The sequence below is a fragment of the Dermacoccus sp. UBA1591 genome, assembly GCF_002322065.1.
GTDB lineage: Bacteria > Actinomycetota > Actinomycetes > Actinomycetales > Dermatophilaceae > Dermacoccus > Dermacoccus nishinomiyaensis.
The window spans coordinates 1-40843 of sequence record NZ_DCNR01000041.1; the positions used below are offsets into that span (position 1 = coordinate 1).

At 68.9% G+C, this 40843-nt stretch carries 44 protein-coding genes and 2 tRNA genes; 38 read left to right on the forward strand and 8 right to left on the reverse strand.

All coding sequences use genetic code 11. From position 1 onward, the window contains the following. A partial coding sequence (locus B2284_RS04280) for a glycogen debranching protein (protein ID WP_286697240.1) occupies nt 1–1385 on the reverse strand: 1385 nt, incomplete at its 3' end. Nucleotides 1386–1418: 33 nt separating this feature from the next. On the opposite strand from B2284_RS04280, the gene B2284_RS04285 reads away from it, so the two are divergent. The 7 genes from B2284_RS04285 (at nt 1419) to B2284_RS04315 (ending at nt 6986) form a co-directional block, all read left to right on the forward strand. Next, nucleotides 1419–1964 carry a T3SS (YopN, CesT) and YbjN peptide-binding chaperone 1 gene (locus tag B2284_RS04285; protein WP_170957204.1) on the forward strand — a complete coding sequence of 182 codons (546 nt, stop codon included), beginning with the start codon at nt 1419–1421 and terminating at the stop codon, nt 1962–1964. Between the two features lie 3 nt (nt 1965–1967). Beyond that, complete coding sequence (locus B2284_RS04290; RefSeq protein ID WP_006946011.1) at nt 1968–2765, forward strand: enoyl-CoA hydratase/isomerase family protein; 798 nt, start codon at nt 1968–1970, stop codon at nt 2763–2765. Between the two features lie 2 nt (nt 2766–2767). Next, nucleotides 2768–3295, forward strand: a complete 528-nt coding sequence (locus B2284_RS04295) for a hypothetical protein (protein ID WP_006945992.1) — start codon at nt 2768–2770, stop codon at nt 3293–3295. A 105-nt stretch (nt 3296–3400) separates the two neighbouring features. Continuing rightward, the gene (locus B2284_RS04300) at nt 3401–4180 is read left to right on the forward strand and encodes an electron transfer flavoprotein subunit beta/FixA family protein (RefSeq protein ID WP_062257725.1); all 780 of its coding nucleotides are present in this window, start codon (nt 3401–3403) and stop codon (nt 4178–4180) included. A 37-nt stretch (nt 4181–4217) separates the two neighbouring features. Beyond that, nucleotides 4218–5174, forward strand: a complete 957-nt coding sequence (locus B2284_RS04305; RefSeq protein WP_062257723.1) for an electron transfer flavoprotein subunit alpha/FixB family protein — start codon at nt 4218–4220, stop codon at nt 5172–5174. Nucleotides 5175–5766: 592 nt separating this feature from the next. Then, entirely contained in the window at nt 5767–6621 is an 855-nt protein-coding gene (locus B2284_RS04310) for an MFS transporter (RefSeq protein WP_136788451.1), read from the forward strand. Between the two features lie 8 nt (nt 6622–6629). Beyond that, nucleotides 6630–6986, forward strand: coding sequence for a hypothetical protein (locus B2284_RS04315; protein ID WP_083803249.1), 357 nt, complete (start codon nt 6630–6632; stop codon nt 6984–6986). Nucleotides 6987–6999: 13 nt separating this feature from the next. On the opposite strand, the gene B2284_RS04320 is transcribed toward B2284_RS04315, so the two are convergent. Continuing rightward, nucleotides 7000–7800 (reverse strand): GNAT family N-acetyltransferase, encoded by an 801-nt coding sequence (locus B2284_RS04320; protein ID WP_286697241.1) that lies wholly within the window; start codon nt 7798–7800, stop codon nt 7000–7002. A 406-nt stretch (nt 7801–8206) separates the two neighbouring features. Between B2284_RS04320 and B2284_RS04325 the strand changes: the two genes are divergently transcribed. The 10 genes from B2284_RS04325 to B2284_RS04370 all read left to right on the forward strand — a co-directional run bounded on the left by B2284_RS04325 (nt 8207) and on the right by B2284_RS04370 (nt 19096). Then, nucleotides 8207–9349, forward strand: a complete 1143-nt coding sequence (locus B2284_RS04325) for a cysteine desulfurase family protein (RefSeq protein ID WP_239303533.1) — start codon at nt 8207–8209, stop codon at nt 9347–9349. Continuing rightward, entirely contained in the window at nt 9349–10506 is a 1158-nt protein-coding gene (gene mnmA, locus B2284_RS04330; RefSeq protein WP_136788485.1) for a tRNA 2-thiouridine(34) synthase MnmA, read from the forward strand. Before B2284_RS04325 ends, mnmA begins: the two co-directional genes overlap by 1 nt. A gap of 3 nt (nt 10507–10509) precedes the next feature. Next, nucleotides 10510–11538, forward strand: coding sequence for a uroporphyrinogen decarboxylase/cobalamine-independent methonine synthase family protein (locus tag B2284_RS04335; RefSeq protein ID WP_136788453.1), 1029 nt, complete (start codon nt 10510–10512; stop codon nt 11536–11538). Nucleotides 11539–11665: 127 nt separating this feature from the next. After that, nucleotides 11666–13987: an NAD-dependent DNA ligase LigA gene (gene ligA, locus B2284_RS04340; RefSeq protein WP_240742499.1), complete on the forward strand. Its 2322-nt coding sequence runs from the start codon at nt 11666–11668 to the stop codon at nt 13985–13987. Then, entirely contained in the window at nt 13980–14216 is a 237-nt protein-coding gene (locus B2284_RS04345) for a glutaredoxin domain-containing protein (RefSeq protein WP_006945997.1), read from the forward strand. Before ligA ends, B2284_RS04345 begins: the two co-directional genes overlap by 8 nt. Before the next feature lie 47 nt (nt 14217–14263). Beyond that, nucleotides 14264–14560 carry an Asp-tRNA(Asn)/Glu-tRNA(Gln) amidotransferase subunit GatC gene (gene gatC / locus B2284_RS04350; protein ID WP_006946031.1) on the forward strand — a complete coding sequence of 99 codons (297 nt, stop codon included), beginning with the start codon at nt 14264–14266 and terminating at the stop codon, nt 14558–14560. Between the two features lie 3 nt (nt 14561–14563). Then, entirely contained in the window at nt 14564–16114 is a 1551-nt protein-coding gene (gatA, locus tag B2284_RS04355) for an Asp-tRNA(Asn)/Glu-tRNA(Gln) amidotransferase subunit GatA (protein WP_074046178.1), read from the forward strand. Next, nucleotides 16114–17625 (forward strand): Asp-tRNA(Asn)/Glu-tRNA(Gln) amidotransferase subunit GatB, encoded by a 1512-nt coding sequence (gatB, locus tag B2284_RS04360; protein ID WP_074046179.1) that lies wholly within the window; start codon nt 16114–16116, stop codon nt 17623–17625. Before gatA ends, gatB begins: the two co-directional genes overlap by 1 nt. A gap of 140 nt (nt 17626–17765) precedes the next feature. Next, nucleotides 17766–18254: a class F sortase gene (locus tag B2284_RS04365; RefSeq protein ID WP_286697242.1), complete on the forward strand. Its 489-nt coding sequence runs from the start codon at nt 17766–17768 to the stop codon at nt 18252–18254. A gap of 158 nt (nt 18255–18412) precedes the next feature. Further along, nucleotides 18413–19096, forward strand: a complete 684-nt coding sequence (locus B2284_RS04370) for a hypothetical protein (protein WP_074046181.1) — start codon at nt 18413–18415, stop codon at nt 19094–19096. 70 nt (nt 19097–19166) lie between these two features. Here the strand turns inward: B2284_RS04370 and B2284_RS04375 are convergent, their stop codons facing one another. Then, nucleotides 19167–19367 carry a hypothetical protein gene (locus B2284_RS04375; RefSeq protein WP_050786539.1) on the reverse strand — a complete coding sequence of 67 codons (201 nt, stop codon included), beginning with the start codon at nt 19365–19367 and terminating at the stop codon, nt 19167–19169. A 178-nt stretch (nt 19368–19545) separates the two neighbouring features. Here B2284_RS04375 and B2284_RS04380 point away from each other — a divergent pair, with 178 nt between their 5' ends. From B2284_RS04380 to B2284_RS04425, 10 genes are all read left to right on the forward strand, one after another. Further along, nucleotides 19546–19962 (forward strand): class F sortase, encoded by a 417-nt coding sequence (locus B2284_RS04380; RefSeq protein ID WP_255569627.1) that lies wholly within the window; start codon nt 19546–19548, stop codon nt 19960–19962. Nucleotides 19963–20123: 161 nt separating this feature from the next. Continuing rightward, nucleotides 20124–20648 carry a SixA phosphatase family protein gene (locus tag B2284_RS04385; RefSeq protein WP_074046182.1) on the forward strand — a complete coding sequence of 175 codons (525 nt, stop codon included), beginning with the start codon at nt 20124–20126 and terminating at the stop codon, nt 20646–20648. Nucleotides 20649–20891: 243 nt separating this feature from the next. Further along, nucleotides 20892–22808 carry an acetolactate synthase large subunit gene (locus B2284_RS04390; RefSeq protein WP_006946012.1) on the forward strand — a complete coding sequence of 639 codons (1917 nt, stop codon included), beginning with the start codon at nt 20892–20894 and terminating at the stop codon, nt 22806–22808. Then, entirely contained in the window at nt 22805–23323 is a 519-nt protein-coding gene (ilvN, locus tag B2284_RS04395; protein ID WP_006946034.1) for an acetolactate synthase small subunit, read from the forward strand. The genes B2284_RS04390 and ilvN overlap by 4 nt, the downstream gene beginning before the upstream one ends. An 89-nt stretch (nt 23324–23412) precedes the next feature. Next, the gene (gene ilvC / locus B2284_RS04400; RefSeq protein WP_006945953.1) at nt 23413–24447 is read left to right on the forward strand and encodes a ketol-acid reductoisomerase; all 1035 of its coding nucleotides are present in this window, start codon (nt 23413–23415) and stop codon (nt 24445–24447) included. Nucleotides 24448–24651: 204 nt separating this feature from the next. Then, nucleotides 24652–26493 (forward strand): dihydroxy-acid dehydratase, encoded by a 1842-nt coding sequence (gene ilvD, locus B2284_RS04405; RefSeq protein WP_006945871.1) that lies wholly within the window; start codon nt 24652–24654, stop codon nt 26491–26493. Nucleotides 26494–26930: 437 nt separating this feature from the next. Beyond that, on the forward strand, nt 26931–27485 hold the full coding sequence (locus B2284_RS14355) for a DMT family transporter (RefSeq protein WP_337905409.1): 555 nt from the start codon (nt 26931–26933) through the stop codon (nt 27483–27485). Nucleotides 27486–27559: 74 nt separating this feature from the next. Continuing rightward, nucleotides 27560–28594, forward strand: a complete 1035-nt coding sequence (locus B2284_RS04415; RefSeq protein ID WP_083607309.1) for a 3-isopropylmalate dehydrogenase — start codon at nt 27560–27562, stop codon at nt 28592–28594. A 169-nt stretch (nt 28595–28763) separates the two neighbouring features. Then, nucleotides 28764–29858: a branched-chain amino acid aminotransferase gene (locus B2284_RS04420; RefSeq protein ID WP_074046184.1), complete on the forward strand. Its 1095-nt coding sequence runs from the start codon at nt 28764–28766 to the stop codon at nt 29856–29858. Nucleotides 29859–29874: 16 nt separating this feature from the next. Continuing rightward, entirely contained in the window at nt 29875–30783 is a 909-nt protein-coding gene (locus B2284_RS04425) for an HAD family hydrolase (RefSeq protein ID WP_074046185.1), read from the forward strand. Here the strand turns inward: B2284_RS04425 and B2284_RS04430 are convergent. Further along, the gene (locus tag B2284_RS04430) at nt 30761–31807 is read right to left on the reverse strand and encodes a 3-methyladenine DNA glycosylase (protein ID WP_338122014.1); all 1047 of its coding nucleotides are present in this window, start codon (nt 31805–31807) and stop codon (nt 30761–30763) included. The two genes, B2284_RS04425 and B2284_RS04430, sit on opposite strands and share 23 nt — an antisense overlap. 97 nt (nt 31808–31904) lie before the next feature. Here B2284_RS04430 and B2284_RS04435 point away from each other — a divergent pair, with 97 nt between their 5' ends. The 7 genes from B2284_RS04435 to rdgB all read left to right on the forward strand — a co-directional run bounded on the left by B2284_RS04435 (nt 31905) and on the right by rdgB (nt 37218). Further along, nucleotides 31905–32687 (forward strand): fumarylacetoacetate hydrolase family protein, encoded by a 783-nt coding sequence (locus tag B2284_RS04435; RefSeq protein ID WP_074046186.1) that lies wholly within the window; start codon nt 31905–31907, stop codon nt 32685–32687. Between the two features lie 106 nt (nt 32688–32793). Then, complete coding sequence (gene murI / locus B2284_RS04440) at nt 32794–33594, forward strand: glutamate racemase (RefSeq protein ID WP_062257691.1); 801 nt, start codon at nt 32794–32796, stop codon at nt 33592–33594. Beyond that, nucleotides 33591–34358 carry an MBL fold metallo-hydrolase gene (locus tag B2284_RS04445; protein ID WP_062257689.1) on the forward strand — a complete coding sequence of 256 codons (768 nt, stop codon included), beginning with the start codon at nt 33591–33593 and terminating at the stop codon, nt 34356–34358. Before murI ends, B2284_RS04445 begins: the two co-directional genes overlap by 4 nt. A 216-nt stretch (nt 34359–34574) precedes the next feature. Further along, entirely contained in the window at nt 34575–35147 is a 573-nt protein-coding gene (locus B2284_RS04450; RefSeq protein WP_237723937.1) for an LD-carboxypeptidase, read from the forward strand. Then, complete coding sequence (locus B2284_RS04455) at nt 35138–35605, forward strand: S66 peptidase family protein (protein ID WP_240742500.1); 468 nt, start codon at nt 35138–35140, stop codon at nt 35603–35605. Before B2284_RS04450 ends, B2284_RS04455 begins: the two co-directional genes overlap by 10 nt. Nucleotides 35606–35830: 225 nt before the next feature. Further along, entirely contained in the window at nt 35831–36598 is a 768-nt protein-coding gene (gene rph / locus B2284_RS04460) for a ribonuclease PH (protein ID WP_006945987.1), read from the forward strand. Continuing rightward, nucleotides 36595–37218, forward strand: coding sequence for an RdgB/HAM1 family non-canonical purine NTP pyrophosphatase (gene rdgB, locus B2284_RS04465; RefSeq protein ID WP_074046187.1), 624 nt, complete (start codon nt 36595–36597; stop codon nt 37216–37218). The genes rph and rdgB overlap by 4 nt, the downstream gene beginning before the upstream one ends. Nucleotides 37219–37230: 12 nt before the next feature. Here the strand turns inward: rdgB and B2284_RS04470 are convergent, their stop codons facing one another. After that, entirely contained in the window at nt 37231–38214 is a 984-nt protein-coding gene (locus B2284_RS04470) for a hypothetical protein (RefSeq protein ID WP_074046188.1), read from the reverse strand. Further along, nucleotides 38211–38492 (reverse strand): hypothetical protein, encoded by a 282-nt coding sequence (locus B2284_RS04475; RefSeq protein WP_136788455.1) that lies wholly within the window; start codon nt 38490–38492, stop codon nt 38211–38213. The genes B2284_RS04470 and B2284_RS04475 overlap by 4 nt, the downstream gene beginning before the upstream one ends. A 4-nt stretch (nt 38493–38496) precedes the next feature. Between B2284_RS04475 and B2284_RS04480 the strand changes: the two genes are divergently transcribed. Then, nucleotides 38497–38883: a hypothetical protein gene (locus tag B2284_RS04480; protein WP_136788456.1), complete on the forward strand. Its 387-nt coding sequence runs from the start codon at nt 38497–38499 to the stop codon at nt 38881–38883. Nucleotides 38884–39115: 232 nt separating this feature from the next. Here the strand turns inward: B2284_RS04480 and B2284_RS04485 are convergent. Next, a tRNA-Leu gene (locus tag B2284_RS04485) sits at nt 39116–39196 on the reverse strand. 174 nt (nt 39197–39370) lie between these two features. Further along, entirely contained in the window at nt 39371–39841 is a 471-nt protein-coding gene (gene bcp, locus B2284_RS04490) for a thioredoxin-dependent thiol peroxidase (protein ID WP_062256415.1), read from the reverse strand. An 87-nt stretch (nt 39842–39928) separates the two neighbouring features. On the opposite strand from bcp, the gene B2284_RS04495 reads away from it, so the two are divergent. The 3 genes from B2284_RS04495 (at nt 39929) to B2284_RS04505 (ending at nt 40742) form a co-directional block, all read left to right on the forward strand. Next, nucleotides 39929–40189 (forward strand): DUF3618 domain-containing protein, encoded by a 261-nt coding sequence (locus tag B2284_RS04495; protein WP_006946019.1) that lies wholly within the window; start codon nt 39929–39931, stop codon nt 40187–40189. Between the two features lie 153 nt (nt 40190–40342). After that, nucleotides 40343–40418 (forward strand) — tRNA-Lys (locus B2284_RS04500). A 174-nt stretch (nt 40419–40592) separates the two neighbouring features. Then, complete coding sequence (locus B2284_RS04505) at nt 40593–40742, forward strand: hypothetical protein (RefSeq protein ID WP_170957206.1); 150 nt, start codon at nt 40593–40595, stop codon at nt 40740–40742. The last annotated feature ends 101 nt before the right edge of the window (nt 40743–40843 follow it).

Genomic DNA, 40843 nt, shown 5'->3' on the forward strand with positions numbered 1-40843 from the left:
GGGCCGCCGACCAGGTCCTGCGACCCGGTCAAACGCGTCGCGAGATCCGCCACCCCGCCGCCGGGGTGCTGCCCGCCGCCACCGTCGCCTCGTGATGCCGCCGCAAGGTCGGCGAGCCAGAAGTCACGCACCGTGTTGCGGAACCGGTCGTTCCACTCGGCGAAGCCGGCGGGAAACTGCCCTGTTCGCCACCCGTGGAGGCCGATGTCCCACGGCTCGGCGATCAGCGTCACCTGCGACAGCACCGGGTCTGCCTGCATCGCCATGAGCAGAGCCGCCCGCGGGTCGAAGTCATCACCGGGCGCCCGCCCGAGCGCGACGGCGAGGTCGAAGCGAAAACCGTCAACGTGATACTCGCTCACCCAGTGCCTCAGGGAATCGAGCACGAGGCGCATGACGGCGGGTTCGCGCACGTCGAGGGTGTTGCCGCAGCCGGTCACGTCGATGTCCTCGCCGTGCTCGCCGAGACGGTAGGCGGTCGCATTGTCGAGCCCGCGCAGCGACAACATCGCGCCCTCGTGGCCGCCCTGCTCGCACGTGTGGTTGTAGACGACGTCGAGGATGACCTCGAGCCCCGCCGCGTGCAGCGACCTCACCATCGACTTGACCTCGTCGACGACCCCCTGCGCATCACTCGCATGGGCATACGCCGCGTGCGGCGCGAAGAAACCGAGCGTGTTGTAACCCCAGTAGTTGCTCAGCCCGAGCTTCACCAGGTGCGGTTCGTCGACGAACGCATGCACCGGCAGCAGTTCGACGCTCGTCACGCCGAGATCGCGCAGGTACGTCGTCATCGACGCGTGCGCGAGCCCCGCGTAGGTGCCGCGCAGTTCTTCGGGGACGTCGGGATGCTGCGCCGTCAGACCCTTGACGTGCGCCTCGTAGATGACGCGGTCGGCGTCACGCACCTGGGGGCGGGCGTCGCCGCCCCAGTCGAAATCGTGGCTGACGACGACGCCGCGCGGCACGAACGGCGCGGAATCGCGGTCATCCCGCACCCGGGCGTCGCCCGCGAACGCGTCGTCGACGACGTGCCCGAACACTTCGGGCCGCCACGTCATCTCGGCGCTGACGGCGCCCGCATAGGGGTCGAGCAGCAGCTTCGCGGGGTTGTGACGCAGGCCTGCCGCGGGCGCCCACGCTCCGTGCGCGCGGTACCCGTACGTCGTCCCGGGGCCGGCCGCCGGAACGAACGCCGCCCAATGGCCGCAGTCGAGGCGCGTCATCGAGACGCGCGACTCGCCCGCCGGGGCATCCTGCGTGCCGAACAGGCACAGTTCGACGGCGCTCGCGTGGGCTGCGACGACGCAGAAGATCGCGCCGTCCTGCTCGAGCGTGACGCCCGGACGAGGGGTGCGGACGAAGACTCGTTGCGGGTCGGCCATGCGAACCAGGATAAGAGTCGGTAGGTTGGCCACATGACTGATCCCACAGCTCTGCCCAACTTCGGCCAGCCCGCTCCGACGCCCGGCACGGGCGCCGGCGACACCTCCGGTGCGGCCTCCCTCTCGGACAAGATCGTCGGTATCCTCGGCGGTTTCGGTTTCAACCCGCAGATCGACTCCGACGGCGACATCATGTACTCCGTCGAGGACCAGAACCTCTTCGTGCGCGTCATGGAGGGTGAGATCGCTCTGATCCGCCTGTTCGGTCAGTGGCAGATCACGGACGACATCACGTCCGACCTGACCAAGCGCCTCAACGCGGCCAACGACGTCACCCTCAGCCTCAACATCGTCAAGGTCGGCATCGCGCGCGACATGGTCGTCGTCTCCGGTGAGCACCTCGTGACGCCGGATCTCGACCTCGAGATGGTGCTGCCGTCGACGACGCAGATGATCCTGCAGGCGACGCAGCTGTGGCACCAGAGCGCCAGCTCCGACGGCCCGCACGCGGCCGAGGGCGGCGTCCCCGCGTTCGCGCAGCCCGGCGAGGGTGGCGCGCCTGCCGGCGGGCAGGCCTGAGCCATGGCTGAGCAGGTCGCCTACGGCCAGTGGGTCAAGCTGGATGTGACGGACGGTGTCGCCACCATCCGCATCGATCGACCCAAGATGAACCCGCTCGACGCGGAGATCCAGGATTCGCTCGCGCGTGTCGCGGCCGACCTGCTCGACGACGCCGACGTGCGCGCCGCCATCATCACCGGTGGAGACAAGGTGTTCGCGGCTGGCGCCGACATCAAGGAGATGCAGCAGCTCGACTACGTCGACATGGTCGAACGTGGCACGAAGCTGCAGAACGCGTTCCGCGCGCTCGCCGAGCTGCCGTTCCCGACGGTCGCCGCCATCGAGGGGTACGCCCTCGGCGGTGGCTGCGAACTCGCCATGACGGCGGACTTCCGCATCGCCGCGAACGACGCGACGCTCGGCCAGCCCGAGATTCTGCTCGGCGTCATCCCGGGTGCGGGCGGCACGCAGCGGCTCGCTCGTCTCGTCGGGCCGTCGAAGGCGAAGGACATCGTCTTCTCCGGTCGCTTCGTGAAGGCTGACGAGGCGCTGGAGATCGGTCTCGTCGACGAACTCGTCGAGCCCGGCACGACGTACGAGGCGGCGCTCGCGAAGGTCAAGCCGTTCGTCAACGGCCCGCGCGTCGCCCTGCGAGCCGCGAAGGAGGCCATCAACCGTGGCCTCGACGGCGACCTCGCGACGGGGCTCGCCATCGAGTCGCAGCTGTTCACCGGCCTGTTCGCCACGAAGGACCGCGAGATCGGCATGCGTTCGTTCGTCGAGCAGGGGCCGGGCAAGGCGCAGTTCGAAGGCCGCTGAGCATGATCAAGCAGTGGAAGGTCGAACCCGATTGGCAGGAGCCGTTCCTGGCGGCTCTCGCCGATCGGGGCGCGACCCCCGCGCAGCGTGACGACGCCCTCGGCGACGTCGACGACGCCTGCATCCGCCAGAACAAGACGGCACGCGAGATCTTCGGAGATCCCGTCGCCTACGGAAAGGACTACCCCGTGTCATCGCCCTTGACCGCCCGCGAGGCGGGCCAGGCGCGCACGCGCGCCATCGTGCTGGCCCTGGCCGGGCTCGTCGGCATGTTCTTCGCCCTGCTGGGCTGGACCGGCATGGTGCGCGACGTCGACAAGGTGTGGGGCGCGAACCCCACGATCTGGTTCGTCGTCGGCCTCGTCATCGCGATCGCGGCCGCGATCGTCGACACGCTCCTCGGCCGCAAGGCCGACTTCACACAGGGGGAGACGGGTGCCGCCTCGACTCTCGTCAACCGTCTGCTGCCCTGGATCATCGTCGCGCTGACGTTGATCGGTCTGCTCGTCGTCAAGCTGACGCACGGCTGATTCACTTCCTCACATCCACGATCCGTGCGAGGGCTCGACGCCGACGTTACCGACGGGTAACGTAATCTCGGACGGACAAGCTCCTACGAAAAGGACGGTAGACGCATGAACATCGTCGTCTGTGTCAAGCACGTGCCCGACGCCCAGGGCGAGCGCGGCTTCTCCGAGGACAACACCACCGACCGCGAGAACGTCGACGGCCTCCTGTCGGAGCTCGACGAGTACGCGGTCGAAGAAGCACTCAAGATCGTCGAGTCCGAAGGCGGCGAGGTGACGGCGCTGACCGTCGGCCCCGCCGACGCAGCCGAAGCAGTCAAGAAGGCGCTGCAGATGGGCGCCGATAAGGGCATCCACATCAGCGACGACGCCATCGCCGGCTCCGACGCCCTCGCGACGTCGCTCGTCATCGCCGAGGCCGTCAAGAAGGTCGGCCAGCCCGACATCGTGATGTTCGGTCTCGCCTCGACCGACGGCGGCATGAGTGTCATCCCGGCCATGGTCGCCGAGCGCCTCGGCCTGCCGCAGCTCACGCAGGTCTCGACCCTCGAGGTCTCCGGCGCTCAGGCGACGGGTCGTCGTGACTCCGACGTCGCCTCCGAGACGGTCGTCGCGTCGCTGCCGGCCGTCGTGTCGGTGACCGACCAGATCAACGAGCCGCGCTACCCGTCCTTCAAGGGCATCATGGCGGCCAAGAAGAAGCCGGTCGAGGAGATGAGCCTCGCCGACCTCGGTGTCGACGCCGGCCAGGTCGGTCTCGACGCCGCGGCCACCAAGGTGCTCGACACGACGAAGCGCCCCCCGCGCGAGCAGGGCGAGATCGTCACCGACGAGGGCGACGGCGGCACGAAGCTCGTCGAGTTCCTCTCCGGCGCCAAGCTCATCTGATCGCCACCGACATTTTCTGACTGAGGAGAAACACACCATGGCTGAAGTTCTCGTCCTGGTCGACCACGTCGATGGCCAGGTCCGCAAGGTCACCGCTGAGCTGCTGACGCTTGCGCGCCGCCTCGGCACGCCGTCCGCCGTCTTCGTCGGTTCGAACGTCGACGCCGCCCGCCCGCGTCTCGCGCAGTTCGGCGCCGAGAAGGTCTACGTCATCGACTCCGCCGAGGTCGACGGTCACCCGGCCCCGCTCGCCGAGGCGCTCGCCGCCGTCGTCGAGCAGGCCTCGCCGGCTGCCGTCCTGTTGCCCTCGTCGGGCACGAACAACGAGGCCGCGGCGCGCCTCGCCGTCAAGACCAACTCGGGTCTGACGACGGACGCCGTCAACGTCGAGGCCGGCGACGGTGGTGCGCCGGTGACGACGCAGTCCGTGTTCGCCGGTTCCTGGACGCTCAAGGCACAGGCCACGACGCCGATGTCGATCATCACGGTGAAGCCGAACTCGGCGACGCCGCAGGCGTCGCAGTCGCAGGCTGCTCCGGTCGCCGTCACCGTGTCTGTCTCGGACGCGGCGAAGAGCGCCCAGATCACCGACCGCAAGGAGAAGCAGAAGTCGGGTCGTCCCGAGCTCAGCGAGGCGCGCATCGTCGTCTCCGGTGGTCGCGGCACGAACGGTGACTTCTCGCCCGTCGAGGCGTTCGCCGACTCGCTCGGTGCGGCTGTCGGTGCCTCGCGCGCCGCCGTCGACGCCGGCTGGTACCCGCACACCAACCAGGTCGGCCAGACGGGCAAGCAGGTCTCGCCGCAGCTGTACGTCGCCGCCGGCATCTCCGGTGCCATCCAGCACCGCGCCGGTATGCAGACGTCCAAGACGATCGTCGCCGTCAACAAGGACGAGGAGGCGCCGATCTTCGAGCTCGTCGACTTCGGCGTCGTCGGCGACCTGTTCAACGTGCTGCCGCAGGCCACCGAGGCCGTCGCGAAGGCCAAGAACTGACCTGACGCACCTCTCGCGCGTCGAAGGCGCCCGGCTTCCCAACAGGGAGGCCGGGCGCCTTCGTCATGCCAACCGTTGCCCGCGAGCCGCTTGGTCCGTCCTGGGCCGCCGGTGCGGCATCATCCGGTGGGTTGCTGATCGCTGTTGGGACATGATCCACCTTCGTCGCGGAAGGAGTACTCGCTGGTCGTCGCTGCACCTTCCAGAACGCGAGGCGCCTGATCGTCGACACGTGCGACCACCGGGGGCGTCGAGCGTTGACTCGCCTTGCCGGGGTCTGCCTCGCGCGGGCGCCGCGTAAGTCACGGTCTGGATATGTTCCGAAATCGTCTTTCTCGACCCGTTTACAGTCACAGTCTCGGGTGGCACGCCGGCTTGGCGGGTTTGCTGAGAACTCTCGATGCGTCGAGCGCGCAGGCGTGGCTCGCCGCCAACCGCGCGCAGCTGGGCCGCCGCTTGGATTTGGAAACGTCCTCCCCTGCGCAAACGGCTCGCGGAGTATGGGGGCTGAGCATGGGCCTGGCGCCCTCGACCTGTCGCTGAGAAGACTGTCGATCGATGTCTGCAAAAGTGTCCTCGGGGAAGGCGTTCTATGACGAGTATCAAAGGGCGGTCTGCTTTTTCCCTGTGGTTCGCGGGCGAGACCGTGTCGCAGCTGGGCACGTCTTTGGCGATGCTCGGGTGGACGCTCCTCGCCTACTCCGTGACGCACGACGTCAGGGCCGCGGCGCTGGTGGGTGCATTGCGCACCGCCACTCAGATCGTCACCGTGCTACCGGGCGGGCTGATCTCGGATCGCCTTGACCGTCGCAGCCTGCTCCTCCTCGACGCCGGGGTAGAGGTGCTCCTCTACGGCGTGCTCGCTGCCTTCATCGTCACCGACGTGCTGAGTCTCGGGCTGCTCGCAGCGCTGGCCGTCATCCAAGGCGCGTGCAGTGGGGCACTGGGCTCGGTGCGCCACACCGTTCTGCCTGACCTCGTCGAGGAGGATGAATTAGGAGAGGCCGTCGCGCGCATGCAGACGAGGGACGCGGTGATCGCCACCCTCGGCCCGCCCCTCGGTGGTGTGCTCTACGGCATCGCGCCGGTAGTGCCGTTCATGTCCAACGTGGTGCTCTCGGCCATGGAGTGGGCATTCACGACGCGCTTGCCGCGCCGCCTCGGCACACTCGACCCCGAGCGGCCCACCGAGCCTCTGCGGCCGCGCTGTTCGCAGGGTTCGGGTGGCTGCGGCGTTCGCGCGCGGCCCAGACGCTCCTGCTACTCGGGCTCATCGGGAACTGCGCGGTCATCTCACTCGCCATCGGGCTCAACCTGCACCTGCAGGCAACGGGGCAGGGCGCCTGGCGTGTGGGTGTGGTGGACGGCGTCGCCGGAATCGGCCTCGTGCTGGGCGGGATGCTCGCCCACCGGGTCATGGTACGCTGGCCGGCTCGTGAACTCATAGCAGGAGCCATGCTCACCATGGCGGTGATCGCCAGCGTTCTCGCCGTCACGCATAGTTTCAGGTGGATGGTGGGTCTCGCACTCTTTCTCTTCATGCCCGTGCCCACCGTCGCTGTGGCGGCGCAGCCCTACCTGCTCGGCCTCATTCCGGACGAGCTACGGGGACGCGTGCTGACGGCCGCGGGCCTCGCTTCTCTCGTGTTCAGCTCCAGCGCGCAAGCATTGTCCGGTCTGGTGCTCGACTGGGCAGGCTTCGAGGCGCTCGCCGGGGGTGTGGCCGTCCTGTTGTTGCTCGCGGCAGCCGTCGGGACGTTCTCAGATGCCGTACGCAACATCCCCGCACCCGATGCTGAGAGCGCAGGGTGATATCGGGGCGGCGTCACCAGCCGGGCCAGCCCGCCGGCGTGAGCCATAGGTGAGCGCCGACGATCTCGCGGCCGACTCGCAACGCGTTGCGCAGTGACGGTGTGTTGTCGGGATGGATGGTGCCCCACAGCACGTCGCCGTCGGCGGCCGGCAGCATCTCGAAGAGATGCTGCATCGCAGCGGGGGCGAGCTTCTGGCCGCGGTGCGGCGCGTCGATGACGTTCTCGGCGACGGTGAATCCCGTCATGCCATGGGCGTTCCAGCGAAAGGCGGCGATGATCCCGACGAGTCGGCCGGCGAGGTGGATGCCGAAGAGCGTTCCCGCCGCGGCGTGTTCGTCGAATTCCTCCGGGGTCTGGGGCGTGGACCACAGACGCGTCTCGGGGTTCTGCTCCGCCAGATCGTCGTGGACCCGCTCCGCGAGCCGCGACGCGCCCGATGCCGAGATGGGCGCGAGGGTCACGTCGTCAAACCTCGTGCTCCGAGGACGCTCTCGCAACTCGCGAATGAGACCGGCCACGAGGTAGGTGTCCACCTCTGTCTGAGACCCGAAGGCTTCAAGGGAAACGCGCGCCGAGTCCGGTGACGACGTGAAGACCTGGAGCCTCCCGGGCGCGAACGGGGCGTAGGCCCGCGCGATCTCGTCGGCCATGGCGTGCCAGTGATCGCCCGGCGACGCGTCGCCGGCGTCGTGCGCCGCGATCTCCACGAACGGCTTGGTGAGGTCGCGACCTCGAAACCGGATCCCGGTGACGGCCCAGCCACCGCAGGGCAGGGTGAGGAGGCGATTGGCCCAGTCGAGGGCATCGGGCACGTCGATGTCGGCGACGCCGTCGCGGTAGGCGGCGCCGAACTCCTCGTCGCCGACCCACTCGGCACCTTCGGCGAGGTGGGCCCGCATGTTCGTGGCCAGCGTCGGTTCGTCGTACCAGTCGCGCAATCGGGGGTGGAGGTCGCGCAGGGCGACGGTCGTCATGGCGTCGTGGAGGCTGGTTGAGGATTCAGGTGGGATGGTCATCGCCGTCAGTGTGACCCGTGAGGTCCGCCGCATGCATCCGAATTTCCAGGGACCACACCGGGCCTGCGCGCCAGGCGCTCACCGGGCCCATCGGGCGCGACATGGCGCTTTCGGCGGGCGGGACTAAGCTTGGCGGGTGCCGAATCGCGTGTATCTCGACCATGCTGCCACCTCGCCGATCCACCCCGAGGTGATCGACGCGATGGCGAAACAGATGGCAATCGTGGGCAATGCGTCCAGCCTGCACACCAGTGGCCGCAATGCGCGCGGCGTCGTCGAGGAGTCGCGCGAGCGGATCGCCGCGGCTCTGGGGGCGCGTCCGTCGGAGGTCATCTTCACCTCCGGCGGCACCGAGAGCGACAACATGGCGATCAAGGGCACCTACCGCGCGTCGCGCCGCATCGATGACGCGCGGCGCCGCCTCGTCGTCAGTGGCATCGAGCACCACGCCGTCCTCGACGCCGTCGAGGCGCTCGTCGCGCACGAGGGCGCGGCCGTCACGTGGGTCGAACCCACGAGTGACGGTGTCATCACGGCAGCAGCCGTCCGTGCCGCGATCGAGGCTGACGGTGGGCCGCGGACCGTCGCGCTCGTCAGCGTCATGTGGGCGAACAACGAGGTCGGCACCGTGCAGCCCATCGCCGAGATCGGTGCCGTCTGCGCCGAGTTCGCGATCCCGTTCCACACCGACGCGGTGCAGGCGATCGGCCACGTCGACGTCGACTTCGCCGCATCGAACACGACGATGCTCGCGCTCACCGGCCACAAGCTCGGCGGGCCGCAGGGCGTCGGAGCGCTGCTGCTCGCCCGCGACGCGAAGCTCGACCCGCTGACCCACGGCGGCGGCCAGGAGCGTCAGGTGCGCAGCGGAACGCTCGACGTCGCCGGCATCCGGGGCTTGGCCGTCGCCGTCGAACTCGCGTGTGCCGCACGCGAAGATGAGGCCGCGCGTCTCGTCGGCCTGCGTGACGCCCTCATCGACGGCGCCCTCGCGCTCGACCTCGGTATCGAGATCAGCGGCGCCTGGACGCGCGGCGACGGCACGTCACGGCTCCCCGGCAACGCCCACCTGCGTGTTCCCGGTTGTGACGGCGACTCGATGCTCTACCTGCTCGACGCCGCGGGCGTCGAGTGCTCGACGGGCTCGGCGTGCCAGGCTGGCGTGCCGCGTCCCAGCCACGTCCTGCTCGCCATGGGCATCCCCGAGGAACGAGCGCGCGGCGCATTGCGCCTCACCCTCGGGCATACCTCGACGCAGGCCGACGTTGACGCCTTTCTGGAGGCGCTGCCCGCCGTCGCCGAACGCGCCCGCAGAGCCCAGGAAGCTACCAGGAAGGTGTCGTGATGCGCGTCGTCGCCGCGATGAGCGGTGGAGTCGATTCCGCCGTGGCCGCCTCGCGCATGCTCGAGGCGGGCCACGACGTCGTCGGGGTCCACCTCGCGTTGTCCCAGTCCGCTGGCACGCTGCGCGAGAGCGCTCGCGGCTGCTGCACGATCGAGGACGCCGGTGACGCGCGCCGCGTCGCTGATCGCCTCGGCATCCCGTTCTACGTGTGGGACATGGCCGAGCGGTTCAAGGCCGATGTCGTCGAGGATTTCGTCGCCGAGTACGAAGCCGGACGTACCCCCAACCCGTGTCTGCGCTGCAACGAGAAGATCAAGTTCGCGGCGCTGCTCGACAAGGCGCTCGCGCTCGGTTTCGACGCCGTCGCGACCGGTCACTACGCGCAGATCGTCGAGGGCCCGAACGGCAAGGAGCTGCATCGGGCCGTCGACATGGCGAAGGACCAGTCGTACGTCCTCGGGGTGCTCGACGCCGAGCAGCTCGCGCACTCGTTCTTCCCGCTCGGCGACACGACGAAGCCGCAGATTCGTGAGGAGGCCGCGGACAAGGGCTTCTACGTGGCGAACAAGCCCGACAGCCACGACATCTGCTTCATCGCCGACGGCGACACCAAGGCGTGGCTGACGAAGCGGCTCGGTGAGAAGCCCGGCGACATCGTCGACACCGACGGTGAGGTCGTCGGCCGGCACGAGGGCGCGTACGCGTACACCGTCGGTCAGCGTCGCGGGCTCGGGCTCAAGGTGCCGCGCGACGACCACGCGAAGCGGTACGTCGTCGACGTCCAGCCTAAGACGAACACCGTCGTCGTCGGAACGGCCGATCTGCTCGGCGTCGACGTCATCGAAGGCTCGCACGCCCGCTGGCCCGGCCCGACGCCCGTCGGTGAGGTGCGGCTCGGCGCGCAGCTTCGGGCGCACGGCGAGGAGTTTCCTGCGACCGTGACCGCTGACGGTGACCGCGTCGTCGTGCGGCTCGACGCGCGCACACGCGGCGTGGCGCCGGGGCAGTCGGTCGTGCTGTACGAGGGCACGCGCGTCGTCGGGTCAGCGACGATCACCGCTACGTCACGTGCGCCGCGTCAGTCGAGTTCTGTTGTCACGGTGGGCGATTCGACGACAAGGTCTGACGGTTCCCCGAGCGTCGGGGCGAGTGAGTAGGCCGTGGCAGATCTTCTCGGGCCTCGCACGAGCGGCGTCGGTTCGCTGCCCGACGTCGGGTCGCGCGATGCCGTGCGGCAGGTGCGCGACCTGCTCGTCGGGGATGTTCCCGACGGCTTCGGCATCCCGTACGTTCCCGAGCAACCGGCGCGTGGGCCGGGCGCCGACATGATCGGCCGAGCTGCCGACCTGCTCGTCGAGATGCCGGTCGACCTGCAGCCCAGTGGCTGGCGCCTCACGCCCCCGGGCTCGGCTCGCGGGCGCGACCTGCGCCGCGCTCAAGGGTTCTTGCAACAGGATCTCGACGAGGTCGCCGAGGCCTACGACGGCTATGTCGGACCGCTCAAGACGCAGGTGTGCGGCCCGTGGACGCTCGCCGCGTCGCTGTGGTTGCCCCGCGGGGAACGCGTCGTCAGCGACGCCGGGGCGTCGCGAGATCTGGCACAGTCGCTGGCCGCGGGCGTCGTCGGCCACGTCGAGCACCTGCGACGTCTCGTGCCCGGCGCCGACGTCGTCGTCCAGCTCGACGAACCGAGCCTGCCCGCCGTGCTCGCCGGCTCGATTCGCTCGCTGTCCGGCATGCGCCGGCTGCCTCCCGTCGACGAGGGGCGGGCCGGTGAGGTTCTGCGCGACGTCGTCGACGCGGTCGGGGCGAGCGGGGCGAGCGTGACGGGGCACTGCTGCGCGCCCGATGCGCCGATCGCGCTCCTGCGTCGCGCGGGCCTCAACGGTGTTGCGCTCGACACGTCGCTCGTCGCCGAGCCCCAGTTCGACGCCCTGGGTGAGGCGATCGACGGCGGGATGACGCTGTGGGCCGGGCTCGTGCCAACCACGTCGACCGAGCGTCACCCGCGCGCCCACGTCGAACGGTTCCTCGCGATGTGGAACCGCATCGGATTCGGGGCTGCGGAGTTCGACCGCCTCGTCGTCACCCCCGCGTGTGGTCTGGCGACGCTGCCGCCCAAGGACGCCCTTCGCATTCAGCGCCTCGCGATCGAAGCGGCCACGATGCTGCGAGAAAGCGTCGGCTGACGTCGTCGACGCATCTGGTGCCATAGCTCGTCCTGGCGACGAGAGCGTCGAACCTGACGCAAGCAGCACACCCGCCTCGCGTGGCCTCAGCCGCGGAATTCCGGGGTTGTCGTGCCGGTGGTGCAGGATGGGGCACGTGAGCGAGACGACGCCCAGGAAGGGCCGCCAGGCGAAGGCGGACACGCTGCGCACCGACGTACCCGACGCGGTGCGCCACCGCGCTGCGGAACTGACCGAGCAGATCGACGGCCACCAGTTCGCGTACTACGTGAAGGATGCGCCGACGATCAGCGACGGCGAGTACGACGAGTTGTTGCGCGAACTGCAGGGCATCGAGGAGAGCTACCCCGAGCTGCGTTCGCCGGAGTCGCCGACGCAGCGAGTCGGGGGCACGTACTCGACGGAGTTCACGGCCGTCGACCACGTCGAGCGCATGCTGAGCCTCGACAACGCGTTCAGCCCGGAGGAACTCGCGGAATGGGGCGAGCGCGTCGTGCGCGAGGCCAACACGAGCTTCCACTACCTGTGCGAGCTGAAGATCGACGGGCTCGCCATCAACCTGCTCTACGAGAACGGCAAGCTCGTGCGCGGCGTGACGCGTGGCGACGGGCGCACAGGAGAGGACGTCACGCTCAACGTCCGCACGATCCAGGGCATCCCGCTCGAACTGCACGGCGACGACCTACCTCAGCTCGTCGAGATCCGCGGTGAGGTGTTCTTCCCGGTCAAGGAGTTCGAGGCGCTCAACGCCTCGCTCGTCGAAGAAGGCAAGTCGCCGTTCGCCAACCCGCGCAACGCGGCGGCGGGCTCGCTGCGACAGAAGGACCCGGCCAAGACGGCCAAGCGGCCGCTGCGGATGCTGGTCCACGGCATCGGTGCGCGCACCGGATTCGACATCAGCCGCCAGAGCGAGGCCTATGAACTGCTCGCCGACTGGGGGCTGCCGACATCGCCGTACGCCACAGTCCTCGACACGATGGACGAGGTGCAGAAGTTCGTCGCCCACTACGGGGAGCACCGGCACTCCGTCACGCACGAGATCGACGGCGTCGTCGTCAAGGTCGACGAGATCGCGGTGCAGCGCGCCCTCGGCGCGACGTCACGCGCGCCCCGCTGGGCCATCGCCTACAAGTACCCGCCCGAAGAGGTCAACACGAAGCTGCTCGACATCGAGGTCAACGTCGGACGCACCGGCCGCGTCACTCCGTTCGGCATGATGCAGCCCGTCAAGGTCGCCGGCTCGACGGTGTCGATGGCGACGCTGCACAACGCGTTCGAGGTCAAGCGCAAGGGCGTGCTGATCGGCGACACCGTCGTGCTGCGCAAGGCGGGCGACGTCATCCCAGAAATCGTCGGGCCCGTCGTCGAGGCGCGCACGGGCGACGAGCGGGAGTTCGTCATGCCGACGCACTGCCCGGCGTGCGGCACCGAGCTCGCCTACGAACGTGAGGGCAACAAGGACATCCGCTGCCCGAACGGCCGCACCTGCCCCTCCCAATTGCGTGAACGCCTGTTCTCCCTCGCGAGCCGTGGCGCCTTCGACATCGAGGCCCTCGGCTGGGAGGGCGCCATCTCGCTGCTCGAATCGGGGGTGTTGACGGACGAATCCACCCTGTTCGACCTCACCTACGACGACCTCGCCCGGGTGCCCCTCTACACGCGCGTCGCGAAGAAGAGCGACCCGGAGGCCAAGGTGCGCGACGGACGCATCGTCTCGGCGACGGGGGAGAAACTGCTCGCCAACCTCGAAGTCGCCAAGACGCAACCGCTGTGGCGCGTCATCGTCGCCCTGTCGATCCGACACGTCGGCCCGACGGCGGCGCGCGCGCTCGCGACCCAGTTCGGTTCGATCGACGCAATCCGTGACGCCGACGAGGCGACGCTCGCCGCGACCGACGGCGTCGGCGCCGTCATCGCCCATTCGATCAAGGAGTGGTTCGCCGTCGACTGGCACGAGAACATCGTCGCCGGGTGGGCCGCGAGCGGCGTGCGGATGGAGGACGAACGCGACGAGTCGATCGAGCAGACCCTCGCTGGCCTGACGATCGTCGCGACCGGCTCGCTCGAGAACTTCACGCGCGACGGCGTCAAGGAGGCGATCATCGCGCGCGGTGGCAAAGCGTCGGGCAGCGTGAGCAAGAAGACCGACTACGTCGTGCTCGGCGAGAACGCGGGGTCGAAGGCGACGAAGGCCGAGGAGCTGGGTCTGCGCATCCTCGACGAGGCCCAGTTCACGCGCCTGCTCGAGGGCGGCGCGGCCGCTCTCGGTGACGGAGTGGGCGACGACGAAGGCGCAACGGGTGACGAAGGGTCCGAGCTTGCCGTCGACGACGCGCTCGAAGAAGCTCACGCTCCGGTCGATCCGGAGCCCGCCGCCACGGACGATGAAACCACGGACGGTGAAACCGCACCGGCCGACACCACGACGAAGGAACCTGACGATGAGTGATGTGACGATCTACTGGCGGCCGGGTTGCCCGTTCTGCACCCGCCTCGAGCGCGCGCTGGGGGCCGACGGCACGCGCGCGACGTGGCGCAACATCTGGGAGGACGAGGAGGCTCGCGAGTTCGTCGCGATGGTCAATGACGGCAACGAGGTCGTGCCCACCGTCGTCATCGACGGCCGTCCCCACACCAACCCCGACCCGGCCCTGGTCAAGAAGGCGCTCGTGGGCTGAGTGCCCACCCGAGCACGCCGATCCACACACCACATAGGATGACGCCCATGTCTTCTCTCTCCCGCGATGAGGTGGCGCACGTCGCCGGCCTGGCCCGCATCCAGCTCTCGGACGACGAACTGGAGACGTTCGCCGGCCAGCTCGACTCGATCGTCGGCTTCGTGGCCAGCGTCAGCGAGGTCGCGGCCGATGACATCCCGCCGATGTCGCACCCGCTGCCCCTGACGAACGTGACGCGTGCTGACGAGGTGCGAGCGTCGTTGAGCGCCGAGGAGGCGCTCGCGATGGCCCCGGCGAGCGAGCAGCAGCGCTTCGCGGTGCCGCGCATCCTCAGCGAGGACTGATCCATGAGTGCTGACACGACCGACGAGACGAGCAAGGGTTCGACCGTGACCGACATCATCCGCCTCAGCGCCGCCGAGATGGCGAGCAAGCTCGCCGACGGCAGCCTCACCTCCGTCGAGCTGACGCAGGCCCACCTCGACCGCATCGCGGCGGTCGACGGTGACGTCCACGCCTTCCTCCACGTCAACGCCGAGGAGGCGCTCGCCACGGCCGCGCAGGTCGACGCCGACCGCGCCGCCGGCAAGACGCTGCACCCCCTCGCCGGTGTCCCCGTCGCCGTCAAGGACGTCGTGACGACGAAGGGCCAGCCGACGACGGCCGGTTCGAAGATGCTCGAGGGCTGGATCCCGCCGTACGACGCGACGATCGTCACGAAGCTGCGCGCTGCCGGCATGCCGATCCTCGGCAAGACGAACATGGACGAGTTCGCGATGGGTTCCTCGACCGAGCACAGCGCCTACGGTCCGACGCACAACCCGTGGGATCTCGAGCGCATCCCGGGCGGCTCCGGTGGCGGTTCGGCCGCCGCCGTCGCGGCTTTCGAGGCGCCCCTTGCGGTCGGCACCGACACGGGCGGCTCGATCCGTCAGCCCGCGTCCGTCACCGGCACCGTCGGCACGAAGCCGACGTACGGCGGCATCAGCCGTTACGGCCTCATCGCCATGGCGAGCTCGCTCGACCAGGCCGGCCCGTGCACCCGTTCCGTCCTCGACGCCGCGCTGCTGCACGACGTCATGGGCGGGCACGACGGGATGGACTCGACGTCGATCGACGCCCCCGTCCCGCCCGTCGTCGAGGCGGCGAAGCGCGGCGACGTCTCCGGCATGAAGATCGGCATCATCGAGCAGCTCGACGGTGAGGGCTACCAGAGCGGTGTCAAGGCGCGCTTCGACGAGGCCGTTACGGCCCTCGTCGACGCCGGCGCCGAGGTCGTGACCGTCTCGTGCCCGAGCTTCGAACAGGCGCTCGCCGCCTACTACCTCGTCATGCCGTCGGAGGTCAGCTCCAACCTCGCGAAGTTCGACGCCATGCGCTACGGCCTGCGCGTCTCGCCCGAGGGCGTCGAGGCTCCGTCGGCCGAGCAGGTCATGGCCGCCAGCCGTGACGCGGGCTTCGGCAGCGAGGTGAAGCGACGCATCATCCTCGGTACGTATGCCCTCTCGAGCGGTTACTACGACGCCTACTACGGCCAGGCGCAGAAGGTGCGCACGCTCATCGCACGCGACTTCGCCAAGGCGTTCGAGACGGCCGACGTCCTCGTCAGCCCGACGTGCCCGACGACGGCGTTCAAGCTCGGCGAGAAGCTCGAGGACCCGATGGCGATGTACCTCAACGACGTCGCGACGATCCCCGCCAACCTCGCCGGTCTGCCCGGCATGTCGCTGCCCGCCGGTCTGTCGGACGACGGGCTTCCCGTCGGCTTCCAGATCCTCGCACCCGCGACGAAGGACGAGCGCATGTACGAGGTCGGGGCCGCGCTGGAGAAGGCACTCGAGAAGACCTGGGGCGGGCCGCTGCTCGCGAAGGCTCCGGCACTGAAGGAGAACAACTGATGGACGCCGTCCTCGACTACGACGAGGCCCTCGCGACGTACGACCCCGTCATGGGGTTCGAGGTGCACGTCGAGCTGAACACGAACACGAAGATGTTCTGCGGCTGCGCCACCGAGTTCGGCGCCGAGCCCAACACGCAGACGTGCCCCGTCTGCCTCGGTCTGCCGGGCGCGCTGCCTGTCGTGAACGCCAAGGGCGTCGAGTCGGCCATCCGCATCGGTCTCGCGCTCAACTGCGAGATCGCCGAGTGGTGCCGCTTCGCCCGGAAGAACTACTTCTACCCGGACATGCCGAAGAACTTCCAGACGTCGCAGTACGACGAGCCGATCGCGTTCGACGGCTACCTCGACGTGGAGCTCGAGGACGGCACCCCGTGGCGCGTCGAGATCGAGCGCGCGCACATGGAGGAGGACACGGGCAAGTCGCTGCACGTCGGTGGTGCGACCGGTCGCATCCAGGGCGCCGACCACTCGCTGCTCGACTACAACCGCGCGGGCATCCCGCTCATCGAGATCGTGACGAAGCCGCTCGTCGGAGCGGGGGAGCGCGCGCCCGAGATCGCAAAGGCGTACGTCGCCGCGATCCGTGAGCTGATGCGCGCCCTCGACGTCTCCGACGCCCGCATGGAGCAGGGATCGATGCGCTGCGACGCCAACGTCTCGCTCATGCGCAAGGGCGCCGACGCGTTCGGCACCCGCACGGAGACGAAGAACGTCAACTCGTTGCGTTCCGTCGAGCGCGCGGTGCGCTACGAGATCACGCGCCAGGCCGCCATCCTCGACGACGGTGGCTCCATCCTGCAGGAGACGCGCCACTGGCACGAGGACACGGGCGTCACGACCTCCGGGCGCCCGAAGTCGGACGCCGACGACTACCGCTACTTCCCCGAGCCCGACCTCGTCCCCGTCGCGCCGAGCCGCGAATGGGTCGAGGAGCTGCGCGCGACGCTGCCCGAACCGCCCGCGGAGCGCCGCAAGCGTCTGCAGGGCGAGTGGGGTTTCTCCGACCTCGAGATGCGCGACGTCTACAACGCCGGCGCCGTCGAGACGATCGAGGAGACGATCGCTGCCGGCGCGACGCCGGCCGGTGCCCGCAAGTGGTGGACGGGCGAGATCGCCCGCCTGGCCAACAAGGCCGGCCAGCCGTTCGTCGAGTTCGCCGCTGAGCGCAACGTGACGCCGGCGACGATCGCCGAGCTCGACGGACTCGTGACGTCGGGGCGCCTCAACGACTCGATGGCCCGTCAGACGCTCGAAGGCGTGCTCGCCGGCGAGGGCCAGCCGACCCAGGTGGCCGATGCCCGCGGCCTCGAACTCGTGCAGGACGACGGCGCGCTCGAGGCCGCGGTCGCCAAGGTCATCGACGCCAACCCAGACGTCGCGCAGAAGGTGCGTGACGGCAAGGTGCAGGCCGCCGGCGCGCTCATCGGCCAGGTGATGAAAGAGATGAAGGGCCAGGCCGACGCGGCCAAGGCCCGTACGATCATCCTGACCCAGCTCGGACAGGCCTGAGCGCGAGCGGGCATGTGACGGACGAAGGGACGCCCATGGATCGTCGAGGATTTCTGACGGTAGCCGGCGCCGCGCTGTTCGGCGCCACGGCGTGCTCATCGGGTGGCTCGGGCGGCTCGTCGTCGGACCACACCGCTTCAGTGCCCACGACGTCCGTGGCGCCGACCGCGAAGGCGTCGAAGGGCGGCGGCAGCGTGCCGGTGAAGCTGACGATCCCGTCGATCGGTTTCGACCGCAAGCTCACGGGCATGGGTCTCACGGACGACGGCGAGATCTCGCCGCCCCCCGGCGTGACGCAGTGGTACAACGCCACCGTCAGCCCGGGCCAGAACGGCATCTCGGTCATCGCCGGGCACGTCACCTATGACGGCCCCGACGTGTTCGCCAACCTCGAGAAGGTCAAGGTCGGCGACCAGCTCAGCGTCGGGTTCGCCGATGGTTCGTCGAAGAAGTTCGTCGTGATGCGGGAGAAGTCGGTCGACAAGCAGGCCCTACGCACCGACCAGAGCGTGTGGGGCTCCTCGAGCACACCCAGCCTCGTGCTCATCACGTGCGACGCCGAATCCAAGCTCGTCGGCCAGCACCACCTCAACAACTTCGTCGTGTGGACGAAACCCGTTTCCGGATGATTCATCTGCATTACTGCGCAGTACCACTGACAATCCTCCCAGCCTGTGCTTAGCTGAATCACAGGCGGGGAGGGGTCAGCGTTCACCGCGATCCCTGCGGGGGCCGCGCAGAGCATGACGCACCGCCGAGTCCAAAGGAAATCTCGAAAGGTGCCATCATGAAGAAGTTTGCTGGTCTCGCAGCGGTCGGCGTCGGCGCGCTCGCCTTCGCAGGTGCAGGCGCATCGCAGGCGGCTGAGACGCACATCAGCGGTAACCTGCAGTACACGTCGATGACCTACTGGTGCGACAAGGGCAAGCCGAACTTCGCATTCGGCTACCGCACGCTGAACAAGACGGAGTCGCAGGTCACGTTCACGGCTTCGGGCTTCAAGCCGCTCGTGACGAAGAACGTCTCGCCCTACACGGCGAGCCGTACCGTCTACGCCGTCGGGGGTTACGCAGGCAAGCCGATCACGGTGACGGCACACGCTGCCTCGACCGGTTCCTCCTTCAGCGTCTCGGGTCGCGTTCCGTCGAGCTGTGCCGGCCTGCCCACTGTCCTTCCGGTCACCGACTGGTCCGCCGCAGGCAAGCCCACCGCGCAGCCGGTGCCGACGAAGCCGGCCCCGACGAAGCCGGCTCCGACCAAGCCCGCGCCGACGAAGCCGGCTCCGACCAAGCCCGCGCCGACGAAGCCGGCTCCCACCACGCCGGCCCCGACCACCACGGGTCAGGGCCCGAAGGTCGAGACGGACCGCGTCGTCACGAACCAGAACGACACCACCGCTGCCGCGGCCGGCCTGGGCGCCCTCGCCCTCGCGGGTGGCGGGCTCGTCGTGGCGCGTCGCGCGCGCCGCTGACGAGCGTCTCGCGATGCACGGTGACGCCGGGGTCCTCGACGGATCCCGGCGTCACCGCGTCCAGGGCGACCTAGACTGACGCCATGAAGAACACCTTGGGGAAGTGTGTCGGCGCGGTCTCGGTCGCGCTCTGTCTGAGTGCGTGTGGTAGCGGTGGGGGAAGCTCGGACAAATCCGTCTCCGTCTCAGCATCGTCGACATCGCCGTCGTCCGTCTCGGTCACGTCGTCCAGCTCCGCGCCCTCGCCGTCGGGCACGGCAGCGTCGAGCACGTCGGCCGCGTCGTCGTCGGCTGCCCCGGCCCCTCAGACCAGCGGCCCATCGTCAGCCCGGCGTCCCAGCGGCTCGGCCACGCCGCGTGCGAGCGCATCGAGCGGCGTCTCCAAACCCGGCGGAGGAAGCGGTGGCGCGAGCGTCGCGGTTCCGAGGTCCGCCGCGGTCAACATCTCGATCCCGAGCATCGGGCTCGATCACAGCATCGTGCCCGGCGGGCTCAACGGGGGCGTGCTGAACCCGCCGAGCGGCGTCATCCAGCAGTTCACCGGATACGGGCGTGTGACCCCGGGCAAGCCGGGCATCAGTGTGCTCGCGGGCCACGTCACCTACAACGGGCCCGACGTGTTCTACAAGCTGTCGAGCGCCCCGGTCGGTGGCCGGGTCACGATCTCCTACGCCGACGGCACGCACAAGGACTTCGTCATCACCTCGAAGGCCAGCGTCGACAAGAACGCGCTGCAGAACGACTCGCGCGTGTGGGGCGCGAGCGCCGCCCCGGTCCTCGCACTCGTCACCTGCGACTCCTCGAGCGGCTGGGCCAACGCGCAGCACCACACCAACAACTTCGTCGTCTGGGCGAGCCCCGCCTGAGATCGGTCCGGCACGGACCTCCGACCGAAGGCCGAACGGCCGACGCCGATGCGATCGTCGATGGCCACGCCGAGCGACGATGGCGGCCAGAGCGTCGAGGCCTCATGCGGGCCGCGTGGCCGCGTTTGGCGTGAGGCGTACGCGGCTACGAAGATGAGCAGGTGAGTGAAACCACCCGACGTCTCGTACTCCTTCGTCACGCCACCGCCGAACCGGCCGGCCCTGACGGTGACGAAGCGCGCCACCTCAGTGACGGTGGCGTGAGCGAGGCCCGCGCCGTCGGCCGGTGGCTCAAGAACGAGGGGCGGCTCGGCGATGTCGTCGTGTGCTCGCCGGCGCTGCGCACCCGCGAGACGTGGGCCGCCATCCAGGACGAGACGGGCCATGGCGTCATCATCACGATGGAGCCCGCCGTCTACGAAGCCGACACGCAGGCGCTGCTGGCCGTCGTCCACGAACTCGACGCGACGGCGCCCGAGGCGACGAGCGCGATCGTCGTCGGCCACGCGCCGGGTTTGCCGCAGCTTGCCCATGACCTGTGTGCCGGCGAGGGCGCGGACATCGATGTCGTCACGCGCGGATTCGTGCCGGCCTCGGCTGCCGTGCTCGAGACCACCGGAGCGTGGACCTCGTTCCTGCCCGGCGGCGCGAGCCTCACCACCGCTCGCCCTGGGACGGCGGGCTGACGCCGCCAGCGAACGCCGCCCTTCGCTGACCGCATCGTGAGATGCGCGTCTCACGATGTTGACCCATGAGTAACCCCGCGACAAAACTATGTGACATGGCACAGGTTCTCGTACTCACGCAGCGTGCGTTCTGATCGGTTCGACCGACACGACGCACGCTGATCCCTCATCGCCGCACAGGCTGGGGGATTTTTTGATGCCAGACCCTCGTGCACGACCTCCAGGTGAAAGTGGTGAGTACTGATGAGCGATACGGCGACGACCGATCGCACACCCACCCCGGGTGACGTCGCGGCGAAGCGCGCAGGCGAGCAGGTGAGCGTCACCGGCGCGCAGAGCCTCGTCCTCGCGCTCGAGGCGCAGGGCGTCGAGACCGTCTTCGGCCTGCCCGGCGGTGCGATCCTGCCGGCCTACGACCCGCTGCTCGACTCGGTCTCCGTCCGCCACATCCTCGTCCGCCACGAGCAGGGCGCCGGTCACGCGGCGCAGGGTTATGCCGCCGCCACCGGCAAGGTCGGCGTCTGCATGGCGACCTCCGGCCCCGGCGCGACGAACCTCGTCACGCCCCTGGCCGACGCGTACATGGACTCCGTGCCGATCGTCGCCATCACCGGCCAGGTCAGCTCCAAGACCATCGGTACGGACGCGTTCCAGGAAGCGGACATCCGCGGCATCACGATGCCGATCACGAAGCACAACTACCTCGTGACGGACCCGGCCGACATCCCGCGCGCCATCGCCGAGGCGTTCCACGTGGCGCGCAGCGGCCGCCCGGGCCCGGTCCTCGTCGACATCACGAAGGACGCGCTCGTGTCGAAGACGACATTCTCGTGGCCGCCGCGCTTCGAACTGCCCGGTTACCGCCCCGTCACGACGCCGCACGCCAAGCAGATCAAGGCGGCCGCCGAGATGATCCGCGCAGCGGAGCGCCCGGTGCTCTACATCGGCGGCGGCGTCATCCGCGCCGAGGCGAGCAAGGAGCTGAAGGCGCTCGCCGAGCAGACGCAGATCCCCGTCGTGACGACGCTCATGGCGCGCGGCGCCTTCCCCGACAGCCACGAGCTGCATCTCGGCATGCCGGGCATGCACGGCAGCGTCCCCGCCGTGACGGCGCTGCAGCGCGCCGACCTGCTCATCACGATCGGCGCCCGCTTCGACGACCGCGTCACCGGTGCGCTCGACAGCTTCGCGCCCGAGGCCAAGGTCATCCACGCCGACATCGACCCGGCCGAGATCAGCAAGAACCGATACGCCGACGTCCCGATCGTGGGCGACGCGCGCGAGGTGCTGCTCGAGCTGGCGCGTGCGCTCGACGACGTCGACACCTCGCGCTACGCGACGTGGCGTGAGACGACGGCGTCGTGGAAGGAGCAGTTCCCGCTCGGCTACGCGACGCCGGAGGACGACAAGCTCGCGCCGCAGTACGTCATCGAACGCATCTCGGCGCTCACCGGGGCCGAGGGCACGTACGTCGCCGGCGTCGGCCAGCACCAGATGTGGGCGGCCCAGTTCGTGACGTACGACCGTCCGAACGCGTGGATCAACTCCGGCGGCCTCGGCACGATGGGCTACTCGGTGCCCGCCGCGATGGGTGCGAAGGCCGCCGAGCCGGAGCGCACCGTCTGGGCGATCGACGGCGACGGCTGCTTCCAGATGACGAACCAGGAGCTCGCGACCTGCGTCATCAACGACATCCCGATCAAGGTCGCCGTCATCAACAACTCGAGCCTCGGCATGGTGCGCCAGTGGCAGACGCTGTTCTACAACGAGCGCTACTCGAACACCGACCTGCACACCTCGCACGGCGGCAGCCGCATCCCCGACTTCGTCAAGCTCGCCGACGCCTACGGCTGCGTGGGCCTGCGCTGCGAGCGGCCCGAGGACGTCGACGCGACGATCAAGCAGGCGCTCGAGATCAACGACCGTCCCGTCGTCATCGACTTCGTCGTGGAGCGCGACGCGATGGTGTGGCCGATGGTGCCCGCCGGCGTGAGCAACGACCTCATCACGATGGCGCGCGACATCACGCCCGTCTGGGATCGCGACGAGGACGACGCCGACGACGTCAACATCCCGGACGAGGACGAGGCGGTCGAAGCGGCCCGCGAGGATGGCGCTGCCACAGCCGACGCCGCGCAGACGAAGGAGCAGCAGCGATGACGACGAACCGCCACATCCTGTCCGTGCTCGTCGAGAACAAGTCGGGTGTGCTCGCGCGCATCTCCGGGCTGATCTCGCGACGCGGGTTCAACATCCACTCCCTCGCCGTGGGGGAGACGGAGGATCCGCACGTCTCGCGCATGACGGTCACGGTCGACGCCGACGACGTCGCGCTCGAGCAGGTCGTCAAGCAGCTCAACAAGCTCGTCGAGGTGCTCAAGGTCGTCGAACTCGACCACGCGAGCGCCATCGAACGTCAGCTCGTGCTGTTCAAGGTGAAGGCTGACGCCGCGACGCGCTCGCAGATCATCGATCTCGTGACGATGTTCCGCGCCAACATCATCGACGTGACCAACGAGTCGGTCGTCATCGAGGCGACGGGCACGCTCACGAAGCTCGAGGCGCTGCTCACGACGCTCGAGCCGTTCGGGATCCGCGAGCTCGTGCAGTCCGGCGTCGTCGGTCTGGGTCGCGGCTCCAAGGCCATCTCGGCGCGCGACAAGAAGAAGAACTGAACTTTCCGCCCGAGTGAGTGCTCGGGCAGAATCGAACCGAACAGGCCGCCGCTTCGATGCGGCGGACGTGATGAAGAGGAGTTTCTCCCGTGGCTGACATGTTCTACGACGACGACGCCGACCTGTCGATCATCCAGGGCAAGAAGGTTGCCGTCATCGGCTATGGCTCGCAGGGCCACGCCCACGCGCTCAACCTGCGCGACTCGGGCGTCGACGTGCGCATCGGCCTCGCCGAGGGCAGCAAGTCGAAGCAGAAGGCCGAGAACGAGGGCCTCACGGTTCTCTCGGTCGCCGACGCGGTGAAGGAAGCCGACGTGGTCGTCATCCTCACGCCCGACCAGGTGCAGCGCACGGTCTACGCGAACGACATCAAGCCCAACCTCAAGCCCGGCACGACGCTGCTGTTCGGCCACGGCTTCAACATCCGCTTCGGCTACATCACGCCCGAGTCGGACGCCGACGTCGTCATGGTCGCGCCGAAGGGCCCCGGCCATCTCGTGCGTCGTGAGTACGTCGACGGTCGCGGCGTGCCCGTCATCGTCGCCGTCGAGCAGGACGCCTCGGGTTCGGCCTGGGATCTCGCGAAGGCGTACGCGAAGGCCATCGGCGGCCTGCGTGCCGGCGGCATCAAGACGACGTTCACCGAGGAGACCGAGACGGACCTGTTCGGTGAGCAGGCCGTCCTGTGCGGTGGCGCGAGCCAGCTCGTCATGTACGGCTTCGAGACGCTGACGGAGGCCGGCTACCAGCCGGAGGTCGCGTACTTCGAGTGCCTGCACGAACTGAAGCTCATCGTCGACCTCATGGTCGAAGGTGGCCTCGCGAAGCAGCGTTGGTCGATCTCCGACACGGCCGAGTTCGGCGACTACGTCTCGGGCCCGCGGGTCATCGACGAGCGCGTCAAGGAGAACATGAAGGCCGTTCTCACCGACATCCAGAACGGCAACTTCGCCAAGCGCTTCATCGACGACCAGGACGCCGGCGCGCCGGAGTTCAAGAAGCTGCGCGAGAAGGGCGCCTCGCACCCGATCGAGAAGACGGGCAAGGAACTGCGTGGCCTCATGTCGTGGCTGAAGGACTCGGACACGGATTCGGACTATGTCGAGGGTTCGGCTGGCCGCTGAGGATCGAGCGAGCGGCGGTAGGACCGGAACGTAGTGAGGATCCTGCCGGAGCGAGCGTTGACGAAGCGGCCGAAAGAAGATGGCCGTTGATCCTGAAGCCTTAGCCGCTGCTGAGCCGGGCCCGGACACCCTTCGAGGTGGCCGGGTTCGGTCATTCTCTGAACGCCTCTCGCACCGCTTGCTCGAAATTGGGAGACTGAACGCATGCCTGAACTTCGCTCACGCACGACGACTCACGGACGCAACATGGCGGGTGCGCGTGCCCTGTGGCGCGCGACCGGCATGGGGGAGGGCGACTTCGGTAAACCGATCGTCGCGATCGCGAACAGCTTCACGCAGTTCGTGCCGGGTCACGTCCACCTCAAGGACATGGGTCAGCTCGTCGCTGGCGCCATCGAGGAGGCCGGCGGCGTCGGGCGTGAGTTCAACACGATCGCCGTCGACGACGGCATCGCGATGGGTCACTCGGGCATGCTGTACTCGCTGCCGAGCCGCGAGGTGATCGCCGACTCCGTCGAGTACATGGTCAACGCGCATCAGGCCGACGCGCTCGTCTGCATCAGCAACTGCGACAAGATCACGCCGGGCATGCTGCTCGCCGCGCTGCGTCTCAACATCCCGACGGTGTTCGTCTCCGGCGGGCCGATGGAGGCCGGCAAGGCCGTCATCGGGGAGGACGGCACGGCTGAGACGCGTCTCGACCTCATCGACGCGATGATCAAGTCGGTCGACGACACGGTCTCCGACGAGGAGATCACGAAGATCGAGCAGAGCGCATGCCCGACGTGCGGCTCGTGCTCGGGCATGTTCACGGCGAACTCGATGAACTGCCTGACGGAGGCGCTCGGTCTGTCGCTGCCGGGCAACGGTTCGACGCTGGCGACGGCCGCCGCGCGCAAGGAACTCTTCCTCGACGCGGGCCGACTCGTCGTCGACCTGTGCCGCACCTACTACGACGGCGACGACGACTCGGTGCTTCCGCGCGCGATCGCCGCGAAGCCGGCGTTCGAGAACGCCATGCGTCTCGACATCGCGATGGGTGGTTCGACGAACACGATCCTGCACCTGCTGGCCGCGGCGCAGGAGGCGGGTGTCGACTTCGACCAGGAGGACATCGACGAGCTCTCGCGCGTCACGCCGTGCCTCGTCAAGGTCGCGCCGAACAGCAACCAGTTCTACATGGAGGACGTGCATCGCGCCGGTGGCATCCCCGCCATCCTCGGTGAGCTGGATCGCGGTGGCATGCTCAACCGCGACGTCCGTTCGGTGCACAGCCCATCGCTCGAGCAGTGGCTCGCGGACTGGGACATCCGCTCGGGTTCAGCCACCGAGAAGGCCACCGAACTGTTCCACGCCGCGCCGGGCGGGGTGCGCACGACGGAGGCGTTCAGCTCGACGAACCGCTGGAAGAGCCTCGACACCGACCCGGAGAACGGCTGCATCCACTCCGTCGAGCACGCCTACACGAGCGAGGGTGGGCTGGCGGTGCTCAGCGGCAACCTCGCCCCCGACGGGTGCATCGTCAAGACGGCCGGCGTGCCCGAGCACCAGTGGAACTTCTCCGGCCCGGCCAAGGTGGCCGAGAGCCAGGAGCAGGCCGTCGAGATGATCCTCAAGGGCGAGATCGACGCCGGCGACGTCGTCGTCGTGCGCTACGAGGGCCCCAAGGGCGGCCCCGGCATGCAGGAGATGCTGTACCCGACGAGCTACCTCAAGGGCGTCGGGCTCGGCCCGAAGTGCGCCCTCATCACCGACGGTCGTTTCTCCGGGGGCTCCTCGGGTCTGTCCGTCGGGCACGTGTCGCCGGAGGCTGCGGCCGGTGGCGCCATCGGTCTCGTGAAGAACGGTGACGTCATCGAGTTCGACATCCCCAACCGTCGCGTCAACCTGCTCGTCGACGACGCCGAACTCGTGCGCCGTCGCGCCGAGCAGGACGAGCGCGGCTGGGAGCCCGTCGACCGTCACCGCCCCGTCTCGGCGGCACTCAAGATCTTCGCGCGCTTCGCGCAGAGCGCCGACAAGGGCGCCGCGCGCAAGGTGGACTGACCACTTCCCTCCCCGGCGACGCCCGCCGCGCCGAACCGATCGGTTCGCCCCGGCGGGCGCCTTCGTCGGCTCCTCGCATGTCCGCTCCGGCGCGGACCTGCGTGATGGCAAGGACTTCATGAGCGCTACGAGCCTCGCTCTCGTGCTGACCGCAGCACTCCTGCACGCCGTGTGGAACATCGCCGCGAAACGCGTCGTGGGGGACGGATACGTCTTCGTCTGGTTCTACGACGTGCTGTCGGCGATCGTGTGGCTGCCGATCGGGTTGGCCGTCCTCGCCTCCCAGGGGTGGCCGCTGACGTGGTCGCTGCTGTGGGCGCCGATCGTCTCCGGCGTCATCCACATCGTCTACCAACTGTGGTTGCAGACCGCCTACGACCGGGCCGACCTCGGCGTCGTCTACCCCCCTCGCGCGCGGCGTCGGACCGTTGCTGACGATGCTTGTCGCTGTCGCGTTCGGGGGCGAACGGCCCGGGCCGGCCGCGCTGCTCGGCGGGCTCGTCATCATCGCGGGCATCGTCGTCGTCGCGAGCGCGCGGGATGGCGAGCGGCATCACAGCGTCGCGGACGGATTGAAGTGGGGCGCGCTGACGGGCGCGGCGATCGCGGGGTACACGCTGTGGGACGACGTGAGCGTCACGCACCTGAGCCTCGACCCGGTCGTCTATTTCGCCCTCGGCACCGCGTGGCAGACGGTCCTGCTGACGCCGGGGCTCGAACGCTCGCGCCGGGCGGGCGCCGAGGTCGCCGCCATCTGTCGGCGCTGGTGGCGGGAGGCCGCCGTCATCGCCGTGCTGTCGCCGCTCGCGTACGTCCTCGTCCTCGTCGCGATGCAGTCGACGCCCGTGGCCCTCGTCGCACCGGCACGGGAGAGCAGCATCGTCGTCGGTGCGCTGCTCGGGGCGTGGATGTTCAAGGAGCGCGGGGTGGCGCGCAAGCTCGTCGGCGCGCTTGTCGTGCTCGCAGGGATCGCCTTGGTGGCGAGCGCCTGACGGCTGCGCCCTGCGCGGTTCGCATCGCGAGACCTGCGTTTCGCATGGCAAGACGAGCAGCTAATCTGCGGGGCATGAGCAACATCGATCTCGCAGTCATCGCAGGCGACGGAATCGGCCCCGAGGTCGTCACCGAAGGCCTCAAGGTTCTCGACGCCGTGACCGACGGCGGGGTGAGTACGACGCAGTACGACCTCGGCGCCAAGCGTTGGCACGCGACGGGGGAGACGCTGCCCGACTCGGCGCTCGAGGAGATCCGCGGCCACGAGGCGATCCTGCTCGGGGCGATCGGTGACCCCAGCGCGCCGAGCGGCCTGCTGGAGCGCGAGCTGCTGCTGCGCATCCGGTTCGAGCTCGACCACTACATCAACCTGCGCCCCAGCAAGCTGATGCCGGGTGTCTCGACGCCGCTTCGTGAGGACATTGCGCGCGGCGGCATCGACTTCGTCGTCGTCCGTGAAGGCACCGAGGGCCCGTACACCGGCAACGGTGGTGCGCTGCGTGTCGGCACGCCGCACGAGATGGCGACCGAGGTGAGCGTCAACAGCCGCTTCGGCATCGAGCGCACCGTCCGCGACGCGTTCGAGCGCGCGAACAGGCGTGAGCGCAAGAAGCTGACGCTGCTGCACAAGCACAACGTGCTCTCGTATGCGGGCCACCTGTGGCGCCGCACCGTCGAGGAGGTCGGTGCCGAATACCCCGACGTCACGCACGACTACGCGCACATCGACGCGGCGATGATCTACCTCGTCACCGATCCCTCGCGCTTCGACGTCATCGTCACCGACAACCTGTTCGGCGACGTCGTCACCGACCTTGCCGCGGCCGTGACCGGCGGCATCGGGCTCGCCGCATCGGGCAACATCAACCCCGAAGGAAATGCGCCGAGCATGTTCGAGCCCGTGCACGGCTCGGCCCCCGACATCGCCGGCCAGGGCAAGGCCGACCCGACGGCGACGATCCTGTCGACCGCGCTGCTGCTCGAACACCTCGGGCGCGGCGACGAGGCACGCCGTGTCGAAAAGGCCGTCGCCGAGGATGTCGCGTCACGCGGTGACGCCACCCGCTCGACGTCGCAGATCGGTGACGCGATCGCCGCCCGCCTCTGACATCTTCCCGATGCTGGCCGGGTTTCGCGGCGCGGGTGCCGCGAAACCCGGGCAACATCGTCGACGCTCCGCGCTCGCCCCGGACCCGATGACGCCCGCCGTGCTGCTTCGGCGTTAACCTGGGGCCACACAGTGACGCATCCCACTTTTTGCCAACTTGGAGAAGACCATGGCCCTGACGTTCCCGATGACGCCGAACCCCGCCCCGCGCGCTGACGCGGAGCGCGCCGAGATCCTGAGCAACCCCGGTTTCGGACAGAAGTTCAGCGACCACATGGTCGTCTCGATCTGGCGCGAGGGCTCCGGGTGGGGTGACGGCGAGGTCAAGGCGTACGGCCCGTTCCAGCTCGACCCGGCGGCGGCCGTCCTGCACTACGCGCAGGAGATCTTCGAGGGCATGAAGGCCTACCGTCACGAGGACGGTTCGGTCTGGACGTTCCGCCCCGAGAAGAACGCGGCGCGCTTCAACCGTTCGGCGAAGCGTCTCGCGCTGCCCGAGATGGACGAGAACGACTTCGTCGAGTCGCTGAAGGCGCTCGTCAAGGCTGACGAGTCGTGGGTGCCCGCGTTCGACGCCGGCGAGGCGAGCCTCTACCTGCGCCCGTTCATGTTCGCGTCCGAGGCGTTCCTCGGGGTGCGTCCGAGCCGCGAGGTGACCTACTGCGTCATCGCCTCGCCCGCGGGTGCGTACTTCAAGGGCGGCGTGAAGCCGGTGTCGCTGTGGTTGTCGCGCGACTACTCGCGTGCCGGCGTCGGTGGCACGGGCGCCGCGAAGTGCGGCGGCAACTACGCGAGCTCGCTCGCCGCACAGATCGAGGCGAACGAGCGCGGCTGCGACCAGAGCGTCTTCCTCGACTCGGTCGAGGGCAAGTACGTCGAGGAGCTCGGCGGCATGAACGTCTTCTTCGTGACCAAGGACGGCGAGCTCGTCACGCCGCAGCTCACCGGCACGATCCTCGAGGGCGTCACGCGCGACTCGATCCTCGAACTCGCGAAGGACCTGGGCCTCACGCCCGTCGAACGTCGCGTGACGATCGAGGAGTGGATCGAGGGCTGCAACGACGGCACGATCAGCGAGATCTTCGCGTGTGGCACGGCCGCCGTCGTCACGCCCGTGGGGCGTCTCGTGTGGACGGACGGTGAGGTGACGTCCGGACCCGAGGGCGAGGCCGGCCCGTACGCGACGAAGATCCGCGAGGCACTCCTCGCGATCCAGAAGGGCACCGCGGAGGACACGCGCGGCTGGATGACGCGCCTGGTCTGACGACGGGCCGCGCCCCATGACGACTGCTCGGTGTGACGGCCCGGCATCCCGCGCGACGGGTGCCGGGCCGATCCCGCGTCTCGTCGCGAGTGACCTCGACGGCACCCTGCTCGACACCGACGGGCGCGTCAGCGATCACACGCGCACGGTGTGGTCGGGGCTCGGTGCGCGCGGCATCGAGACGATCGTCGTCACCGCGCGTCCACCGCGCTGGCTCGATCACCTCGCGGAACTCGTGGGTGCTGCCGGATCGCCGGAGTCGACAGCCGACGAAGTCGGCGCCCACACCCTGGCGATCTGCGCGAACGGGGCGTTCGTCTACGACCTCGCGACACGGCGCGTCATCGAGGCCGATGGATTCACCGCGGATGAGGCACTCGCCGTCGTCGAGCACCTGCGGCGACGCTTCCCGGATGCGGGAGCGGCCGTCGAGACCGAGCGTGGCATGTTCCGAAGCGCCGCCTACCCGGACGCCCACGCCGGCATGCCGGCGCACGACGCCGCCGTCCGTGACTGTGAGCTGACCGCGCTGCCGCCCGACGTCGTCGTCGGCAAGATTCTGCTGCGCGACGAGGCGTGGCGCGGCGATGCGTTCGTCGAGGCGTTGACGGAGTGCCTCGGTGGGCGTGGAGTGCTGGCCTACTCAGGAGCGGCAGGGCTTGCGGAGATCAGCGCCCCGGGCGTGACGAAAGCGGCCCGCCTCGAGGCCTGGTGCGCGGAGCGGGGCATCGAGGCGAACGACGTGTGGGCCTTCGGCGACATGCCCAACGACATCCCGATGCTGACATGGGCCGGGCGCGGCGTCGCCGTCGAGAACGCTCACGACGAGGTGCTCGCGATCGCCGACGACACCTGTGGCCCCCACGATGCCGACGGCGTCGCCCGCTACCTCGAACGCCACCTCACCCTCGATTGCCACCCCTGATCCTCAGCGGCTGATCCTGTTCACGTTGGCGAATCTCGTCCCCCTCTGCGACGTTCGTCCATATCCGCGATTCATCGACCAGGTTGAGAACGGTTCCAGAAGTGGACGTCAGTCGCAGATGTGTCAGGGCGCGGGGGGCGGCACATTCCAGCACGTCGAGCAGGCGTCGTCGCAACTCCTGCGAACTTTCGGCGAACTCGCGCTGACGACGAACGTACTCGGCGCGGCCACGCGGCGTCTCGACGGGGACGACGCCGTAGCCGAAACCGCGCACGTCGTAGGGGCTGGCCTCCATGTCGAGGGTGCGGATCTCCTTGGCGAGTTCGAACGCGTCGAGCACGAGGTCACTCGGGACGAGAGGCGCGAGTTTGTGCGCCCACTTGTAGACATCCATCCCTGCGTGCAGGCACGCAGGCTGTTCGAACTCGACCTGACGCTCGCGCGTCGGGCGCTCGCGATTCAGTTCGACGGCGTCGGGCGTGAAGAAGCGGTAGGCGTCGAAATGCGTGCAGCGGATGTCGGCGGCCTCGACGACGTCGTCCGTCGCGGCCTGGCTCAGGCGCAGCGGCAACTGCTCGTGGCGCTGCTCACCCGGCGCGAGCTTGTAGACCATCGCCCACTCGTGCATCCCGAAGCACCCCAGGTGCGGGGCGCGATCGAGCGTCGCGGTGAGCAGCGACCTGACGAACGCGATGGTGCGGTCGCGTGCGTCGACGAACTCGTCGACGTCAAGGACATCGGCATCCCCTTCGGCCGTCGTGATGCGGCGGGTGAACCGGTCGTCGGTGATGGGCGTGCGACCGCGCTCGTCGACGAGCAACGCGACGCCTGCGCCCGGGTGCCAGCGCCGCAGCTTGCCGGGGGAGTAGGAGTAGTAGACGAAGAGGAAATCCTCGACGGGATGCTTGCGGTGCTCCTTGCGACGACCGAGATGCGGTTCGACGTGCGGGGCCACGCGTGCCTCGTGGGCGGCGACCGCCTCGCGCCACTGCGCCGGCGTCATCACCGCGACCTGCTCCCTCACCCGTCGATCCTAGAACTCGACCCACGGCGCTGCGATCCACCGCCTGCTGCCGACACACCCCGTCAGCTGGCCGGCAACAACGAAATAGGATGGGCACATGCGTATCGCGAGGTTCACGACGGGTGATGACCCGATGTTCGGTCTGGTCGACGGGGCGGGCGAGAAGATCGCCGAGATCACGGGCGACCCGCTCTACACGAAGATCGAGCTGACGGGTGCCGTCCACCAGGTCGACGACGTGCGTCTGCTCGCGCCCGTCATCCCGCGCTCCAAGATCGTCGCCATCGGCAAGAACTACGCCGAACACGCGCGCGAGATGGGCGGCGAGGCGCCGAAGGAACCGCTCATGTTCCTCATCCCGAACACCGCCGTCGTCGGCCCGCACGACCCCGTCGTCATGCCGTCGATCAGCGAACGCGTCGACTTCGAGGGCGAACTCGCCGTCGTCATCGGGCGCATGTGCAAGAAGGTGAGCGTCGAGGAGGCGATGAAGGTCGTCTTCGGCTACACGATCGCGAACGACGTCACCGCCCGCGACCTTCAGAAGAGTGACGGCCAGTGGTCGCGCGCCAAGGGCTTCGACACGTTCTGCCCGCTCGGGCCGTGGATCGAGACCGAGCTCGACCCGTCCGCCACACGCGTGACGACACGCGTCGACGGCGAGGTGAAGCAGGACGGGCCGACGTCCGACATGATCCACGACGTCGCGCAGCTCATCTCGCACGCGTCGCAGGCGTTCACGCTGCTGCCGGGTGACGTCATCCTCACCGGCACCCCCGAGGGCGTCGGCCAGGTGCGGGCCGGGCAGCGCGTCGAGGTCGAGATCCCCGAGATCGGCGTGCTCGCCAACACCTACGTCGCTGACGAGGACGACGCCTGACGGCGCCCATTCCGGGCGGCCGAAGCGATGCGATATGGGCAGCCTCACACCTCGTCAGGTCGCAACCGGTGAGTAGCACTACACGTCACGACTTACCCTGAAAAGCGTGACTGACGCACCGATCGGCATCTTCGACTCCGGCTACGGCGGTTTGACCGTGGCGCGCGCCGTGCTCGACCAGCTGCCGCACGAGAAGATCATCTACCTCGGCGACACCGCCCGCGCGCCCTACGGCCCGCGACCCATCGCCGAGGTGCGGCAGTACGCCATCGAATGCCTGGATTCGCTCGTCGAGCAGGGGGTCAAGGCCCTCGTCATCGCGTGCAACTCGGCGTCCGCAGCCGTCCTGCACGACGCGCGCGAGCGCTACGACGTGCCCGTCGTCGAGGTCATCCGCCCGGCGACGCGCCGCGCCGCCGCGGCGACGCGCAACAACCGCGTCGGCGTCATCTCGACGGAGGCGACGCACCAGAGTGGTGCCTACACCGACAGCTTCGCCGCAGCGCCGCAGGTCAAGATCTCGAGCGTCCCGTGCCCGCGGTTCGTGGAGTTCGTCGAGGCCGGCATCACCTCCGGCCCGGAGCTGCTGACGGTCGCGCACAAGTACCTCGACGGCCTCGTCGACGAAGGCGTCGACACGCTCATCCTCGGCTGCACGCACTACCCGCTGCTGACCGGCGTCATCAGCTACGTCGTGGGCTCGACGGTGACGCTCGTGTCGTCGGCGGAGGAGACGGCGAAGGACGTCTACCGCGTGCTCGCCGACATCGGTCAGCTGCGCGATCCCGAGCTCGGCGCGACGCAGCACCAGTGGATGACGACGGGCGACCCGGCCGCGTTCGAGACCCTCGCGCGGCGCTTCCTCGGCCCCGAGGTGACCGCGGTGACGCGTGAGGCGGCGCTGTGAAACTGACCATCATCGGTTGCTCAGGCTCCTACCCGGGCCCTGAATCGCCCGCCTCCTGCTACCTCGTCGAGGCGGAGGCCGACGGCAGGCGCACCTCGGTGCTGCTCGACTTCGGCAACGGCTCGCTCGGCGCGCTGCAGCGCTACCGCGAGGTCGACGAGATCGACGCCGTCGTCATCAGCCACCTGCATCCGGACCACTGCCTCGATCTGTGCAGCTATTACGTCGTGCGCAACTACGACCCGCTCGGTCGTTTCGACGCCAAGTTGCCGGTGCACGCACCCGCGGGCGCACGCGAGCGCCTGACGCGCGCCTACGCCGTCGGCAAGCCCGAAGACCTGGGCACAGCCTTTGACTTCGTCGACCTCGTCGACCGTCAGACGTTCGAGATCGGCCCGCTGCGCATCACGCCGCACCTCGTCAACCACCCCGTCGAGGCGTACGGGCTCCGCGTCGAGGCCGATGGCGCCGTGCTCGCGTACACGGGTGACACGGACGCCTGCCCGGGACTCGTCGAGCTCGAGCGGGACGCCGACCTCGTCCTCACCGACTCGGCCTTCGTCGACGGTCGCGACGACGAGATGCGCGGCGTCCACCTCAGCGGCTCGCGCGCCGCGCAGACGGCCAAGGACGCGGGGGCGAAGCGGCTCATGCTCACCCACATCCCGACGTGGACGCCCGTCGAGGACTGCCTGCGGGATGCTCGCACCGTGTGGGAGGGCGACGTCGAGGTCGCCGTCGCGGGGGAGACCTACGAGCTCTGACGGGCGTCGCGCGCCGTCGACGGACGGCGTGCCGTCGCGCCAGGATGGCGGATGACTCACAGGTAGGGGTTTGCTGCATGCCTACCTGTGAGTTACGCGCCATCCTCGGGTGGCGCAGTGTCGCGCCGGCAGAACGACACCGGCTGACGGGGGCGCGCACCGGGGGCGGAGCAAATTCGCGTGCGCTTGCTCACGGTCGAATGCCAGGATGACGGCATGTCGACCGAGATTCGCTACCCCCGCCCGCTGCGTCCCGGTGACACGGTTGCGGTGACCGCCCCGTCGGCGCCGGTTCGACCCGAACACGAGGCACGGCTGACTTTCGTCACTGACTGGCTGCGTGGCCGCGGTTTCGAGGTGGTCCTCGGCGAGTGCCTGATCGGTGACGGCATCACGAGCGGCTCCGCGCGTGCACGGGCCGATGAGTTCAACGCGTTCGTCCGCGACCAAGCGGTGCGCGCCGTCGTCCCGCCGTGGGGCGGGGAGCTGGCCATCGACCTCGTCGACCTGCTCGACCACGACGCGCTGCGAGCGGACCCTACCTGGGTCGTCGGGTGGAGCGACATCTCGACGCTGCTGCTCCCGCTGACGCTGCGCTCCGGCGTCGCGACGATGCATGGCCAGAACCTCATGGACGCGCCGTACGAACTGCCGCAGGGCACCGCGCACTGGCTCGACGTCGCCGCGATGCCGGCCGGGGCGTCTTTCGTCCAAGAGGACCCACGCGTGCGTCGGCGCGGTGGTTCGACGACTGGGAGCGTCACCCCTGCGCCGATCGCATGGATCTGAGCGAGCCCACGTCGTGGCGGGTTCTCGCGGGCCGGTCACGGGTCGACGTCTCCGGGCGTCTCATCGGCGGGTGCCTCGACGTCGTGTGCCATCTCGCGGGCACCCCGTACGGCGACGTGCGCCGCTTCGCTCGTGACCACGAGGATGACGGCGTCATCGTCTACCTCGAGAACTGCGAGGCACCCTCGCTCGATGCTGCGCGCATGCTCCACGGGCTGCGCCTCGCCGGGTGGTTCGAGGGGGCATCAGCGGTGCTCATCGGCCGGACCGGTGCGCCGGAACGAGCCGGTCTGACGCAGGACGACGCGATCCTCGATGCGCTGGGGAGCCTCGACGTCCCGATCGTCGCCGATGTCGACTTCGGTCACGTGCCACCCGGCAACGTCCTCGTCAACGGAGCCCTCGCGCACGTCGTCGTCGACGGGGAACGCCACGAGATTCGTCAGACCTTCGTGTGATGCCCGGCGAGCCGGTGCCGGCACTCACTAGCCGGCGTTCACCTGGCGCTCCTAGCGTGTGAGCCCCCACAGGATGGCGGGTAACTCACGCCTCGGCGCAAAACATTTCGCCTACGCGTGAGTTACCCGCCATCGTCGGGTCCACGGCCGTCAGGCGAACGCGAGCGGCATCTCCAGGCTGCGGTGCCGCTCAGCAGGCTTCGCAGCACTCGATAGGCTGACGCCATGACTGACGCAGCCACGCCCACCCCCCGCCACGACGGCCGCACCCCCGATCAGTTGCGCGAGGTGCGCATCACCCGCAACTGGCTCGATCATGCCGAGGGCAGCTGCCTCGTCGAGTTCGGCCGCACGCGCGTGCTGTGCGCTGCGTCGTTCACCGAGGGCGTGCCGCGCTGGCTCAAGGGCCAGGGCACCGGCTGGGTGACGAGCGAGTACGAGATGCTGCCGCGCTCGACGAACACCCGCAGCGACCGCGAAGCGCGCAAGGGCAAGGTCGGTGGCCGCACCCACGAGATCAGCCGCCTCATCGGGCGTAGCCTGCGCGCCGTCATCGACACGAAGGCGCTGGGGGAGAACACGATCGTCATCGACTGCGACGTCCTGCAGGCCGACGGCGGCACGCGCACCGCGTCGATCACCGGCGCGTACGTAGCGCTCGCGGATGCCATCGCCGACGCTCAGGCGCGCGGTCTCATCGCGAAGAAGGCGAAGCCACTGACGGATTCGGTCGCCGCGATCAGCGTCGGCATCGTCGCCGGTCAGCCGGTGCTCGACCTCGACTACCCCGAGGACTCGACGGCGGAGACCGACATGAACGTCGTCATGACGGGTTCGGGCGGCATCGTCGAGGTGCAGGGCACCGCCGAGGGTGCGCCGTTCAGCCGTGACGAGCTCAACGCCCTGCTCGACCTCGCCGCCGACGGCATCGCCGACCTGACGACGAAGCAGCGCGACGCTCTCGCCGCCGACGCTCGCGAGCGCCTGCAGTGAGCGACGCTCGCCCCGCCGAGGCACGTACCCGCGTCGTGCTCGCCACCCGCAACGCCGGCAAGATCGCGGATTTCCAGCACCTGCTCGACGCAGCGCAGCTGCCCATCGACGTCGTGAGCGTCGGCGAGTTCGCCGACCTGGCCGACACCGTCGAGACGGGTGTGACGTTCGAGGAGAACGCGCGCCTCAAGGCCGATGACGTCGCGCGCGCGACAGGTCTGCCGGCGCTCGCCGACGACTCGGGGCTTGCCGTCGACGTCCTCGGTGGCTGTCCGGGCGTGTTCTCGGCACGCTGGTCGGGCACGCATGGCGCGGATCAGGCGAACATCGACCTGCTGCTCGCCCAGACCGGCGACGTGCCCGCCGACGAGCTCACCGCGCGCTTCATGTGCTGCGTGGCGCTCGCAGTTCCCGACGAGTCGACGCAGGTGGAGTTCGGCCACGTCGAAGGGCGCCTGACGCGCGATCAGCGTGGTATGAACGGGTTCGGCTACGACCCGATCTTCGAACTGCCCGACGGCCGGACGATGGCCGAACTCACCGCGGACGAGAAGGCTGCCATCAGCCATCGCGGGCGAGCTTTCCGCGCGATCCTGCCGCAGGTGGCGGCGCTCGTCTGAGGCTCGGCGAAGCTATTTCGCCGAGGTCGATGCCGTCGCCGACGTCGATGAAACCGATGCGGATGCTGACCGCGCACCAGATGGCGCTGCCTTCCACGGCAGCTGCACGGTCGTGCTCGTGAAGACCGCCTCCTGACCCAGTTCTCCCGTGGCCTGAGCGACGTCGAGCCCCCACGTCGTCGGGCGCTTGACGTTCGAGCAGGTGATCGTGAACAGCCGTTGCTGTGTCGGCGTCTTCACACCCGGGCGATGTTCGGGCGACAAGGCCGTCGTGCACTCAGGGAACTCATTCGTGTCCTGGGCCTCAGCGACGGCGAGCGTGAGTGCGGCATATTCGGTGGCCCACGCCGTCACCGTCACGTTCTCGCCCTGGTAGTGGGCGGACACGACCTGCGTGTCGACGGGCTGGTCGGCCTGGATCGGCGCGTCCGGATCTGTCTGCGGACTGCCCTGGGCCTTGGCATCGCCGAGCGCGAAGATCGCCGAGGTCGCGCCCGTGTGCGTGGCGTCGCCCCAGAGGCCGGAGATGGCAGGACGCTTCAGCGCGCCGGTGACGTGGCACGTCAGGGTCACGAGGTGGGTGACGTTCTTCAGGGCACCCTTGATCGGTGCAGACAGGGGTTTCTCCGAGGTCTTGCTGCACTGGGGATCAGCGTCACCTCCTTGGATGAGCTGACCACCGCCCGCGGCTCGCGTGTCCTGAAGAACGAAGTCGGCCTCGGGCGCAGTCGCGAGCGTCAGGGCGTACGAGCCCCGGGTGTAGGTCGCCGAACGAACCCAGATCTGTGTCGGGACGAATTCGGGCGCATCGGTCGAACCTTCGGCGGGGACATCCGGATCCGTCGGGCCCGTGCCCTCGGGCAGATCGATGGTGGGGACGACGGAGGGCCGCGTCATGCGACTCGACGACGGGGACGCCGGGGTGATGGCCTGCGCGGAGCAGCCGGTGAGCGCGAGGAGCGTCGCGACCGCGATCGCGCGACGGGCGCGCTTCACGGCGTCGTGCCGACAGCCAGGGGGGTGGCGACGCTGGCTCCCGAGCCGCCGCCCGCGACGCGCACGATGAGGAGCGTCGCAGCATTCTGCTCGCCCGGGCAGTGCAGCGAGTACGTCGTCAGCATGCCCTGGACGCCCTTGGTTCCCGCGGTGCAGACGCCCCCCGCCGATGCTGACGGTGACATGCCGTTGGCACCCGGGGAGGTCGGGACCAGAAAGAACGTGGCGCCGGGGCGCGTCGTGACGACCGCGTCGTACGCGCCGTTGGCGTACATCACGGAGGTGATCTCGACCCTGAACGCGCCGGACGACGACGGCGCCGGGCTGGTCGGGGAGGGGGCCTTGGTGCTCGAGGCGCCGGCGCTCGTTGCGCTCGAGGATGCGCCGTTCGTGCCGCTGGCACTCGATGACGGCGCTGCCGACGACGACCCGCTCGCAGGAGCCGAGGCGGTGGACGATGGGGGCGTGGACGCCGCCGACACTGAGGCCGACGTCGACGCTGATGACGAGGCGTCACCGCTCGTCGACGATCCGCTCGAGCACCCGACGAGGGTGGTGAGGGCGCAGAGTGAGACTGCAGCCGTGATGGTGTGTCGCATGGCTTCCTCCGACGACGGGTGCGCCGGCCGGGACGAGCTGGGGCGTTCGTGCTCGGCTGGGGCGTCGTGACGTGCTGGGCTCACAGTAGAGCCGCCGCGACGTCAGGGGAGGGCGTTTTCGGTTGCGAATCGGTCTCGGTTGCCCGCGAGGTGAGGGAGCGGGCCAACCTGGGCGGGTCTTGGATCCGGGCGATGGCCGCTCGCCTGCCGAGTGGGGCCCGTCAACTCGAGCCCACCCGAGCACCGCACCCGACATGCGACGAGGACGGCCCCGCGTCTGCGAGTGCCGCCCTCGTCCTCGGTGCGCCTGGGGAGACTTGAACTCCCACGTCTAAGACACCAGAACCTAAATCTGGCGCGTCTGCCAATTCCGCCACAGGCGCAGCGCCGACGATCCTACGTCACGTCGTCCGAGCCCATGCCGACGCCGACGCTTGCACAGGATGGCAGGTAACTCACGAGGAGGCGAGTCGTGACGGGCTTACACGTGAGTTGTCCGCCATCCTGCGTGGGGCAGAACCGCGGCGGGGCCGCGCCCACCCTGCGTCAGGGCGCGCTCAGGCTTCGAACTTCAGGGCCTTCTTCAGTGACGCGACGTGTCCGGTGGCCTTGACGTTGTAGCGCGCGAGCTCGATGACGCCGTTCTCGTCGATGACGAACGTCGAACGGATGACGCCGACGACGGGCTTTCCGTACAGCTTCTTCTCGCCGTAGGCGCCGTACGCCTCGAGTGTCGTCTTCGACTCGTCCGACAGCAGCGGGTACGTCAGCTGCTCCTTCTCGACGAACGTCGCGAGCCTGGCGGGCGCGTCGGGGCTGATGCCGATGACCTCGTAGCCCGCGGCCTGCAGCGGTGCGAGCGAGTCGCGGAAGTCGCAGGCCTCCGTGGTGCATCCTGGCGTCATCGCGGCGGGGTAGAAGAAGATGATGAGTTTGCGGCCGGCGTAGTCGCCAAGGCAGATCTGGGTGCCGGCGTCACTCGTCAGCGTGAAGTCGGGGGCGCGTGTACCAGCTTCGAGGCGTGCCATGGGTGAAGTCCTCCTGAGCGAATCCGTCTGGTGCGTTAACCTTTGAGTCAAGATCCTAGTTTTCCGCATGTGGCAAGGAGACCCACCATGGCACCCAAGACGGCCAAGCAGATCGAAGCTGAGCTCGCCGCGTCGCGTTCGCGCCTCGCCGGCACGATCGACGAGCTCGCGTTCCGCGCGCAGCCGAAGGAGATCGCCAAGCGTCAGACCGAGAGCGCTCGCCTCGCGCTGACCGACGCGACCCGCACTGCTGACGGCGACCTGCGCTCCGACCGTGTCGCGATGGGTCTCGGCGGCCTCGGTGGGCTGCTCGTGCTCGTCGGCCTCGCGAAGCGCCTTCGATCCTGACACTGGGCGCCCCACGGCGCCCCCCGACGTGGCCCGTTCGTCCCGCGACGAGCGGGCCACGCGTGTTTCTCCGAGCCGTCGCGACGGGGGAGGCGCAGGCGCTGACACGAATTTGGCCTCGCACCTGCCGTTCATGTAGTGTTTCTCCTCGTTGCGCCAATAGCTCAATTGGCAGAGCAGCTGACTCTTAATCAGCGGGTTCGGGGTTCGAGTCCCTGTTGGCGCACCACTCCGGAGAAGGTCCACCGTTCACGGTGGGCCTTCTCGCATGCTCGGGTTCGAGTGCCCCGGCTCGTGAGGCGCCTGTGCCGGGTCGGGCATCAACCGCAAGGTGATGGCGGCCCGGGGCGCCCCGTGAAAGGGTTGAGGCGACAGTGAACGCCGTCAACGCAGGGAGGCAACCATGCCCGGTGAGAACGACAACAACGCCACGTCCGCGAACGAGGAGAACACGACGCGAGACGAGCAGAGCGACGCCGAGAAGGAGATGGGGGTGCCGGCCCACGAGCTGAACTCGCAGGCGGACGTCATCTCCACCGACGACGCCGACTGAGCGTTCCCGTCGCCGATGATCGTCGAACCGACCTGGCGTGACGTCGTGTCGCAGTCAAGGCGCACGGCGAAGGGCCGGTGAACACGTGTTCACCGGCCCTT

What these genes read in the sequence shown, in the direction of transcription:
- B2284_RS04285 (WP_170957204.1), top strand. Translation starts at nt 1,419, where the DNA reads ATGACTGATCCCACAGCTCTGCCCAACTTCGGCCAGCCCGCTCCGACG.
- B2284_RS04290 (WP_006946011.1), top strand. Translation starts at nt 1,968, where the DNA reads ATGGCTGAGCAGGTCGCCTACGGCCAGTGGGTCAAGCTGGATGTGACG.
- B2284_RS04295 (WP_006945992.1), top strand. Translation starts at nt 2,768, where the DNA reads ATGATCAAGCAGTGGAAGGTCGAACCCGATTGGCAGGAGCCGTTCCTG.
- B2284_RS04300 (WP_062257725.1), top strand. Translation starts at nt 3,401, where the DNA reads ATGAACATCGTCGTCTGTGTCAAGCACGTGCCCGACGCCCAGGGCGAG.
- B2284_RS04305 (WP_062257723.1), top strand. Translation starts at nt 4,218, where the DNA reads ATGGCTGAAGTTCTCGTCCTGGTCGACCACGTCGATGGCCAGGTCCGC.
- B2284_RS04310 (WP_136788451.1), top strand. Translation starts at nt 5,767, where the DNA reads ATGACGAGTATCAAAGGGCGGTCTGCTTTTTCCCTGTGGTTCGCGGGC.
- B2284_RS04315 (WP_083803249.1), top strand. Translation starts at nt 6,630, where the DNA reads ATGCTCACCATGGCGGTGATCGCCAGCGTTCTCGCCGTCACGCATAGT.
- B2284_RS04325 (WP_239303533.1), top strand. Translation starts at nt 8,207, where the DNA reads ATGGCGAAACAGATGGCAATCGTGGGCAATGCGTCCAGCCTGCACACC.
- mnmA (WP_136788485.1), top strand. Translation starts at nt 9,349, where the DNA reads ATGCGCGTCGTCGCCGCGATGAGCGGTGGAGTCGATTCCGCCGTGGCC.
- ligA (WP_240742499.1), top strand. Translation starts at nt 11,666, where the DNA reads ATGGGGCACGTGAGCGAGACGACGCCCAGGAAGGGCCGCCAGGCGAAG.
- B2284_RS04345 (WP_006945997.1), top strand. Translation starts at nt 13,980, where the DNA reads ATGAGTGATGTGACGATCTACTGGCGGCCGGGTTGCCCGTTCTGCACC.
- gatC (WP_006946031.1), top strand. Translation starts at nt 14,264, where the DNA reads ATGTCTTCTCTCTCCCGCGATGAGGTGGCGCACGTCGCCGGCCTGGCC.
- gatA (WP_074046178.1), top strand. Translation starts at nt 14,564, where the DNA reads ATGAGTGCTGACACGACCGACGAGACGAGCAAGGGTTCGACCGTGACC.
- gatB (WP_074046179.1), top strand. Translation starts at nt 16,114, where the DNA reads ATGGACGCCGTCCTCGACTACGACGAGGCCCTCGCGACGTACGACCCC.
- B2284_RS04370 (WP_074046181.1), top strand. Translation starts at nt 18,413, where the DNA reads ATGAAGAAGTTTGCTGGTCTCGCAGCGGTCGGCGTCGGCGCGCTCGCC.
- B2284_RS04390 (WP_006946012.1), top strand. Translation starts at nt 20,892, where the DNA reads ATGAGCGATACGGCGACGACCGATCGCACACCCACCCCGGGTGACGTC.
- ilvN (WP_006946034.1), top strand. Translation starts at nt 22,805, where the DNA reads ATGACGACGAACCGCCACATCCTGTCCGTGCTCGTCGAGAACAAGTCG.
- ilvD (WP_006945871.1), top strand. Translation starts at nt 24,652, where the DNA reads ATGCCTGAACTTCGCTCACGCACGACGACTCACGGACGCAACATGGCG.
- B2284_RS14355 (WP_337905409.1), top strand. Translation starts at nt 26,931, where the DNA reads ATGCTTGTCGCTGTCGCGTTCGGGGGCGAACGGCCCGGGCCGGCCGCG.
- B2284_RS04415 (WP_083607309.1), top strand. Translation starts at nt 27,560, where the DNA reads ATGAGCAACATCGATCTCGCAGTCATCGCAGGCGACGGAATCGGCCCC.
- B2284_RS04420 (WP_074046184.1), top strand. Translation starts at nt 28,764, where the DNA reads ATGGCCCTGACGTTCCCGATGACGCCGAACCCCGCCCCGCGCGCTGAC.
- B2284_RS04425 (WP_074046185.1), top strand. Translation starts at nt 29,875, where the DNA reads ATGACGACTGCTCGGTGTGACGGCCCGGCATCCCGCGCGACGGGTGCC.
- B2284_RS04435 (WP_074046186.1), top strand. Translation starts at nt 31,905, where the DNA reads ATGCGTATCGCGAGGTTCACGACGGGTGATGACCCGATGTTCGGTCTG.
- B2284_RS04450 (WP_237723937.1), top strand. Translation starts at nt 34,575, where the DNA reads ATGTCGACCGAGATTCGCTACCCCCGCCCGCTGCGTCCCGGTGACACG.
- B2284_RS04455 (WP_240742500.1), top strand. Translation starts at nt 35,138, where the DNA reads ATGGATCTGAGCGAGCCCACGTCGTGGCGGGTTCTCGCGGGCCGGTCA.
- rph (WP_006945987.1), top strand. Translation starts at nt 35,831, where the DNA reads ATGACTGACGCAGCCACGCCCACCCCCCGCCACGACGGCCGCACCCCC.
- bcp (WP_062256415.1), bottom strand. Translation starts at nt 39,841, where the DNA reads ATGGCACGCCTCGAAGCTGGTACACGCGCCCCCGACTTCACGCTGACG.
- B2284_RS04495 (WP_006946019.1), top strand. Translation starts at nt 39,929, where the DNA reads ATGGCACCCAAGACGGCCAAGCAGATCGAAGCTGAGCTCGCCGCGTCG.
- B2284_RS04505 (WP_170957206.1), top strand. Translation starts at nt 40,593, where the DNA reads ATGCCCGGTGAGAACGACAACAACGCCACGTCCGCGAACGAGGAGAAC.